This is a genomic window from Corynebacterium senegalense, from assembly GCF_900411315.1.
Lineage (GTDB): Bacteria > Actinomycetota > Actinomycetes > Mycobacteriales > Mycobacteriaceae > Corynebacterium > Corynebacterium senegalense.
Genome location: NZ_LS990887.1, coordinates 1898268 through 1954690, shown reverse-complemented (window position 1 = coordinate 1954690; position 56423 = coordinate 1898268). Strand labels below are relative to the sequence as shown.

The following is a 56423-nucleotide window of genomic DNA, read 5'->3' as shown; positions in this document are numbered from 1 at the left end:
GGGTCGCCCGCCGCGGTGTTCGGGTTGCCGAAGTAGACCACGCCGGCGAGCTGGCCGCGGCGGGCGGTCATGAGCACGGGGCTGGCGTGCTGCAACGCCGGGCTGAGGGCCTGCACGACGGTGGCGGGGATGGCCACGGCCGGGGTGTCGCACTCGGGGTAGGTCGCCGGGTGGTAGTTCGGGTCCATGCCGAGCACCTCGACGTCCTTCATCGGCGAGTTCTCGCTGTGGGCGTCGGCGTCGGGGCCGGCGCCGGACAGCGGGGCGAGGGTGGCGGCGGCTGCTGCGACGACGGAAGCCGCGAGGGAGGCAGCCCGCACGAGGTGACCGACTACATCAGAAAGCTTCGGTCAATATGTGTCCCAGCGCGCCCCAAGGTTCCTCTTAGGGACGCGTCTGCCCCTCCCCCTCCAGGATCCACTTCGTGCTGGTCAGCTCGGGCAGCCCCATCGGTCCCCGGGCGTGGAGCTTCTGGGTTGAGATCCCGATCTCAGCGCCGAAACCGTACTGTTCCCCGTCGGTGAAGGCGGTTGACGCATTGAGCATGACCGCCGCGGAGTCGACGCGCTCGGCAAATCGCGCCAGCGTCGCGGCGTCGCGCGAGGCGATCGCCTCCGTGTGGCCCGACGACCACCGCGCGATGTGCTCGATCGCACCCTCGACGCCGTCGACCTCGGCCACGGCGATGTCGAGGGAGAGGTACTCCTCGGCCCAGTCGGTCTCGGTCGCGGCGACCACACCCTCGGCCCCGAACGCCGCAAGCTTCTCGACGTCCCCGTGCACCGTCACACCCGCCTCCTGCAGCGCGCGCACCACGCGGAGCTTGTCCGGGGCGGGGAGGGTGGCGTCGAGAAGCGCCGTCTCGGTGGCGTTGCACACCGAGCAGCGCCGCGTCTTTCCGTTGAGGAGCATCGGGATCGCTACGTCGAGGTCGGCGGCGCCGTCGACGTAGAAGTGGCAGTTGCCGCTGCCGGTTTCGATGGCGGGGACGGTCGCCCCGGTCACGACGGCTTCGATGAGGCGCGCGCCGCCGCGCGGGATGACCACGTCCACGAGACCGCGGGCGGTGATGAGGTCCTGGACGGAGTCGTGGGTCTCGCAGGGCAAAAGCTGCACGATCTCGCGGGGCAGCCCGCGCTGCTCTGCGGTGTCCTGCAGCACCTCCACGAGTGCCTCGTTGGAGCGCCGCGCCGACCTCGAACCGCGCAGCAGGGCCACGTTGCCCGACTTCAGGGCCAGGCCGAAGGCGTCGACGGTGACGTTCGGGCGCGCCTCGTAGACCATGCCCATCACGCCCAGGGGCACGCGGACCTGGCGCATCCTGATGCCGTTGTCCATGGTGTGGCCGCGCAGCACCTCCCCCACCGGGTCTGTCAGCGCCGCGACCTGGCGCAGCCCGTCGGCGATGGCGCCGACGCGCGCCTCGTCCAGCGACAGCCTGTCCACGAGCGCGGAGTCCATCCCCGCGGCCCGGCCCGCCTCCACGTCCTCCCGGTTCGCGGCGAGGACCTCCCCCGCCCGTGCCTGAAGAGCCTCGGCGGCCGCCGTGAGCAGCGCGTTCTTCTCGGGGGCGGCAAGCGACGCGACGCGCGGGGCAACCCGCTTGGCCGCGCGGGCGCGCGCCAGCACCTCCTCACGCTCGGCGGCGCGGCTGGGGGTCGTCGTCTCGCTGGGGGCGGCAGTCATGCACACAGCATAGCCGCGCCCCGGACGCGCCCTGCTCTCTCAGTACCCCTTGTCCACGTCCACCTCGGTGCGCATCCTCTCCCCCGCGGCGTAGAGCCGCCAGTTCTCCTCCGCCAGGGCACCCACGCGCGACTTCATGTAGCGCGGGATGTTGGCCGTGTGCGGGGTGATCACGCAGTTGTCGAGGTCCCACAGGCGGTGGTGCGCCGGCAAGGGCTCCGGCTCAGTGACGTCCAGGCCGGCCCCGGCGATGGAGTGGCTGCTCAGGGCGTCGGCAAGCGCCTCGGTGTCGACGAGCGGGCCGCGCCCCACGTTGACCACCACCGCCGAGCCCTTCATCCGGCCCAGCTCCTTTGCGCCCACCATGTGCCGGGTCTCCTCCGTCAGCGGGGCGAGCAGCACGAAGCAGTCGGCCTCCTCCCACACCGCGGGGAAGGACGGATCCGACATCGCCACGGTGCGCGCGGCGCCCTCCACGGGCTCGCCGGATCGATTCACCGCGATCACCTCCACCCCCAACGGCTCGAGCAGGCGGATCAGCTTCGCGCCGATGCCCCCGGCGCCGATCAGGGCGAGCTTCTTGCCGTCGAAGAGGTAATCCGTCGTGCCGAACAACTCCCGCTGGTTCCACTCGCGGCGCACCTGCCTGTGCCGGTGGAGAACCGCGAGCAGGAGCGCGAGCGCCGACTCGGCGACGGTGTCGTCGTAGAGCCCCTTCGCGTTGGCCCAGCGCACGCCGCGGGCGGCGGGGCCGGCGAGCGTGCCCGCCTCAACCAGGGCCTCGATGCCCGCGTAACAGACCTGCACCACCCTGACACTGTCGGGCAGCTCGTCGGGAAAGTCGTCCGGGCCGCCACTGAATACGAGCATATCGGGATGACCGTCGAGGTCGACGAGGGTGTGCCCGGCGCGCTGGAGGTCCGCGACGGTCTGGTCCCAGGGCCGGGGAAGGAATGCGTATTTCATGCCCACCAATGTAGGGGAGTTCTCCCACCTACACTCGCGAGGCATAGTTCGACAGGTAATCGGCGTGGACGACGGGGCGGCGCTGGCTGAGGTCGAGATCCCCGGTCTGCTTGCCCAGCATGAGCTGCAGCTCGGGGGCATCGTAGGCGACCTCGCCCCTCCCGATGGTCTCGCCGTCGGGACCGAGGATCTCGACGATGTCCCCGCGGTGGAAGTCGCCCTCAATCTCGGTGATGCCCACGGCAAGCAGGGATGTGCCGCCGCCCGTCACGGCCTGCACCGCGCCTGCGTCAAGGCGCAGCACTCCCTCGGCGTCCGCAGCGTAGAGCGCCCAGAACTTCCACGCGGACAGCCGCGAGGACGGGCGGGTGTGGAAGACGGTGCCCACGTCCGCGGTGGTGAGCGCGTCGGAGATGCGTTCTGCGGACGTGAGCAGCACGGGTACACCCCCGCGCGCCGCCAGGCGGGCCGCGGAGACCTTGGCCGCCATCCCCCCGGTGCCCAGGCGCCCGCCGTCGCCAGCGGCGACGTCCTGCAGGTCGTTTCCGCTGCGCACCTCCCCGACGAAGCGCGCCTGGGGGTCCGAGGGCGGGCGGTCGTAGAGCCCGTCCACGTCGGAGAGAAGCACCAGGGCGTCCGCCGACACGAGCGTGGCCACGATCGCCGACAGCCTATCGTTGTCTCCGAAGCGCATCTCCGACGTAGCAACGGTGTCGTTCTCGTTCACGATGGGCACCGTTCCCAGCTGGCGCAGCCGGTCGATCGTCCGCTGGGCGTTGCGCGCCCGGTCACGCCGTCCGGCGTCCGCCTGGGTCAGCAGCACCTGACCAATGGCGCGCCCGTAACGCGTGAAAGACTCACCCCAAGCCTGCGCGAGATGCACCTGCCCCACCGCGGCCGCCGCCTGGCTGGTGGCTAAATCCCGCGGGCGCGCCTTCAGACCAAGAGGCGCCATCCCGGCCGCTATGGCGCCTGAGGAAACAACGATGACGTCGCTGCCTGCGGACATGCGTGCCTCAAGGGCGTCGACAATGCGGTCGATTTTTTCCCGGCTGACCGAGAAATCCGGGTTGACCAGCGACGAGGTCCCGACCTTTACCACGACCCTGCGGGCAGTGGCGACATGGCGGCGTAGCTGATCCTGCGTCATCTCCTGGTCCATGCGCAAAGTGTATCCTGCGGGTCGCCGAGGCCGTCGCCGGCCTTTCACCTTAGCTGGAGCCGTTGTACTTGACCAGCAGCCTGAGAAAATCCAGCCGTTCCCGCTCGGTCCAGCCCGCCTGCTTTTCCTCGACGATGCTTATCCACGTTTCATCCGCCTCCGCGAGGGTGGCCAGGCCCCCGTCGGTGAGGAGGAGGTCGTGCATCCGGTGGTTGCCGCTTCTCTTCCGCCGCTCGAGGTACCCCTTGCCCTCGAGCTGCGCGACCTGCCTGCTGATGGTCGACTTGTCCGATTGCAGCTGGGCGGCGAGGTCCTTGGCCGTGATCCCCGGGTTACCCCGGATCGTCGACAAGATCAGGGATTCGTTGTACGTAATCCGCATGTTGTGGGCGATCCGCGCGCCGCGAACCTTCTTCACCAGGGCCCGCACCTCCTCCATCGTACGAGCTGATAGGTCGTGACCCCTCATTGCACCCTTTCCGGCGATGCTCTAGCATATCAGTTGCATTATACAACTCCATCCGAGGTTTCCATGTCATCGATCTCCACCCCGACCACGTCACTCCCCCCAGTCCGGCCAGTCCTAGAGGCGGCCGGATTGTCCTCCTTAATGGCGTTCATCATGCTTTTGCTCTACCTCGGGGGCTTCCACAACCCGGCCCCGCGCAACCTCGAGCTGGCTGTGGTCGCCACGGCCCCCATCGAGGACAGCGTCACTTCCGCCCTGAGTGACGGGTTTCACCTCCGCACCGTCGACAGCCGTGACGAAGCGGTGCACCTCCTGCAGGCCCGGGAGATCGCGGGCGCCTACATCCCCGGCCCCGACAGGGATACCGTTCTCACCGCGCCCGCCGCCTCCGCGACGACGTCAGACGTGGTCGTCAAAGAGTTCCAGCAGGTGGCGCTGGTGGAGGGAAAGCCCCTCTCAATCGATGACGTCGTGCCTCTGGCCCAGAATGACCCAGTCGGGCAGAACAGCTTCTTCTACATGGTTGCCCTCTCCGTGGGCTCCTACGCAACGTCCATCGCCATCGGCGCCTCCGGCGTCCACCAGCGCTTTCGGATGCGCATCGCGCTTGCCACCGTGGCGGCGGTCAGCATCGCATCCATTTTCCTTCTCGCGGCGACCACGATCTTCGGGCTTTTCGACGGCCACGCTCCCTCCACGTGGGCGCTGTCTTTGCTCTACTCCATGGCGATCATCTTCTTCGGCGTCGGCCTGCACCCGCTCCTGGGCCGATTCTGCACACTCACCTACGCGAGCATGTTCGTGGGCCTCAACTTCACGTCCTCGGGAGGAGTATTCGGCCCCGAGCTGCAGAATGCGTTCTTCCGCACCGTCAACGAGTTCTGGATCGGCGCCGGATTCATCGACGCCACGAAGAACATCGCCTACTTCCCCCAGCTGTCGCTGACCCACCCCGTCACCCTTCTCGTCGGGTGGCTGCTCGTGGGGATCGCGTGCCTGGCGCTAGGGGCCACGGTGGAGCGCCGGCGCAACGACCCCACCCATGCTCTACCCCGCAAGGAAAGCTACGGCCTCTCTGAGGACATCGAGGAGGAGCTGGAGGAAAACGTGGCCGCGGCCTAGCGGGTTTGGTCCGTGTCCGTGCACTCCGTCACCGTGCGGCCTGCTCACCGCAGGCCGCTACCGATGGTGAAGACGAACCCGATGTCTTCCAGAGCGTGGGTACCCCAGTGTTTAACGTAGTTATCCCTGCCAACGCTCGCGGTCGGCTTCTTGGCCCTCGCCGTAATCGAACTCGTCGATAAGCCCACGACGGGCCTGGGAGGCACGCTTGCGCTCAGCCGCGGACGCGCGGCCGGTCCCGCCCAGGCGAGCGTCGCGTCCACGCCCAGCCATGGTCGGGTCGCCGCCGATTGACGGCTCCCAGTCGAAGGAGATCTCGCCGATCGTCACCGTGTCGCCCTCGTGGGCACCCAGCTTGCGCAGTTGGTCCTCCACGCCCGCCTTGTTGAGGCGGTCCGAGAGGTAGCCCACGGCCTCGTCGTTTTCGAAGTCCGTCTGACGGATCCACCGCTCGGCCTTCTCCCCGGTGACGATCCAGCCACCCGGGAAATCCGGGTCCGGGGCGACCTCGACACCGCCGGAACGCGGGGCGTCGACCGCGCGCGGGCGGATCACCTCGGGCGTCGCCGCCGCGGCGGCGCGCGGGCGGGCCCTGTGGGAGCGGCGCACGATCTCCCACAGCGCCCATTTCAGCTCGTTGAGACCCTCACGGGTCGCAGTGGAGATCGTGTACACCGGCCAGCCGAAGCGCTCCCGGATGTCCTCGTCGAGGAAGTCCGCCAGCTCGCGGGCCTCGGGGACGTCCATCTTGTTCAGCACGATGATGCGCGGGCGCTCCCGCAGGTCGCCGAGGCCCGAATCCAGGTCCAGCTCATCGGCGTAGGCGGCGAGCTCGGCCTCCATCGCCTCGATATCCGAGACTGGGTCGCGGCCCGGCTCCATCGTCGCCACGTCGACCACGTGGGCGAGGACGGCCGTGCGCTCGATGTGGCGCAGGAAGTCGAGGCCCAGGCCTTTGCCCTGGCTCGCCCCGGGGATGAGCCCCGGCACGTCGGCGATGGTGAAGGTGTCGTTGTCCACGTTCACCACGCCCAGGTTGGGCTGCAGGGTGGTGAACGGGTAGTCGGCGATCTTTGGCTTGGCCGCGGACAGCACAGAAATCAGCGAGGACTTGCCCGCGGAGGGGAAACCCACCAGGCCGACGTCGGCCATGGACTTCAGCTCGAGGATGAGGTCGTGGGCCTCGCCGGGCTCGCCCTTCAGGGCGAAACCGGGCGCCTTGCGCTTCGCCGTCGCCAGCGCCGCGTTGCCCAGGCCGCCGTAGCCGCCCTCCGCAGCGATGAACCTGGTGCCCGGCACCGTTAGGTCCGCGAGGATCTCGCCATCCGCGGAGCGCACGACCGTGCCCACGGGAACCTCCAGCACGAGGTCCTCCCCGCGGGCGCCGTTGCGGTGGTCGCCTTCGCCGTTGTTTCCGCGCTTCGCCTTCAGGTGCGGGCGGAACTGGAAGTCCAGCAGGGTGTGCACTTGCGGGGAAACCTCGAAGACGATGTCGCCGCCGTGCCCGCCGTTGCCGCCGTCGGGTCCCCCGAGGGGCTTGAACTTTTCGCGGTGGACGGACACGCAGCCGTGCCCGCCGTCGCCTGCCTGCAGGTGCAGCAGAGCGCGGTCAACGAACTGTGCCATGGAGCTCGCCTTTCTGGGTTCGGATCGGGTTTCCCACACTACCGCCGCCGGCAGACCGGGTGGGCATCGAGAAATGAGGGGCGCCGAGACCACATCGGTCCACGGCGCCCCTCAACCGGCGACAGTGCCTTAAGCCGTTGCCTCCTCGACAACGCCTGCGGCCTCGGCCGCCTCGAGAACCTCGGAGGCCACGCCCTCACCGTCGGCGGGGACGATGTTGACGATGCGACGGTTCTTCTTGATGCCGAACTGGACGGCGCCAGCTGCGAGGGCGAACAGGGTGTCGTCGCCGCCGCGACCGACGTTGTCGCCCGGGTGGAACTTGGTGCCGCGCTGGCGGACGAGGATCTCGCCGGCCTTGACCTGCTGGCCACCGAAGCGCTTCACACCGAGGCGCTTGGACTCAGAGTCACGACCGTTCGAGGAGCTGGATGCACCCTTCTTGTGTGCCATGTCTTTATCTCCTTAAGGGCTTTACTTGATTCCGGTGATCTTGATGGTGGTCTGCGGCTGGCGGTGGCCCTGGCGGACCTTGTAGCCGGTCTTGTTCTTGTACTTGAGGATGTCGATCTTCTTGCCCTTGCCGTGCTCGACGATCTCGGCCTCAACGTTGACCTTGGACAGTGCATCTGCGCCGGCGGTGACATCTGCGCCATCGACGAGAAGGATCGGGGTGAGCGCAACCTTCGCGCCAGCTTCACCCTCGATCTTCTCGACCTTGACCAGGTCGCCTTCGGCAACCTTGTACTGCTTGCCGCCGGTCTTGACGATCGCGTACATAGAGGGTTACCCCTTATCTCATCTCGTACGTTCCCGGCATGCTGCGGAAACGGTGTGGAACAGTGGTTATTGGCGTTTTGGGGCCTCGTTCAGGCGCCGTGCCCGCATGCTTGGGCAACGAGGCGCGCACGCCCCAAAACAGCGACTGTCAAAGGGTACTACGCCACCTTGGGAAACAGCAAATAAGTGGAGCGCACGCTTTACGACGTCCTCCGCCGCGTCGCCCTCCTCCGGCCCCTTCCGCGGGGGTCCGCGGCCTTCTGGGGCTGCTGGGGCTTCTGCGACTTCGGCGACTCAGCGGATCGCTGCTGCCTCGCACCCTTCCCGCGCTCCGCTGTCTCCTCGGCACGCGGCTCAGCGGCCTTCGCCTCGGGGACAGCCTGCACGGAAGCGTTGGAGCGGCGAACGGCGCGCCGCCGGCCCTTGCCACCCGTCCGGGCGGCGGGCTTGTCTGCGGCCTCGCGCTTCTCCTCCACCTGCTTCGGCTCCTGCGCGGCGGGTTTCTCCGCAGCAGGCTGCTGCGCGGCGGGAGCCTCGAAGTCCTCGCGGCGCGGAGCGTGGTCGGAGCGGGAGTTGCCCCGAGTGCGCCGCTTCCTGCGCGGCGAGGACTCGAACTCCTGCAGCGCCTCCTCGTAGGACGCGCCCTTGTTCTGCTCTGCGGGGGCGGGGGCTTCCTCCCGTTTCGTGTCCTTCGCGGGGGTTTCCTCGCGGCCCCGGCCCCGGCTCCCCCCGCGCCGACCGCGGCGGCGGCCCCGAGGCTGAGACTCGCGCGCCTGGGGATCTTCGGCCTCGGGCTCAGCCTTCGACTCTGCATTGCGCTCCGTCTCGGGCTCCGACTCTCCGCCAACCACGGAGTCGGCCAGCTCGCGCAGGGCGTCCTCGTCGAGGGCGATGTCGCGGCGCTTCTCCTTCTTCGCGGGCTGCGCCGGGGCCTCGGCGGGGCGCTGCTCGGGCTTGTGGCGGCGCTCCTCTGCCCTTGCCTCTCCCCTGGTGTCGGCGTCGACGGGGTCGTCGGAAAGCACCAGCCCCCGGCCCCCGCAGCACTCGCAGGGGGTGGAGAAGGTCTCCAGCAGACCGGTCCCCAGGCGCTTGCGGGTCATCTGGACCAGGCCGAGGGAGGTGACCTCGGAGACCTGGTGGCGCGTGCGGTCGCGGCCGAGCGCCTCCTTGAGGCGGCGCAGCACGAGGTCCTGGTTCTCAGGGAGGATCATGTCGATGAAGTCGACGATGATCATGCCGCCGAGGTCACGCAGCCTCATCTGGCGGACGATCTCCTCGGCCGCCTCCAGGTTGTTGCGCGTCACGGTTTCCTCGAGGGAGCCGCCCGAGCCGGTGAACTTGCCGGTGTTGACGTCGATAACGGTCATGGCCTCTGTGCGGTCGATGACCAGGGTGCCGCCGGACGGCAGCCAGACGGTGCGCGAGAGCGCCTTCTGGATCTGCTCGTCCACCCGGTAGACCTCGAAGGCGTCGCGGCCCTCGTGGGCGGCGCGGTCGAAGCGCTCCAGGCGGTCGGCCAGGTCGGGGGCGACGGAGTTGACGTAGGCACTGACCGTGTTCCAGGGTCGCTTGCCGTCGACGACGAGGGCGGAGAAGTCGTCGTTGAACAGGTCGCGCACGACCTTGATCAGCAGGTTCGGCTCCTCGTAGAGGGTGACCGGCTTGGCACCCTTGCTCTTCTTTTCCTTCTCGGCGATTTCCTGGATGGACTCCCACTGGGTGTGCAGGCGGTTCACATCGGCGGCGATGGCCTCCTCCGGGACGTTCTCCGCGGCGGTGCGGATGATCGCCCCGCCCTTGCCGGGAACGACCTTGGCCAGGATCTCCTTCAGGCGCTTGCGCTCCGGGGCGGGCAGCTTCCGGGAGATCCCCGCGCTGCGCCCGCCGGGAACGTAAACGAGGTAGCGGCCCGCCAGGGAGATCTGGGTGGTCAGGCGCGCGCCCTTGTGGCCGATCGGGTCCTTGGTCACCTGGACCACGACCTGGTCGCCCGACTTCAGGGCCTGCTCGATGCGGCGCGAACGCCCGCCCAGCCCGGCGGCCTTCCAGTCCACCTCTCCGGCGTAGAGCACGCCATTGCGGCCCTGCCCGATGTCGATGAAGGCGGCCTCCATGCTCGGCAGCACGTTCTGCACGCGCCCGAGGTAGATGTTGCCGATCATCGAGGCGTTCTGGTCGGAGGTGACGAAGTGCTCGACGAGCAGACCGTCCTCGAGCACTCCGACCTGGGTGATGCGGCCCGGGCCGTCGTGGCGCTCGCGCTCGCGGACCACCATCGTGCGCTCCACGGACTCGCGGCGCGCGAGGAACTCCGCCTGGGAGACAATGCGGCTGCGCTTGCGTCCCTCCTCGCGGCGCTCGTCGCGGCGGCGGCGCTGCGCCTCGAGCCGCGAGGACCCCTTGATCGCCTTCGGCTCGTCGATGACCTCGACCTCCGGCGCGTCCGCGTGCCCGGCGCCCGCCTCAGCGTCGGCGGGGGCGGAGCCCGCCGCACCGTGCGTGGCGTCGGTGTGAGTGTCGCGAGAGTCAACGCTGTCCGCGTTGTCAGCCGCGCGGCGGGCCCGGCGGCGCTCGGCGCGTGTCGGGGGCTTGAACAGCGGCGTGTAGGCGACTGCCCCGGGAGCGTCCGGGGCGGGGGTGATCTCCGGCTCGATGTTGGTCAAGGGGCCGTCCTCCGGCTCCGGGGACTGCGCCGGTTCCGGAGAGTCCTCGTTTACCTCCGGCTCCTCCCCATGCGCCCGGGCGGCCTCGAGCTCCGCGTCGACCTTCTCCTCGATCTGGTTGATCTCGTTCTCCACGTCCTTGCGCACGCGGTGGCGGATCTTCTCGTCGGCGTCTGCCGCCTCTGCGGGCGCGGAGTCGGCGGACGCGGGGGTGGGGCTGCTGAGGGCGTCGAGAAGCTGCTCCGCCTCTGCCCGAGTCAGCGTGGACTGCGCGACCTTGACCAGGCCGAGCTCGTTGAGGGCCACGACCAGCTCCTTCGAGGGTCGGCCGAGCTGCTTAGCCAGCTGGAACACGCGCGTCTTCTCGCCGAGCGCGGAGCGGTCGAAGGACGCGGCGGGCTGCCCGTCGCTCCCCTTCGGCTCCGGGCCCTTCGCCCGGGCAGCCCGCTTCCTGGTCTTGTTCGTGGCCTTTTTCGTGACCTTTTTCGAGGTCTTCTTCGTGTTCTCTTGTGTGTTTTCCGCGGTGGAATCGTCGCCCTGTGCCACGAGCACCCTCCTGTTATATGGCCCGCCGGGGCCGGGACCGGGCGCTGGCGGAGGACCTTTTCTTCTCCTCCCGCCGCCGCCGCGCGGTGCCCGTCCCTGCGGGGACGTGTATGAAAGCTTGTCAGCGTCGCGCCGGGCGCAGCCCGCCGTGCCGAGCACGGCAGCGGAGCTGCACCGGCCGCAAAGCCTGGCTCCCATTGTGGCACAGGGCGCCGCCAAGCGCCCCGCGGGCCCGTCAGGCGGCGGGGTCCAGGATGCTCAGGAGAGCCGCCTGCGCGGTCTCGCGGGGGTCCTCCCCCAGCTGCGCGCCGATGATCGCGGAGCCCAGGACCGCCTCGGCGACGGTGCGGGCCGGGACGGTTGCGTAGCCGGAGACCGCCAGGAGCTCGCCGATCAGCTCGATGGACTCGGTGAACTGCCCCGTCACGCGCTCCCTGCCCTCCGCGTCCTGCTCGCGGGAGGCGTCGACGATGGCGAAGATGAGCCCGCCGAGGGCGTCGCGCTGGCCGGCGGTGGCGATGTCGAGGATGTCCTCGGCCACGGTCTCTGGGTCGCGGGGGCCATCGCCGGCGGCCTCTGCCGCTTCGATGCGCTCGTGGGCGAGCTCCACGCGCCGGGCGTGGAATTCCGCGAAGCAGACCTCGATCAGTTTTTCACGGCTGGAGTAATAATATCCGATCGAGCCGACGGGCACCCCGGCCGCCGCGGCCACCTGCCGGTGCGTCACGCGGCGCAGGCCCTCGGCCAGCATCAGCCTGTTTGCGGCGTCCAAAATGGCCTTGCGCTTGGTTGCTGCCCGCGCCTGCTCGGTGCCTTGACCCACGTTGCTCATCTCCGATCCCGCTTTGTATGCACACAAAGTTATATCTACCGGGCACATAAAACGAACTGGGACGAGCGTCCATGCGGCGGGTTCAGGAAACGAACCCGGCCCCCGCGCGCCACACCTTCGACACCGCCAGGGAAACGGCCGAGTCCGGGTTCTCCAGATCGGCCACGCGGTAGTACTCCATCCCCACCTCGTTGGGGCGGATGCGGGCGACGGCGTAGCCGTGCGCGTCGAAATCGAGGTGCTTGACCCACGGGTTCAGCCCGCGCACCGCGCCTTCCGCCAGGTGCGAGACCGGGTTGTCCTCGGGCGTGTAAATCCGCACGGCCTCCGTGACCCAGTCGTCGACGTTGGGCGCGCTAATCGACGCCGTCACGAGCTCGCAGCCGATCTCCTCGCCGTTGTGGACCACAGCGTTGGCCCACTCGCTGTGGATGTCGCCGGTGAGGAAGAGGAGGTTGGAGTCGTCGGCCGCGAGGACGTCGAAAAGCTCCGCTCGGGCGGAGGCGTAGCCGTCCCACTGGTCCGGGTTGAGCGGCAGGCCCGTGACCAGGCCGGAGAAGCGGCCGAGCATCTGGTTGGCCAGGACCGCGTCCGAGCTTGTCTCCGGCAGCTGGCCCAGCACCATCGGCGCCACCATCACCGAGTTGCCCATCACGTTCCACTTCGTCGTCGAGGTGCGCACCGTGCGGGCCAGCCACTCGAACTGCTCGCCGCCGAGCATGGTGCGACCGTCCTCGTAGGCGTTGAGGCGGGTGGTCTGCTGGTCGCGGTAGGTGCGCAGGTCGAGCATGGTGAGGTTGGCCAGGGTGCCGAACTGCAGGCTGCGGTAGATGTGCCCGCCCTCGGAAGGGCGGGTGGCGCGCACCGGCAGCCACTCGAAGTACGCCTGCTGCCCCGCGTCGCGGCGCGCAGCGTACGGGCCCTCCGCACCCTCGGTGTGGTTCTCGGCGCCGCCGCTCCAGGCGTCGTTGGCCGTCTCGTGGTCGTCCCACACCACGATCCACGGCGCGGCGGCGTGCGCGCGCTGCAGGTTGAGATCCTGCTTGTAGCGGCCGTGGCGGGTGCGGTAGTCGGCCAGCGTGATTGTCTCATTGAGCGGCGAGTGCGGGCGCGACACCCCGCTCTTGCCGCTGAAGCCCCCGGTCTCGTACTCGTAGATGTAGTCGCCGAGGAAGACCACGGCGTCGACATCGCCGCGCTCGCCCCGCTCGGCCAGGTCGCGGTAGGCGGCGAAGTAGCCGGCCTCCCAGTTCGCGCACGAGGCCACGGCGAAGGAGAGCTGGGGCAGCTCGGCATCGTAGGCCGGGGCCGTCTTGGTGCGCCCGACGGGCGAGGTGGCCCCGTTGTAGTGGAAGCGGTAGTAGTAGACCGTCGCCGGCTCGAGCCCGTGGGGGTCGACGTGGACCGTGTGGTCCGCCACGGCGGTGGCGGCCACCGTGCCGGAGCGCACCACCCGGCCGAAGTCGGGGGCGGTGGCCACCTCCCACTGCACCTGCGCGTCCTCGCCGACGCCGGAGCCGGGCACCGCGTCCGGGCTGACCGTGACGCGCGTCCAAAGGATCACGGACTCCGGGGTCGGGTCGCCCGAGGCGACGCCGTGCATGAAGTGCGAGTAGGTCGACTCCGGCGCCCCGGGCAGGGGGTGCGCGCCAGAGACCGGGAGCGAGGAGCCGGAGGGGGCCGCGGTGGCGGCGGGCGCGAGGGCCGCGGACGCGGCGGTGGCGGCTGCCACGCCGGAGCCGAGCAGGAAGCGGCGGCGGGGCAGGGAGAAGCGGGAGGGGAAAGGCGAAGACATGCGTATCAATCTCTCGCCGGAGGGTGGCGCCCGCAAACGCTGGAAGCAGGGTTCACGGTGTTTTCGCCTACTCTTCACCCCGGCTTCACGCCGGCTCAGGTGCGTGCGGGCGCGGGGACGAAAAAAGGGCGCCCCGCGCGGGGTGCCCTCGGAGTATCTCCCGGCGGGGCTTACTTGCCCGGGAACCAGATGGCGATCTCGCGCTCGGCGGACTCCGGGGAGTCAGAGCCGTGGACGACGTTCTCGCCGACGGTGAGGGCGAAGTCGCCGCGGATCGTGCCCGGGGTGGCCTTCTCCACCGGGTGGGTGCCACCGGCCAGCTGGCGCCAGGCGGCAATGGCGGAGTCGCCCTCGACGATGCCCGCGACGAGCGGGGCGGAGGTGATGAAGTCGACGAGCTCGCCGAAGAACGGCTTGTCCTTGTGCTCGGCGTAATGCTTCTCGGCGGTCTCGCGATCGGCGGTGCGCAGGTCCAGCTCGACGAGCTTGAGGCCCTTGCGCTCGATGCGGGCGATGATCTCGCCGACGTGGCCGTTGGCGACGCCGTCCGGCTTGATCAGGATGAGAGTGCGTTCAGTCATGGTTGCACACATTACTGGATGCGGGACCCGGGCGCGGCTGCCACGGGCGTCGGCAAGCGAAAGAATGCCCCGCCCGGTATTGCGTGTGCTACACCTGTAGGAACATTGCGATCCACATCACATACCGGGAGGTTCCGTTGATCTACCCCAGCCCCTACCCCAGCCTCGACATCCCCGACACGGACGTCTTCGACCTCATCTTCGGCGGACTGACCGAGGAGGACGCGGCGCTGCCCGCCATCACCGAGCTGTCCACGGGGACGACGGCGACCTACGCCGAGTTGAAGGCGTACGCCGAGTCGATCGCCGGCGAGCTCGCCTCCCGCGGCATCGGCCCCGGCGACGTGGTCACCCTCCAGGTGCCCAACTCGATCAACTACGCGGCCGGCCTTCTCGGCATCATGCGCGCCGAGGCCACCGTCAACCCCGTCGGCATGCTGATGAACCAGGCGGACGTCGAGCACATCGTCTCCGCCTCGCGCTCCAAGCTCTTCATCGGCCCGACCGACCTGGAGCAGGTCCCCCAGATCTTTTCCATGGAGCTGCAGTCCATTGCGCAGCACCGCCACCCGGCCCCGGAGCTGCGCATCGACCCCGCCTCCATGGCCGCCGTCCCCTTCTCCTCCGGCACGACCGGGCTGCCGAAGGGGGTGCAGCTCTCGCACGGCAACCTGGTGTCCAACATCCTGCAGGTCGACGCGATGGTCGACCTGAGCGGCATCCGCCGCCGGGCGAACACCCTGAGCGTGCTGCCCTTCTCCCACATTTACGGGCTAACCGTGCTCCTCCTCGGCCCGCTGTACCGCCGCCACCACATCTTCACCATGCCCAAGTTCGACATCGGGCTCTTCCTCGGCGCCCACGCCAAGCACGGCATCGAGCTCACCTTCATCGCGCCCCCGATGGCCATCGCCATGGCGAAGGGCCCGGAGATCGACCCGACCTGGTTCGCCGACTCGAAGCTGATGGTCAGCAGCGCCGCGCCCATCGACGCCCCCATCATGCGCGCGGTCGAGGACCGACTGGGCACGAAGGTGGTGCAGGGCTGGGGCATGACCGAGGCCTCCCCCCTCGTGGCGCTCAACCTGCACGGCGACGCCGACTACTCCAGCGTGGGCAAGCCCGCGCCGAATACCGAGATCCGCCTCGTGGACATCGAGACGCTCGAGGACGTCGAGGAGGGCCAGGAGGGCGAGGTGCTCGTGCGCGGCCCGCAGGTCATGCAGGGCTACCTCGACAACCCGGAGGCGACGGAGAAGACCCTCCTGCAGGACGGCTGGCTGCGCACCGGCGACATCGCCCGCGTCGGCGAGGACGGCGGCCTGCGCATCATCGACCGTGCCAAGGAGGTGATCAAGTACAAGGGCTACCAGGTGGCCCCCGCCGAGCTGGAGGCCCTGCTGCTGACCCACCCGGACGTCAACGACGTCGGCGTGGTCGGCGCCGAGCGCGACGGCCTGGAGATCCCGCGCGCGTTCGTCGTGAAGCGGGACGGCGCGCAGCTCAGCGCCGCGGAGCTCATGGACTGGGTCGCAGAGCGCGTGACCCCCTACAAGAAGGTGCGCGCGGTGGAGTTCGTCGACGCGATCCCGAAGAACCCGACCGGGAAGATCCTGCGCCGAGAGCTGCGCGAGGTGCCCTGGCCCGGGGAGTAAGGCGCCGGAAAAAATTGGCGCTACGAATCCGTTGCGTTTAAGTGCGATGTGCGTCACAATACTGTGAAAGCACGACTCACCTAACACCTTTGGAGGTAACCATGGCCGACACACCCCAGTTCACCGAGTTCCAGGGCATCCCGCTCGACCCCCGCACCGACTACTACGGCCTCTTCGACGACGTCGACGGAGCCGACCTCGAGTGGTGGAAGAAGGCCCGCGAGTTCGCCGAGTGGGCCCGTCCCAGCATCAACGAGGCCTGGGAGAAGGCCGAGTACAACATCCCCGGCGTCGAGGAGGCCGCCCGGCGCGGCCTGGTCCGCGACGGGATCGACATCGAGGGTGAGCCGGAGATGTCCATCCGCGCCAAGCGCCTCATCGGCTTCGAGCTCTCCCGCCTCGACGCGTCCACCGCCACCGCCCTCGGCGTCCAGGCGGGCCTGGCCATGCAGTCCATCGCCTCCCTCGGCTCGGAGGAGCAGAAGGCGAAGTACCTCAAGCCCATGTCCCGCATGGAGATCCGCGGTGCCTTCGCGCTGACCGAGCCCGACCACGGCTCCGACTCCATCGGCCTGGAGACCACCGCGGTACGCGACGGCGACGAGTGGGTGATCAACGGCGCGAAGAAGTGGATCGGCCACGGCTCCGTGGGCCACATCGCCGTGGTCTACGCCCGCATGGAGGACGGCAACGTCGGCGGCTTCATCGTCGACCAGGACCAGGAGGGCTACACGGGCACGACCATCACCGGCAAGGCCGCCCTGCGCGGCATCCCGCAGGCCGAGATCACCCTGGACAACGTCCGCGTCTCCGACGACCGCCGCCTGCCCGGCTGCCGCTCCTTCCGCGACACCGCCAAGGTCCTCATGTCCACCCGCATCGGCGTGGCGTGGAGTGCCTTCGGCCTGGCCGTCGACTGCTACGAGAAGGCCCTCAAGTACGCCTCCGAGCGCGTCCAGTTCGGCCGCCCGCTGATCAAGAACCAGATCATCCAGCAGCGCCTCGCCGACATGCTCATGGACGTCACCTCTCTCGGCCTGTACTGCCGCCGCCTGCTCGAGCTCGAGGAGGCCGGCACCATCACCGAGCAGCAGGCCGCACTGGCCAAGGTCCACGGCACCCGCGCCGCGCGCCGCGTGGCCGCCAACGCCCGCGACATGTTCGGCGGCGTGGGCATCCTGCTGGAAAACGACGTCATGCGCCACATGGCCGACGCCGAGACCCTGCACACCTACGAGGGCACCGACACCATGCAGTCGCTCATCGTGGGCAAGTCCATCACCGGCGTCAGCGCCTTCACCGGCTAACGCGCCCCACCGAAAAAGAAAGGCAGCCAATGTCCGAGACCGCCCAGGATCTCCTCCTCCCCCAGACGGACTACTACCAGGTCTTCGCCGACGTTGACGGCGAGGATCTGCGGTGGTGGCGGGAGGCCCGCGATTACTGCGAGTCCATCCGCCCCCACATCAACGATGCCTGGGAGAAGGCGGAGTACAACATCCCGGCGGTCGAGGAGGCTGCCCGCCGCGGCCTGGTCCGCGACGGCATCGACATCGAGGGCGAGCGGCCGATGAGCATCCGCGCCAACCGCCTGCTGGAGATGGAGTTCGCGCGCTGCGACGCCTCCACCGCCACCGCCGTGATCGTGCAAGCGGGTCTGGCCATGCAGTCGATCAACCTGTGCGGCTCCGAGGAGCAGAAGAAGGAGTTCCTCGGCCCGATGTCGCGCATGGAAATCCGCGGCGCTTTCGCACTGACCGAGCCCGACCACGGCTCCGACTCCATCGGCCTGGAGACCACCGCCACCCGCGAGGGTGACGAGTGGGTCATCAACGGCGAGAAGAAGTGGATCGGCCACGGCTCGGTGGGCCACATCGCCGTGGTGTGGGCGCGGATGAACGACGGCGAGGTCGGCGGCTTCATCGTCGACCAGGACTCCCCCGGCTACGAGGCCGAGACGATCACCGGCAAGGCCTCGCTGCGCGGCATCCCGCAGGCTCACATCAAGCTTCACGACGTCCGAGTACCCGACTCCCGGCGCCTGCCCGGCGCGAACTCCTTCCGCGACACCGCGAAGGTGCTCGGCGGGACCCGCCTCGGCGTGGCGTGGACGGCGCTGGGCCTGGCCATCGACTGCTACGAGAAGGCCCTCGACTACGCCAAGCGCCGCGTCCAGTTCGGCCGCCCCCTGGTGAAGAACCAGATCATCCAGCAGCGCCTGTCGGACATGCTCATGGACGTCACCGCGATGGCCCTGTACTGCCGCCGCCTCCTCGAGCTGGAGGAGTCCGGCACCCTGACGGAGAAGCAGGCCGCCCTGGCGAAGGTGCACAACACCCGCGCCGCACGCCGCGTGGCGGCCAACGCCCGCGACATGTTCGGCGGCGTGGGTATCCTGCTCGAGAACGACGTCATGCGCCATATGGCCGACATCGAGTCGCTGCACACCTACGAGGGCACCGACACGATCCAGTCGCTCATCGTGGGCAAGACGATCACCGGCGTCAGCGCCTACCGCTAGGCGCCAGCACCGCGAGGCTCCCCCGCCGCGCGGTGCATTTTCGCACCCCCCTTTTTTCGTAGCGCAAAGCAAGTGAGTGGGCACCCATGCCCGCCCCCTCAGTTCTGCTCTCCCCCACCACCGATTACCTCGGTGTCTTCTCCGTCATCGACGGGGACGATCGTGGAGTCGAAGCGGCCCTGCTCCACCGCCTCGGCGGCGAGCCGGTGGGAGCGGGCGGCGAACTCGTCGAGCTGACGCCGCGTGAGGTTGTTGCGGGCGGCGAGCAGCTCGGCGGACAGGCCCTGGTGGATCAGGCCGGGGTGGTAGCGCGCGTTCAGCGCCGGGCCCCGGAAGTCCGCCCCGCCTATCGACGCCCCGAGGGGGATTCTGCTCATGGACTCCACGCCTGCGGCCACCACGATGTCGTAGACGCCGGCCATGACGCCCTGGGCCGCGAAGTGGATCGCCTGCTGGCTGGAGCCGCCCTGGCGGTCGACGGTGGTGGCGGGGACGGTCTCGGGCCACCCGGCGGCGAGCACTCCCTGCCGGGAGATGTTCATGGCCTGCTCGCCGACCTGGCTGACGCAGCCGGTGATGACGTCGTCAATGCGTGCCGGGTCGAGCCCGTTGCGCTCCTCGAGCGCCTTCAGGACGGTGGCCAGCAGGTCCACCGGGTGGGTGCCGGACAGTGCTCCTCCCGGCTTGCCCTTTCCCACGGCGGTGCGGACGACGTCGACAACTACTGCGTTTTTCACGGCCCCCTCCCCTACTTCACGCCCATGCGGATGGCGCCGTCGAGGCGGATGGTCTCGCCGTTGATCATCGGGTTCTCCACGATCGCGCGGACCAGCTGCGCGTACTCGGACGGTCGACCGAGGCGCGAGGGGTGGGGCACCTGGGCCGCGAGGGAGGCCTTCACGTCCTCGGGCATCGAGGCCATCATCGGCGTTTCGAAGGTGCCCGGCGCGATGGTGGCCACGCGGATGAGCGACTTGTGCAGGTCGCGGGCGATCGGAAGCGTCATGCCGACGACACCGGCCTTGGAGGCTGAGTAGGCGGCCTGCCCCATCTGCCCCTCAAAGGCGGCGACGGATGCGGTGTTGACGATCACGCCGCGCTCCTCCCCGTCGGGCTCATTGCCGAGCATGGCCTGGGCGCTGAGGCGGATGACGTTGAAGGTGCCCACGAGGTTGACGTTGATTACCTTCTGAAAGTCCCCGAGCGGGAACGGGCCCCTGGACCCGGCCGTCTTGATCCCGTTGGCGATGCCCGCGCAATTGACGACGACCGCCAGCGTCCCGTCTGCATTGGCCGCATTCACCGCCGCCTGCACCTGCGTCTCGTCGGTGACGTCGGTGCCCACGAACTGGATCTCGGCACCCCGCTCCCGCACCGCCGACCTGCCGGTCTGGTCGGCGCCCGGCAGGTCGGCGACGACGACGCGTGCGCCGGCCTCGGCGAGCGCGGTGGCGGTTGCCAAGCCGAGGCCGGACGCACCGCCGGTGACGAGGGCGGTCTTTCCCTGGATCTGCATGAGCTTCCTTCCTGTGGGCAATTGTGACGTACGCTACTCAACGCTACAGCCAGGACGAGCGCCACACCCTTGTTCTTCCCTGCTAACTTTTTGCCGGGAGCACGGAAACGCAAAGGGGGCCGCGCCCCGCCCCCAGGCGGTGGTCACGGCCCCCTTGCGCGGGACTCGTCGCTAGTTGTTCAGCGGCTTGCGCGTTGTCGCCATGTGCTCGGCCCGGTCCGCGTTCTCCTGGCGCGCCAGGACGTCGGAGGCCGCGTCGACCTGGCGGTCGCCCAGCTCCTCCTCGCCCGCGGTGCCCTCGCCGGTGAACACCTTCGCCAGGGCTGCGCCGATCGCCTTGTCCGTCTCGGAGCCCTCGGTGTACTCGAGGGTCTCGGAGGTCAGGGGCAGCTCGGCGTCCGCCGGGGCGGAGTAGCCCTCGGCCAGCTCGCGGGCGAGCTCCAGGGCCTGCTCGACGACGTGGTCGGGGCTCATGATCACGCGGTCCTTGGCGCGCCAGAAGTCGACGTTGACCGCCGGGACCGGCCGGACGTTGAGCAGCGCGTCGTAGGCCACCTTGTGGGCGTTCGGGACACCCAGCTCCAGCAGGCGCTCGAGCAGGCGCACCGGGCCCGACCAGGCCGGGAACAGGCCGACGGAACGCTCCGGGAAGCCGACCCGGGTCTCGCCGTGGATGACGGAGGCGTCGGTGTGCAGCAGCAGCTCCATGCCGCCGCCGAGCGCCACGCCGCGCACGGCGCCGACCACCGGGTAGGGGGCCCGGCGCAGGGCGCGCAGGCCCTCGACGCCCTGGCGGATCGTCGCCTTGCGGGCGGCTTCGTCGCCGTCCGGGCCGGCCAGCTCGGCCAGGCGGGGCAGGTTCGCCCCGGCGGAGAAGGCGCGCTCCTCGTCGTTGGCGATCACGAGCGCCTTCAGGTCCCACTCGCCGGCGTGGGTAAACAGCTCCGTGACGTCATCCGTCGAGGAGTTCATCGGGGTCCGGTAGACGAAGACACCGACACCGTCGTCGAGCTTGTAGACCGTGGCGCCGGCATTCTCCGCCACGACCTCCGCGCCCTCAACGAGCTCGGAGACGCGGACGACGCCCGCACGCTCAGCGCGCTCGGTGGGCTGGCCGTCGGTGCCCAGCACCTTGCCCTCCGGGTAGAAGCCGCCGGCGGCGCGGGCGGATTCCAGGAGGGCGGGGGTGGCGTCGAAAAGCGATGCGACGTAGTCGAGGCCGATGGAGTCCGCGAGGGCGAAGGGGCCCTTCTTCCAGCCGTAGCCGAGCTCCATGGCGATGTCGATCTGGTCGACCGTCTCCGCGATCTCGGGGGCGGTGTCGCAGCAGTACTGCAGCGTGATGCGGAAGACCTCGCGGGCGTAGTTACCCTCGGGGGTGCCGGAGTCCATGAGCTCCCTGGCGCTCTTCGGCACCTGGTAGCTGCCCTTCGGGCGGTAGTCGTGCGCCTCGAAGTCGTAGACCTCGTCGCGGCCGCGGTAGAAGCCGGACTCGGCGGTGCGGCCGGTGAAGCCCTTCTCCAGCAGCTCCTTGAACTGCGGGGAGTCGGTCACGCCGTAGTTCTGCATCGCGTCATCGGCGGGCAGGGCCTTGAGCAGCGAACCCCAGATGTGCGGCGCGACCTGCAGGCCGACGTAGTCGAACAGGCCGAACACACCGGTGCGCGGCACGCCGAAGGGGCGGCCAAAGGCGACATCCGCCTGCTCCGGGGCGATGCCCTGGTCGAAGGCGACCTGGGCGCCCACGCCCATCCAGAAGGAGCCGATGCGGTTGGCGATGAAGCCCGGGGTGTCGCGGCAGTCCACCACGACCTTGCCCAGGTCGCGCTCCAGCACCTGGCGCAGCTTCTCGCCCACCTCGGGGCGGGTGTCCGGGCCCTCGACCAGCTCGACCAGGCGCATCACGCGCGGCGGGTTGAAGAAGTGGGTGATGGCGAAGTCTCCCTTGAACTCCTCGCTCGACTCGGCGAGCAGCGTCGCCAGCGGGATGGTGGAGGTGTTCGAGGTCACCGGGGTGCCGGGGCGGCGGTGCGCGTCGACCTTGGCGAAGGTGTCGCGCTTGACGTTGATGTCCTCGAAGACGGCCTCGACGATCCAGTCGGCCTCCGCGAGGCGGTCGAGGTGGTCTTCCGTGTTGCCCGGGGTGACGCGCTCCGCGTACTCGGGGCGCATGAAGCCGTGGCGCTTCACCTGGGTCTCGATGCCCTTGCGGGCGCGCTCGTCGCGGTCCTCGCCGTCGGAAGGGAGGTCGAGGAGGTGAACCTTGAGGCCCGCGTTGGCCATGAGGGCGGCGATGCCGGCGCCCATGGAGCCGGCGCCGAGGACTGCTGCTGTGGTGATGTCGTTAGCCATTCGTGTTTAAACCTCCAGTACGAGAGCGATGCCCTGGCCGCCGCCGATGCAGGCGGTGACGAGGCCCAGCCCGCCGCCTTGGGCGCGCAGGGCGTGGATGAGCTTGGTGATGAGGATGACGCCGGTCGCGCCGATCGGGTGGCCGAGGGCGATGGCGCCGCCGTGGACGTTCGTCTTGTCGTTGTCGAAGCCGAGCTGGTCGCTCACCGCGACCGCCTGGGCCGCGAAGGCCTCGTTGGATTCGATGAGTGCGATGTCGCTGAGCTTCAGGCCCGCCTTCTCCAGGGCCTTCGGCACGGCCACGGTCGGCCCGAGGCCCATGTACTTCGGGTCGCAGCCCGCCAGGCCCCAGGACACGACCTTGGCCAGCGGCTCCTGGCCGTAGCGGGTCAGGCCCGCCTCGTTGGTCATCACGAGCGCCGCGGAGGCGTCGTTAATGCCGGAGGAGTTACCCGGCGTCACCGAGCCCTCCTTGCTGAACGACGGCCGCAGACCCGCCAGCTTCTCGGCGCTGGTCTGGCGCGGGTGCTCGTCGGTGGTGAAGTCGCCCACGGGCACGATCTGCTCGGCGAACTTTCCGCCCGCGATGGCAGCGGCCGCGCGCTCCTGCGACTGCAGGGCGAACTCATCCTGGCGCTCGCGGGAGATGCCGTACTTCGCGGCGACGTTCTCAGCGGTGATGCCCATGATGCCGTTGCCCATCGGGTCAGTCAGGGCGCCGGTGAGCCAGTCGACGAGCTTGCCGTCGCCCATCTTGCGGCCCTGGCGCATCCCCTCGACGGAGTAGGGGGCCTGGCTCATGACCTCGACGCCACCGACGAGCGAGAGGTTCGCATCGCCGGTGATGAGCTGCTGCGCGGCGCTGATCGCCGCTTGGACGCCGGACCCGCAGAGGCGGTTGACGCCGTAGGCGTGGGAGCCCTGCGGCATACCGGCCTCGAGTGCGACGGCGCGGGAGGTGTAGAGGTCGCGGGGGCCGGTGGTGACCACGTTCGCCCAGACGGAGGAGTCGAACTCCTCGGCCCCGACGCCGGACTCGGCGATGACGGCCTTGGCGATGTGCGCGCCGAGGTCGATGGTGGAGAACTTCGACAGGGAGCCGCCGAAGGTGCCAATCGGGGTGCGCTTGGCTTGGGTGATGTAGATCTGATCAGTCATGTGACCCCTCAGGTTGTGGTGTGCAGGTAACAATTTCACCCGAGTATAACGCGGATCACACACAGTGCGAAGTGTTTGAGAAAACCCGATGTCCTGCAAAAACAGTTCATCGGGCCTAAGTATCTCGGGCTCGCGCCCCCGCTACTCGACGGTTCGCACCACCCTCCTGGGCTTTCGCCCGTGCCGACGCACATCGGTCGAGTGGGCACCCCCGCTACTCGACGTCCGCGCCCAGGTGCTGCGTGACCAGGTAGCCGTGGCGCATGCGCTGCACCATCTCCGAGCGCAGCTTCACGATGAAGAACCACACGATCCCGAACATGATCCCCACCACGGAGACCGACCAGTGGATGAAGAACCCGAAGATGAGCGGGATCTGCAGTCCCAGATCGGCCCACAGGGCCCAGGGGCGCTTTTGCATGAACGCGAGCGCGAGGTGGGCCAGGCCGATGACGGTGATGTAGACCCAGTTGAAGGTGGTCCAGTGCTCGCCGCCGTCGACCTTGAGCACGACCAGCAGGATGAGCAGGACCGTGATGGCTTCCATGACGAGGGTGCCGGAGAGCACTCCGCTCAGGCCCTTGATGGGGTCCTTGACCGGGGCGTGGCCCATGCCGAGGGGGCTGACGGGTCGTTCGCGCTTGGGGCTCATGCGGGTTCCTTTCCGAAGAGTGCTCGCGCCTCGCCGGCGGTGACGACGGAGCCGGTGATGACAATGCCGGAGCCGGACTGCACGCCGACCTCCGCCAGCGCGTCCTCGGCCAGCTCCACCGCCAGCTCGTAGGCGCCGGGCAGGTTTTCGACCACGTGGACGCGCTCGTCGCCGAAGACGTCGCGGGCCAGCTCTGCCAGCTCGTAGGCGTCGCGGGCGCGGGGTGAGGAGTTCTGGGTGATGACGACCTCGGTCAGGGCGGGTTCCAGCGCCTCGAAGATGCCGGTGGCGTCCTTGTCTCCGAGTACGCCGAGCACGCCGATGAGGCGGGTGAAGTCGAAGTCGTGGGTGAGGGCGTCGGCAAGCACTCGTGCGCCCTGCGGGTTGTGGGTGGCGTCGATGAACGTCGTGGGCGTGGCGCGGACGCGTTCGAGGCGGCCCGGGGAGGAGGCGCGGGCGAAGCCGCGGCGCACGGCCTCGACGTCGAGCTGGCGCTCGCGCCCCGCGCCCGAGAAGGCCTCCACGGCCGCGAGGGAGACGGCTGCGTTGCGCGCCTGGTGCGGGCCCGACAGCGGCAGGAAGATCTCGTCGTACTCCCCCGCCAGGCCGCGCAGCGTCAGAGTTTGTCCGCCGACGGCGACACCGGCCGCCTCGACGCCGAACTCGGAGCCGAGGCGCGCCACGGCGGAGCCGACCTCCACGCAGCGCTCGAGCACGACGCGCATCGCCTCGGGCTCCTGGTTGGCCACCACCGTCACCGCCTCCGGGGAGCGGACGATCCCGGCCTTCTCGGCGGCGATCTGCTCGAGGGTGTCGCCGAGGTAGTCGGTGTGGTCGAGGCCGATCGGGGTGATCACGTCGACGTCCGCGTCGACGACGTTGGTGGCGTCCCAGCGCCCGCCCATGCCGACCTCGACCACGGCGACGTCGACGGGGGCGTCGGCGAAGGCGGCGAAGGCCATGCAGGTCAGGTACTCGAAGTAGCTGAGCTTCTGGCCCGTGCGCTCGTCGGCCATCTCCACGTAGGGCTTGATCTCGCCGTAGATGCGCACGAAGTCGGCCGGGTGCAGCGCGGCGCCGTCGATGGCGATGCGCTCCGTGACGGACTGCAGGTGGGGGCTGGTGGTGCGCCCGACGCGGTGGCCGAGCTCGCGCAGCAGCGACTCCACCATCCGCACCGTGGAGGTCTTGCCGTTTGTTCCGGCGACGTGGATGACCTTGTAGGCCTTCTGCGGCTCACCGAGGAAGTCCATGACCATCTCGACGCGCTCGAGAGTGGGGTCGATCTTCGTCTCGGGCCAGCGCTCGGCCAGCTCCGCCTCGACGCGCGCGAGCGCGGCGCGGTCGGCCTCGGTGACAGGTCGGGCGACGCCCTCCCCGTCCGGGCCCGGCGCCGCCTCCTCACCGGGGCCTCCGGCACCGAGGTTGAGGCGCAGCCCGGACTCCTCCAGTGTGATGTCGTAGTCCTCGGACTCCCCCGCCAGCTCCCCGAGGTCGAGGTGCTCGAAGGTGAACTTCTCGTCCGCCATCTAGGCCTTCGCCTCCGGCAGCGCCTCGAGTCGGGCCGCGATGCGCTCGATCTCCTCCTGCGCGACCTGCTGGCGCGTGCGGATCTTCTCCACCACCGCCTCCGGCGCCTTGGACAGGAAGGCCTCGTTGCCGAGCTTCTTGCTGGTGGTCTCGAGCTCCTTCTGCGCGGCCGCCAGCTCCTTGTCCAGGCGCTTGCGCTCGGCGGCGACGTCGACGGTGCCCGAGGTGTCCAGCGCCACGTCGACGGTGGCGCGGCTCAGCCGCAGTTCAATGCTTGCCGACGCCCCGAAGTCCGCCCCCGGCACCTCCACGCGCGCGATGGAGCGCACGAGCTCCTCCTGCGCGGCGAGGTCGGCGGAGGCGAAGTCGAGCTGGGCGGGCACCTTCTGGCTCGGCTTGACGCCCTGGTCGGAGCGGAAGCGGCGCAGCTCGGTGATGAGCTTGATGGCGTCCTCGATGCGGCGGCGCGCCTCCGGGTCGGTGGCGGCGCCCCCGTTGGTGTCCTCGGCCGTCGGCCAGGCGGCCTGGGTGACGGACTCGCGCTCGGTCAGGGCGGTCCACAGCACCTCAGTGACGAAGGGCATGGTCGGGTGGAGCAGGCGCAGGACGACGTCGAGGACGCGGCCGAGGACGCGCTGGGTGACCTGGTTGGGGTCGTTCGGGATCTGCGTCTTGGCGATCTCGAGGTACCAGTCGCACAGCTCGTCCCAGGCGAAGTGGTAGAGGTCCTCGTTCGCCTTGGCGAACTGGTAGTCGTCCAGGTAGGCGTCGACGCCCGAGCGGACCTCCTCGAGGCGGTCGAGGATCCAGCGGTCGGCGTCGCTGAGCTCCCCGCGTGCCGGCAGCTCACCGACGAAGGCGCCGTTCATCAGGGCGAACTTGGTGGCGTTGTAGAGCTTGGTGGCGAAGTTGCGCGCGGACTGCGCGTGGTCCTCGCCGATGGGGAGGTCGATGCCCGGGTTGGCGCCGCGGGCCAGGGCGAAGCGCAGGGCGTCGGCGCCGAAGCGCTCGACCCAGTCCATCGGGTCGATGCCGTTGCCCAGCGACTTCGACATCTTGCGGCCCTTCTCGTCGCGCACCAGGCCGTGCAGGTAGAGGTCGGTGAACGGCACCTGCGGCTGGCCATCGGTGCCAGCACCGAGGATCTCGGGGGTCTGCGTCGCGGCGAAGGTGCCGAACATCATCATGCGCGCCACCCAGAAAAACAGGATGTCGTAGGCGGTGACCAGCACGGACGTCGGATAGAACTTCTCCAGCTCGGGGGTCTTGTCCGGCCAGCCCAGCGTGGAAAACGGCCACAACGCCGAGGAGAACCACGTGTCCAGCACGTCCGGGTCCTGGGTGTAGCCGGCCGGCGGCTCCTCGTCGGGGCCGACGCAGACGACCTCGTCGCCCGGCCCGTACCAGATGGGGATGCGGTGGCCCCACCACAGCTGGCGCGAGATGGTCCAGTCGTGCATGTTGTCCACCCAGTCGAAGTAGCGCTTCTCCATCGACTGCGGGTGGATCGTCGTGTCGCCACTGCGCACGGCGTCGGCGGACATGCGGGCGAGATCGTCAACCTTGACGAACCACTGCAGCGACAGGCGCGGCTCGATCGGCTCGCCGGAGCGCTCCGAGTGGCCCACGGAGTGCACGTAGGGGCGGACCTCCTTGACGATGCGCCCCTGCTCCGCCAGCGCCTCGCGCACGGCGACGCGCGCCTCCTCGCGGCTCATGCCGTCGAAGCGGGTGCCCGTGTCGGAGATGCGGCCCTTCTCGTCCATGATGATGGGCATGTCCAGGTCGTGGCGCAAGCCCATCTCGTAGTCGTTCGGGTCGTGCGCGGGGGTGATCTTCACCGCGCCGGTGCCCAGATCCATGTCGACGTAGTCATCGGCGATGACCTTGACCTCGAGCTCCGGGCGCAGCGGGTGCTGGAAGGTCTGGCCCACCAGGTGCGCGTAGCGCTCGTCGTCGGGGTGGACGGCGATGGCGACGTCGCCGAGCATCGTCTCCACGCGGGTGGTGGCCACCACCAGGTGCGGCTCGTCGTCGTTCAGGGAGCCGTAGCGGATCGAGACGAACTCGCCCTCGACGTCCTTGTAGACGACCTCGATGTCGGACACCGCAGTCTCGAGCACCGGCGACCAGTTCACCAGGCGGTAGTCCCGGTAGATCAGCCCAGCGTCGTAAAGCTGCTTGAAGATGGTCTGCACCGCGCGCGAGAGCCCCTCGTCGAGGGTGAAGCGCTCGCGGGACCAGTCGACGGAGTCGCCGATCGCGCGCATCTGCCCGGTGATCGTCCCGCCATAGTTGTTCTTCCACTCCCAGACCCGGTCAACGAACTCGTCGCGGCCGTAGTCGTAGCGGTCCTTGCCCTCCTCGGCCTTGAGCTTCGCCTCCACCTTGGTCTGGGTGGCGATGCCCGCGTGGTCCATGCCCGGCAGCCACAGGACCTCGTAGCCCTGCATGCGCTTGCGGCGCACGAGCGCGTCCATGAGGGTGTGGTCGAGCGCGTGGCCCATGTGGAGCTGGCCCGTCACATTCGGGGGCGGCAGAACAATCGAGTACGCCGGCTTGCCGCTCTCCGGATCAGCGGTGAAATACCCGGCGTCCACCCAGCCCTGGTACAGCTCGGCTTCCACCGACTGCGGTTCCCAGGACTTCGGCAGCGCATCCGCGCGGTTTGTACCTGTCACGATCTTCCCCTCAGCTTGGTCAGTCACTCGCCCAATCATAGCGCCGGGCGCAACATGCCAAACCCGGGGCCGACTAGGAGAACAGCTGGTCCGCCACGGCCGCCTCCTCGCGCAGGGCGGCGATGTTGGCGTCGATGCGCTCGCGCTGGAACTCGTTGAGGTCCAGGCCGGGCACGATGGAGGCCCGGCCGCTGAGGCCGGTGGTCGGGAAGCCGAAGACCAGGCCCTCGTCCACGCCGTACTCGCCCTTCGACGGCTGGGCCACCGTCACCCAGCGCCCGTTGGTGCCGTTCACCCAGTCGCGCATGTGGTCCACGGCCGCCGAGGCAGCCGAGGCAGCCGAGGAGTGGCCGCGGACCTCGATGATCTCGGAGCCGCGCTTGGCCACCCGCGGGATGAACTCGTTGACGTACCAGTCGCGGTCGATCTGCTCGCTGATGGACTTGCCGCCGACGGTGAGGAACTCGATGTCCGGGAACTGCGTGTCGGAGTGGTTGCCCCACACGACCATGCCCTCGAACTGGGTGGTCGGGATGCCCAGCTTGGCCGAGAGCATGGACAGGCTGCGGTTGTGGTCCAGGCGCATCAGCGCGTTGAAGCGCTCTGCCGGGACGTCGGGGGCCGCCTTGGAGGCGATGTAGGCGTTCGTGTTCGCGGGGTTGCCCACGACGAGCACGCGGACGTCCTCGGCCGCGCCCTCGTTGATCGCGCGGCCCTGCTCGATGAAGATGCGGCCGTTGGCCTGGAGCATGTCCGCGCGGGACTCGCCCTTGCCGCGCGGCTTCGCACCGACGAGGAAGGCGGCGTTGACGCCGTCGAAGGCCACCTTCTGATCGGCGGTGACCACCACGTTGTTCAGCAACGGAAAGGCGGAGTCCGCCAGCTCCATCGCCACGCCTTCGGTGGCGGCGACGTGGTCCGGGATCTCCAGCAGGGTCAGGTCCACGGGGCGCTCGGGGCCGAAGACATCGCCGGAGGCGATGCGCCACAGAAGCGAGTAGGCGATGTTGCCGGCGGCGCCGCTCACCGTCACCTTGACCGGGGCTGTCGACGGGGTTGCCAGGTTGTCCATTCGAAATACCTCCACGATCCGGGTCCTTTTCTATCGGAGTATAGACACCGACCCGACACCGCGTGGGTGACCCATGACACACAGGGCCCGCAGATCCCGCGGCGTCACCCCCGCCACGCGCATGAGTTTCGCCCCGAAACCGACCCGGGCGGGGCTGGAGGCGTCGACAAGCCCCCCTTTAGGGGAGTCAGGCACAGCCCGCTGCTCGCCCCCGCGCCCGATTGGTGCACCATTGAACATGAACTCGCTCGCCCACCCCCTCCAGCCCGTCAAAGGAGCAGCCTTGGCCGACACGATCCCAAGCGCCCCCGAGGCCGAGGCGGCCGCCGCCTCCGCCCTGGAGGTCTTCGCCCGCCACGGCTACGAGGCCACGAAGCTACAGACGCTTGCCGACGCCACCGGAATGTCCAAGCGCATGATCCACTACCACTTCGGCGACAAGCGCGGCCTCTACCGCGCCTGCCTGACCCGGGCAATTCATCTGCTCACCCCTCCCCAAGAGGTGCTGAACCGCTCCTACGCGGTACCGGTGGAGGGCATGCGCCGCTTCGTCGACGCGATCTTCCACCGCTTCCTCCACAACCCCGGGGCCGTGCGGCTGGTCCTGCGGGAAAACTTGGACCCCGTCCTGGCCGAGGGCGACACCCTCAAACCCCACGAGCTCTCCGAGGTGCTGCTCCACCTCGAACGCATCCTCCTGCTCGGCCAGGACTCGGGCGCGTTTCGCCCCGAGGTCTCAGCCGACGACATCCTCATCATGCTGTGCTCGCTGTGCCTGTTCCGCGAGGGCAATCACCGCACCGCGCACAACCTGACCCAGGTGGACCTGCGCTCCCAGCGCAACGTCGAGGGCATGCGGCGCATGGCCATCGACACCGTCCTCGCCTTCCTCACCTCGAACATCCCGCCCTCGGGCTACGGCAGCTACCTCGAGGCCGAGGCGGCGCCCGAGCAGGAGGAGGGCTACGAGGTCGACGGGGCGATCTACTAGGCCGACTTCTTCTCCTTCTCGGCCACGAATTCCGGCTCCTCCTCGCCGCGCACCACGCCCTCCGTCACGACGACCTCCGCCACGTCCTCGCGGTCCGGCAGGTCGTACATGATGGGAACGAGAAGCTCCTCCATGATGGCGCGCAGGCCGCGGGCGCCGGTCTTGCGCTCGGCGGCCTTGTCTGCGATCAGGCCCAGCGCCCCGTCGGTGATGGTGAGCTGCGCGCCGTCCATGGCAAAGAGACGCTCGTACTGTTTCACCAGGGAGTTCTTCGGCTCCTTCAGCACGCGAACGAGGGACTCGCGGTCCAGGTCCTCCACGTTGGCGAGGATGGGCAGGCGGCCGATGAACTCGGGGATGAGACCGAACTTCACCAGGTCGCCCGGCTGCACCTGGGCGAGCAGGTTGGCCTCGTCGCGCTTGGACTTCGAGTCGATCTCCGCGCCGAACCCGATGCCCTTCTTGCCCACGCGCTCCGCGATCACCTTGTCCAGGCCCGCGAAGGCGCCCGCCACGATGAACAGGATGTTCGTGGTGTCGAGCTGGATGAACTCCTGGTTCGGGTGCTTGCGCCCGCCCTGCGGCGGGACGGAGGCGACCGTGCCCTCGAGGATCTTCAGCAGGGCCTGCTGGACGCCCTCGCCGGAGACGTCGCGGGTGATCGAAGGGTTCTCTGACTTGCGCGAGATTTTGTCCACCTCGTCGACGTAGATGATTCCGTGCTGCGCCCGGTTGACGTCGAAATCAGCCGCCTGAAGCAGCTTGAGCAGGATGTTCTCCACGTCCTCGCCGACGTAGCCGGCCTCGGTGAGGCTGGTGGCGTCGGCAATGGCGAAGGGCACGTTGAGCATGCGCGCCAGCGTCTGCGCCAGGTAGGTCTTGCCGGAGCCGGTGGGGCCCAGGAGGAGGATGTTGGACTTGGCGATCTCCACCTCCTCGTCGCGCTTGCGGGCTCCGCCGGACAGCGACTCCGCCTTGATCCGCTTGTAGTGGTTGTACACGGCCACGGCGAGGGTGCGCTTCGCGGCGTCCTGGCCGATGACGTACTGGTCTAGAAACGCCGTGATCTCGGAGGGGCGGGGCAGCCGGTCCTCGGCGCTGGACTGGGCGTCCTCGGAGCCGGCGAGCTCCTCCTCGATGATTTCGTTGCACAGCTCAATGCACTCGTCGCAGATGTACACACCGCCGCCGGCGATGAGCTTGCGCACCTGCTTCTGGCTCTTCCCGCAGAACGAGCACTTGAGCAGGTCGGAACTGTCTTGAGTGACTGCCATGTAAGTGTTGTACTCCAGCTTCTACGTTCTCGGCACTTCTGTGGGGATTCTAGCGGCAGCGCCCGACGGGTGCGTTCGCCACAATGGGACCCACGGGCGTGATGTCCCAGAATACTTCATCGCGTCCCCGACCCCGAATACCGAATATCTACCACACCGACAGGCAGAGGAGCGCCAGACAATGACGACACAGAACCCGACGATCCTGCACGCCTCCGAGGCCGGCGACCCGGGCGCGCCGAGCACGGTGGTTCTGCTCAGCTCGATCGGCACCACCCATGCAACCTGGGAGAAGCAGATCTCCGAGCTCGCCGCACAGCACCGCGTCATCGCCCTCGACCACCTCGGCCACGGCGGCTCGCCGCTTTCGGACGCCGCGCCCGGCGAGACGACCGTCGCAGACCTCGCCGCCAACGTGCTCGCCACCCTCGATGCCCTCGGGGTGGATCGCTTCGCGGTGGTCGGGCTCTCCCTCGGCGGCGCGCTGGCCCAGTACCTCGCGGCGACGTCCCCGCGCGTCGAGCGCGCGGCCATCTGCGCCACCGCCACCTTCCTCGGCGGGGAGGAGCGCTGGCGCGAGCGCACCGCCATCGCGAGGGAGCAGGGCATGGGAGCGCTTGCCGACGACATGGTGGCCAACTGGTTCACCGACTCCTTCCGCGCCGACCACCCCGGGGAGGTCGACCAGGTTCGCGACATGATCCTGGGCATCAACCCGGAGGGTTTCGCCCAGAACGGCGACGCCCTCGCCGGCTGGGACTTTGCCTCCCGCCTGGGCGAGATCACCTGCCCCGTGCTCACAATCGCCGGTGCCGACGACCCCTCCACCGGGCCGGAGAAGCTCGAGGAGATCGCGCGCGGGGTGGCCGGGAGCGTGGAGTCGGTCGTCGTGAAGCCTGGCTCGCACCAGGTGGCCCTGGAGAACCCGGATGACGTCAACGCCGCTCTTCTGCCGTTCCTGGCCCGCTGACGGCGGGCAGCTTGTACGTGTACAACCCGGTCGTGTGGGCGGGCTCCCGTGCCCGCGAAAGCAGAGCGGGCCGAGCCAGCCGAGAGCTAGGCGCCCGCCCGCGCCTCCCAGCGCGCGGCGCTCTCCCGGAACGCCAGAGGGATCGCCCGCAGAATCTCCTCCGCGGTGGTGGGGACGCCGTCGGCCGCGATACCCGCGGCCAGGGCGTAGATGCCGACAGCCTCGTCGGGGGCGTAGCCCGAAGAAGAGTCCTCCGGCGTCACGCGCGGCCGCTCCGCGAGAAACCTCTCCATGGAGACCTCCAACTGGGCCAACGAGGCGGCGATCAGCCCGATGAGGACGTCCCGGCCGCCCGGGGTGTCGACCCACGGCACCCCGGCGTCGTGGACCGTCCAGATCCCCGCCGGTTCCCCGCCGTCCTGCTCCCGCAGCGGCTGGACCACCAGCGCCCTCTCCCCCGGCACCACGATCACGGCCTTCTCGTCCCTCGCGCGGCGCAGGGCTTCCTCGCGGGTCAGGCCGTCGACGACGAGGACCCGCCCGGAGGACCCCACGATCTCGTCGCCGCTGACCCGCACGCGGGCATCGCCGACAGGCTCGACCCCGGGGTGGTCGACGTCCGCGCGCACCGCCCCGGTGCCGGCACGCAGGGCGGCCTCCGCGCGCAGCCGGGTTGCCGCGCCGTCGCCGTCGATGCGCACCGAAGCCTCCGGCTCGACGGTGCGCGGCACGTGCACCGCGGAGAGCGGCCGGCGCAGCGGGCTCTCCCCCGCGTTGTAGCGGGCGTACTGGCCCAGCAGGTCCGTGGAGAGACTGCCCTCTCCCCGGACCACGATGACCTGGCCGCAGGCGGGGTTCAGCGCGTGGGCGGCGGACAGCCCGTTCGGGGCAACGCTGACGTCGGCGCGGACAAAGGCGGGTTTGAGCACGTGGGCGTAGTCGTCGCTCGGGGCCCACGTGCCGGTTTCCCGCACGAGCCGCAGCCCCGCGTCGGCGCCCGTGTCCGGGTCGATGCCGGCGGGGGTGCCCACCGAGAAGACGGTGGACAACGCGCGGGAGCGGTCGAGGTAGTCCACCAGGGCGTCGGGCAGCTCGGTGGCGCCGAGGGCCTCGACGATGATGGTGTGGTGAGGGTCGGCGGGGACGTCATCAAGCGTGCGGGCGCCGTCGCCGAGGACGTCGACCTCCCGGCCGCGCCCGGCCAGCTCCTCCGCGGCCCGCAGCACCGCGGCGCGGTAGGGCGAATCCCCCACCGCGACGAGGAAGGCGCCGGTGTCCGACACCTCCTCGACCACGGAGACGATTTCTTCCGGGAGGCGCGGCGGCACGCCGGCCTCGAGGAGGACGCGGGAGCTGGAGGCGAGCAACATGGTGCCAGCTTAGCGACGGGCACCTACCCGCGCCCGGCCCCCGCACCGCTCGCTGTGAGCGCGGCGATGATCGTGGTGGCCGGGACCGCGAGCGCCAGGCCCATCGCGCCCACCGCCGAGGAGCCGCAGGCGGAGTCGAACACCGCCGTCACCTCGCCCGCGTAGGCCTCGGCGGCCATGGACTGGGATTCGCGGAACCCCGCACCCGGCTCCGGCGCCGCGCCGCGCGGCCAGAGGAGAACCAGGCCCGCGACGGTCAGGACGAACGCGGCCGCCAGCGCGACAGCCAGCACCGACCGCGCCCGTTAGCCGGGGACGTGTTCCCGGCGTGCAATTCCGTGACGCCCCATTCCCGGCCCCTCACCTGCTCCCGTGACGTTCTAAATGACAACGAGTGCCAATAGTAACGCCCGGGGCCCGGGGCCGGAAACGGGGCGCGCCGCGTCTTAGCCGTTGAGCTTGCGGTAGTCGAAGACCTGGTCCACCAAGCCGTACTCGACGGCCTCCTCGGCGGTGAGGATCTTGTCGCGGTCGGTGTCGATGCGGATCTGCTCGGCGGTGCGGCCGGTGTGCTGCGCCAGCGTGTTCTCCATGAGGCGGCGCATGCGCTCGATCTCGGCGGCCTGGATCTCCAGGTCGGAGACCTGCCCCTGGGTGCCCTGGGTGGCGGGCTGGTGGATCAGCACGCGGGAGTTTGGCAGCATCGCGCGCTTGCCGGGGGCGCCGGCGGCGAGGATCACCGCGGCGGCGGAGGCGGCCTGGCCGAGGCAGACGGTCTGCACGTCCGGGCGGACGTACTGCATCGTGTCGTAGATGGCCATGAGCGCGGTGAACGAGCCGCCGGGCGAGTTGATGTACATGGTGATGTCGCGGTCCGGGTCCTGCGACTCGAGGACCAGCAGCTGGGCCATGACGTCGTTAGCCGAGGTGTCGTCGACCTGCGTGCCGAGGAAGACGATGCGCTCCTCGAAAAGCTTGCCGTAGGGGTCGATCTGCTTGGTTCCGAAGGAGGTCTCCTCGAGGAACTGCGGCAGGACGTAGCGGGAGGTGGGCATCTGGAAGTTCATGGGCGTTAATACTCCTCTTGTCGTGAACTACTGGTTAGAGATCGCGCCCTGCGCGTGCTCGATGACGTGGTCGACGATGCCGTACTCCTTGGCCTCCTGGGCGGTGAACCAACGGTCGCGGTCGGAGTCCTTGGTGATCTGCTCGAAGCTCTGGCCGGTGTGCTCGGCGATGAGCTCTGCCATCTCGCGCTTGGTCTGCGCGAACTGCTCTGCCTGGATCGCGATGTCAGCCGCGGTGCCGCCGACGCCGGCGGAGGGCTGGTGCATCATGATGCGCGCGTGCGGCAGAGCGAAGCGCTTGCCCTTGGTTCCGCCGGAGAGAAGGAACTGGCCCATGGACGCCGCCAGGCCCATGCCGTAGGTGGCGATGTCGCACGGAGAGTACTTCATCGTGTCGTAAATCGCCATGCCCGCGGTGACCGAGCCGCCCGGCGAGTTGATGTAGAGCGAAATGTCGCGGGTCGGATCCTCAGCCGACAGCAGGAGGATCTGGGCGCACAGCTTGTTGGCGATCTCGTCGTCGACCTGCTGGCCCAGGAAGATAATGCGCTCGCGCAGCAGGCGCTCGTAAACCGAGTCGCCGAGGTTGAGTCCGGCTTGCGGAGAAGTCATGGTGGGCTCCTTTGGTGTCATCTGTCTTGTCGCTGTCTGGCCAGTGTCTGGTCAATGCCACTACCCTACTCGCGGCCCGCGGCGGTTTGAACTGTGTTCGCTAGCGGCGTACGCACGCTTCTCGACGCCAAAAGGGCCCGCCCGGGACATCCCCGGCGGGCCCTGCGGCGAGGAGGAGTTAGTTCTCCTCGTTCTCGGCCTGTGCGGCGCCCTGTGCCTCGGCCTGTGCCTCGGCCTGTGCCTCGTCTTCGACCTCACCGAAGTACTCGTTCGGGTCAATCTCGTTGCCCGCGTCGTCCTTGACGGAGGTGCGCGAGATGGCGGCGGCGAGGGCCTTGCCGCGGCGCACGTCGGCGAAGAGGTTGGCGATCTGCCCGGACTGCTGCAGCTGCATGACGAACTGGTTCGGGTCCATGCCGTAGGACTGGGCGGTGAACAGGATGTGGTCGGTCAGCTCCTGCTGGGAGACCTCCGGCTCCTCCTTCTCGGCGACAGCGTCGAGGAAGAGCTGGGTGCGGACGGACTCCTCGGCCTGCTCGCGGGACTGCTGGTCGAACTCCTCGCGGGTCGTGCCCTGGGCCTCGAGCAGCTGGGCGAGGGCGTTCTCGTCGTGGGCGAGCTGGCCGAGCAGTTGGTGCAGGCGGTTGTGGACCTGCTCCTCGACGACGGACTCCGGCAGCGCGAACTCGGTGGTGGCCAGGGCGGCCTTGAGGACCTCGTCGCGGATGTCGGCGGCCTGCTGCGCCTTCTTGGACTCCTCGAGCTGGCCGCGGGTGGACTCGCGCAGCTCCTCGACAGTGTCGAACTCGGAGGCGAGCTGGGCGAAGTCGTCGTCGAGCTCCGGCAGCTTGCGCTCCTTGGTCTGCTGGACGTGGACCTTGACGGTGGCTTCCTTATCCTTGTGCTCGCCGTGCAGGAGGGTGGCGGTGAACTCGTTGTCCTCGCCGGTCTTCATGCCGCGCAGCGCGGTGTCGAGGCCCTTGATCAGGTCGTCGGAGCCGACCTGGTAGGACAGGCCGTCGGCGGAGGCGTCCTCGATCTTCTCACCGTTGACCTCGGCGGTGAGGTCGATGACGGCGTAGTCGTCGGTCTTCAGCTTGCGCTTGGTGTCCTGCAGCTCGCCGAAGCGGGCGCGCAGGTTGTCCAGCTCCTCGTCCACGGCGGCGTCGTCGACGGAGATGGCCGGGACGGTCACGGAGATCCCGGAGAAGTCCGGCACCTCGATCTCGGGGCGCACGTCGACCTCGGCGGTGAACTCGACGAGGTCGTTGTCCTCGATCTTGGTGACCTCAATCTCCGGCTGGCCGATCGGGTTCAGCTCGTTTTCGACGACGGCCTGCTCGTAGCGGGTCGGGAGCATGTCGTTGACGACCTGCTCGAGGATGGGGCCGCGCCCGAAGCGGGCGTCGATAAGCTGACGGGGAGCCTTGCCGCGGCGGAAACCGGGGATGGTGACCTGCTGGGCGATGGCCGCGTACGCCTGATCGATTTCCTTGCCGAGCTCGTCGAACGGAACGTTGACGGTCAGCTTCACCCGGGTGTCGCTGAGCTTATCGACGGAAGTCTTCACGGATAACTCCTGTAGTGGTCGGAAAAGTATAAGTCCATTGTGGCGGCGAGGCCCGCCATTGCCAGCGGGCCCAACCCCTTGTCGGGGCGACAGGATTTGAACCTGCGACCCCCTGCTCCCAAAGCAGGTGCGCTACCAAGCTGCGCCACGCCCCGTTGTGAGGGTTTTTCGGGTGGCGAGCCTGTGTGACTCACCGGGGAACGATTGTACCGCGCCCCGCGGCACCGCGAATTCAGGGGGTCGTGTTGAGCGCGCCCGGGGGCCCGCCAGCCGGCAACGCGAAAACCCCGGGGCCTGAGCCCCGGGGCGAACGTGGAGGGAACGACGGGAATCGAACCCGCGTCTTCAGCTTGGAAGGCTGAGGTATTAGCCACTATACGACGTTCCCGCGCTGCAGAAATTCTAGCGCACGGCCCAACGGATGCAAAAACTGCCGGGGCGGAACAAATCGCGCGCTCCGGCCGTTGTCGCAGTACATCCCTATTTCAGGAAGGTTTGATCCCCGTGTCCTCTCTCATCGTCCTGCTCGCGGTCGCCGCGGGCCTCTATTTCGTCGTGCGCGGCCGCAACGGTTCCAGCCAGCGGCAGCTCGAGCAGCAGGGGCTTGACGACGCCCTCGCGGACGCCAAGCACTGGACCGACCGCCTCGGCTCCCAGGTGCTCAGCATCTCCGGCAACGACACCGCTTCCACCCAGGCGATGGCCGACGCCAGCGAGCGCTTCAACGCCGCCTCCGCTGCCTTGGGCCAGGCGCGCACGGTGCGCCAGGCGCAGCTCGCCCGCGAGGCCGCCCTCGAGGGCCTGCACTACGTCAACGCGGCGCGCGAGATCATGGGCATGCCCGCCGGGCCCGCCCTGCCGGAGCTGGAGGGCCAGCGCCGCGCCGGCCGCGTCACCGAGGAGCGCTCCGTGAGGCAGGAGGACGGCTCGATGGTGACGGCTTCCCCGCACGCCTCCGAGCGCACCCCGCACTACTACCCCGGCGGCACGGTCGCCGGCCGGCCCGTTCCGGCCGGGTGGTACTCCGCGGCCTGGTGGGCGCCCGCGATGATGACGGGCGTGTGGGCCGCGAGCTCGATGATGTTCTACTCCGCGATGTTCTCCGGGATGGCGGGCACCCCGTCTGGTGAGGAGTTCGCAGCCGGCGACATGGGCGCCGGCGACGCGGGCGACATGGGCGCCGGCGATGCCGGGGACATGGGTGACGCCGGCGACATGGGCGGCGTTGACGACGGCGGCTTCTTCGGCGGCGACGGGTTCGACTTCGGGGGCTTCGACTTCTAGCCCCACCGCCCGGCGCGGATGAGTGTTACGCACAACTCACCGCGCCAGGATAGTTGCGCGCGTCACACCGGGAGGATACGCTGAGGTATCGCTCACAACAGATACCCCAGAACAGGAGAGCCCGGCACATGGCGCACTTGAACACCCGAATCACGGAGATGCTCGGCATCGAATACCCCATCATCCAGGGCGGAATGCAGTGGGTCGGCCGGGCCGAGCTCGCCTCGGCCGTCTCCAACGCCGGAGGCCTGGGCATTCTCACCTCCCTGACCCAGCCGACCCCCGAGGACCTGGGCAAGGAAATCGACCGCTGCCGGGAGATGACGGACAAGCCCTTCGGCGTGAACCTCACCATCCTGCCCACCATCACCCCGCCGCCCTACGCGGAGTACCTCAAGGTGGCCATTGAAAAGGGCATCAAGATCGTCGAGACCGCGGGCGCGAACCCCGCGGACTTCGTGCCCACCCTGAAGGACGCGGGCGTGACCGTGATCCACAAGTGCACCTCCGTGCGCCACGCCATCAGCGCCCAGAGCAAGGGCGTGGACATCCTCTCCATCGACGGCTTCGAGTGCGCCGGCCACCCCGGCGAGGACGACGTGCCCGGCCTCATCCTCATGCCGGCCGCCGCCGACCACCTCGACGTCCCCTTCGTCGCCTCGGGCGGCATCGCGGACGGCCGCGGCCTGGCGGCCGCGCTCGCCCTCGGCGCCGAGGGCGTGAACATGGGCACACGCTTCCTGTGCACCCAGGAGGCGCCGGTGCACCAGAAGGTCAAGGAGGAGATCGTCAACCGCACCGAGCGCGACACCGAGCTCATCCTCCGCACCCTCAACAACACCTCCCGCGTGGCCACCAACGGCGTGTCCCGCGAGGTCGTGGAGAAGCTCAACCAGGGCGCCACGTTCCCGGAGATCCGCGACCTCGTCGCGGGCGCGCGCGGGCGCAAGGTCTACGAGACCGGCGACGTCGAGGCCGGGATCTGGACCGCCGGCCAGTGCCAGGGCCTGATCAAGGACATCCCGACCTGCGCCGAGCTGCTGCCGCGCATGGTGGACGAGGCCGTGGAGATCATCCAGGGCCGCCTGGCCGGGTTCGTGGGTCAGTAGGAATGGACACCTCCCTCGCCCGGGGCGTTGTCGCGGCCGCCGTTGACGGCCCGGTGGCCACCGTCACGATCACCAACCCCGCCAAGCGCGGAGCCCTCGAGCCCGACTCCTACCGCACCATCGGCGACCTCGTCCGCTCCGCGGCGAACGACACCTCCATCCGCGCCGTCATCATCACGGGCGACAGCAACGCGTTCAGCTCCGGCATGGACCTCGCCGCCTTCGAGGGCATCGAGGTGCCCGGCGAGCTGGGTGTGATGGAGACGATGGACGACATCGAGTACATGGCCAAGGCCATCACCCGCGCCGCGGTGCCCGTCATCGCCGCAGTGGAGGGCGCCTGCGCCGGCATCGGCGCCTCGGTGGCCTTCCTCTGCGACCTCATCGTGGCCGGCGAAAAGGCCTTCTTCACCGTGCCCTTCACCGCGATCGGCCTCGTGCCCGACGGCGGGGCCGTGGCCACGCTGGCCGCCTCTGTCGGGCGCCACCGGGCCATGGCGATGGCCCTGCTGCACACCCGCATCCCCGCCGCGCAGGCCCTCGAGCACGGGCTCGTCGCCGAGACCGCGCCGGACGCCCTCGGGCGCGCCCGCGAGATCGCGGCCCACCTCGCCCGCACCCCGCGCGAGGCGGTCGGGCGGACCAAGGCGGCGGTGAACCGGGCGACGCTCGCCCAGCTTCCCCAGGCGCTGGAGACCGAGGCCCTCGTGCAGACCCGTCTGCTGGGCACCCCGGAGCACGCCGTTGGCGTCGCCGCCTTCCGGGGGCGGTAGAATCTGGGCGTCGTCAAGCACAAGCCCAAACGAAGGAGCCGCGATGCGCATAGCCGTGCTGCTGAAGGAAGTTCCCGACACCTACAGCGACCGCGAGATGAACCTGGAGACGGGACTGACTGACCGCACCGACGATGTCGTGGCCGACGAGGTCGGCGAGCGCGCCGTCGAGGCCGCGCTGCGCATCGCGGAGAAGGCCGAGGGATCGGTCGTCGAGATCGTGAGCGTCGGGCCCGAGTCGGTGGCCGGCAGCATCCGCAAGGGTATCGCGATGGGCGCCTCCGACGCCTACGTCATCACCGACGATGCCCTCGTCGGCGCCGACGTCACGCTGACCGCGGAGGCGCTGGCCGCAGCGATCCGCGCCAACGGCTACGACCTCGTGGTCACCGGCACCGCCTCCTCCGACGGCGGCGGCGGCGTGATGGCCTCCCTGCTGGGCGAGCTGCTCGACTACCCCGCCCTGACCAACCTCACCGACCTCGAGGTCGACGGCGACACCGTCCGCGCCACCCAAGCCGGCGACGGCGCCATCCTCGAGCTCGAGGCGCATCTCCCCGCCGTCGTCGCCGTCTCCGACGAGTTCCCCGACGCCCGCTTCCCCAACTTCAAGGGGCTCATGGCCGCGAAGAAGAAGGAGCTGCACACCCTCACGCTCGCCGACCTCGGCGTCGACGCGGAGGACTGGAGCCGGGCGCGCTCCATCATGGTGGGGATTTCGCGCCGCCCCGCCCGCGAGCGTGGCGAGATCATCGACGGAAACTCGCAGGCCGCCGGCAAGCTCGCCGACTTCCTGCAGTCCAAGGACCTCATCTAAGGAGCGACGCATGACCACCCCGAGCACCACCGTCCTCGTCGTCCCCGACGCGCCCTACGAGGGCCACGGCTTTGACCCCGCCGCCGCGGCCGAGCTCATCGGCGCCGCCAGCGCCATCGGCGAGCCGGCCGTTGTGACCTCCTCCGCCGACAACGCCGCCGAGCTCGGCAGGCTCGGCGCCGCGCGCGTCCTCGTCGCCGACGCACCGCTTGCCGACGCCACCGAGGCCGCCTTCGACCACCTCTACCCCGCCGCCGTCGTCTTCGCGCACACCGTGCGCGGCCGCGACGCCGCCGCCCGCTTCGCCGTGCGCCGCCGCAAGGCCCTGCTCACCGACGCCGTCGGCCTGCGCCGCGACGCCGAGGGCGTGGTGACCGACCACTCGAACTACGGCGGCGCCTACTCCTCTGTCGCCGCCGCCACCCACTCCGCGCCGGTGGTGACCATCCGCCCCGGCTCCGTGGACACGCGCGCCCAGGCCGCCGACCCGCGGGTGGAAACCCTCACCGTCGAGCCCGCCGAGCGCCGCGCGGCAACCGTGACGAAGGTGACCCCCATCGAGCGCACCTCACCGCGCCCCGACCTCGCCACCGCCGACAAGGTCGTGGCGGGCGGCGTCTCCCTCGGCGACGCGGACAACTTCGAGGAGCTCGTCGGCGGGCTTGCCGACGCCCTCGGCGCCGCCGTCGGCGCCACCCGCTCCGCCGTCGACGAGGGCCAGGTCCCCTACGAGGCGCAGATCGGGCAGACGGGCGTGCTCGTCAGCCCCAAGCTCTACATCGGCGTGGGCATCTCGGGCGCGATCCAGCACCTCGTGGGCATGCAGACCGCCGACACCATCGTGGCCATCAACAACGACCCGGACGCGCCGATCTTCGAGATCGCCGACTTCGGCATCGTCGGGGACATCTTCGACGTGGTGCCGCCGCTCATCTCCGAAATCGACGCCCGCAAGTAAGGAAAAGGACTTCTCCCCGTGCAGGTCACTCTCCGCCGCGGCCTCCCCCGTCTCGTGGGCGGGCAGCCCTGGCCGCCCGAAGGAACCACAGCAGAGCTTGATGACGCCCCCTCCTCCGCCCCGGCGGCCGAAGCCGCGCCGGCCTCAACCCCGGCCCCGGCCGGGGTTGTCCCCGTCGCGCTGAGGCGCGGGCTGCCGCGCGTTCCCGGCGGGGAGCCCTTTCCGCCCGCTGTGGAGGCGCTGGTCGAGGCGCCCGCGGCGCCGGCGGTCGCGGAAGCAGAGACCACCCCGGCCGCCGCGCCGGTGACCGGGGAAGACGCCGCGAACCTCGTCGCCGTCCCCGTGCGCCGCGGACTGCCGCGCGTGCCCGGCGGCGAGCCCTTCCCGCCCGCTGCCGAGGCGCTCGTCGAGGTTCCTGCCGCTGCAGCGGCGGAGGCGGAGACCGCCCCCGTGGCGCAGGAACACGCTGAACCCGCACCCGCTGCGCCCGCCAAGGCGGCTCCGGAATCGGCCGCATCCCCCGCGCCGGCGCGCGGCGGCTTCCCCATCGCCCGCTGGCTGTCGGGGCTCGTGGCCCTCGGCTTCATCTTCGGGCTGAGCGTCCTGCTCGCCCGCACCTTCGTCGCCAGCGAGGCCGGCGCCGAGTTCATCGCCCGCTACGACGGGACCCAGCCCCTGCCCGAATCCGCGCCGGTGGGCCTGCCCGCGTGGCTGAACTGGGCGCACTTCTTCAACATGTTCCTCATGGCGCTGATCGTCAAGACGGGCCTGCAGGTGCGCCGCGAGCGGCGCCCCGAGGCCTACTGGGCGTCCAAGCGCAACCCGCGCCAGAAGATCTCCCTGACGCTGTGGCTCCACCTGGCCCTCGACCTGACCTGGCTGGCGCTCGGCGCGGTGTTCTACGTGCTGCTTTTCAGCACAGGCCAGTGGATGCGCATCGTGCCCACGAGCTGGGAGACGATACCCAATGCGATCTCGGCGGGCGTGCAGTACCTGAGCATGGACTGGCCGGAGGAACACGGCTGGGTGCACTACAACGCGCTGCAGGAGCTGACCTACTTCGCGGTGGTGTTCGTGGCCAGCCCGATCGCCGCCGTCTCGGGCCTGCGGATGAGCCCGTGGTGGCCGAAGTCGTGGACCTTCTTCCCCGTGAAGGTGGCCCGCAGCCTGCACTTCCCCACCATGATCTTCTTCGTCGCCTTCATCGCGCTCCACGTCTTCCTCGTGGCGGCGACCGGCCTGCGCCGCAACCTCAACGCGATGTTCGCCGCGCGCGACGCCGTCGACTGGACCGGCACGTGGTTCTTCCTCGCCGCGGCCGCCGTCATCGCCCTGGCGTGGTGGGCCGCCCGCCCCGCCGTCGTCGCCCCGCTCGCGCGCCTGACGGGCAAGGTGTCCAACCGTTAGTGTGGGCCCATGGTCCCACGCATCACGCTTAACGACGCCACCACCATCCCCCAGCTCGGCTACGGCCTGCACCGGGTCGACCCTGCCCGGGCCCAGGAGCTGGTGGAGACGGCCCTCGAGATCGGCTACCGCCACATCGACACCGCCCACATCTACGGCAACGAGGAGGCGGTCGGCCGCGCGATCGCCGCGTCCGGGATCGCGCGCGACGAGCTGTACGTGACCACCAAGCTGTGGAACGACCGCCACCTGGACGCCCCCGCGGCCCTGGCGCAGTCGCTGGACCGGCTCGGCCTCGACCACGTCGACCTCTACCTCATCCACTGGCCGCGCCCCGCCCAGGGCCACTACGTGGAGGCGTGGAAATCCATGATCGAGCTGCGCGCCGAGGGCCTGACCACCTCCATCGGCGTGTCGAACTTCCAGCTCGACCACCTGGCCAGGCTCGAAAGCGAGACGGACGTGACGCCCACCGTCAACCAGGTGGAGCTGCACCCGCTGTTCCAGAACTGGAAGGACCTCGACGCCATGCGCGTCCACGGCGTGGCCATCGAGGGCTGGGCGCCGCTGGGCGGCGGCTATTACGACCTGGAGGACTACCCCGAGATCACCGACGCGGCCGAGGCGCACGGGGTCACGCCCGCGCAGGTGGTGCTGCGCTGGCACCTGCAGAACAGCGTCATCGTCTTCCCCAAGACCGCCTCGGCCGAGCGGATGCGGGAGAACTTCGACGTCTTCGGCTTCGAGCTCACGCCCGAGGAGATGGCCGCGATCATCTCCCTGGACGAGGAGGAGTTCGGCCGGCAGGGCCCGCACCCGGCGGAGTACGAGGAGGCTTAGCCGGTGCGCTGCCAGGTGCCGTCGACAAGCGCGATGGCCCCTGCCTTTTCGAACTCCCGCAGCCAGCCCTCCATTGGCCACTGGCCCCACTTGGAGCGGAAGTAGGCGGCGTTGGCGAGGATGTCGTCGAGGTGTTCCCACGGCGGCGAGGACACCGGGTGCCACTGGTGGAAGGCGTGCGCGCCGCCGACCCACCGCAGGTCGATGCCGTGTTTTTCCAGGTTGCGGGCGAAGTCCGTGTCCTCCCCGCCGTAGCCGGTGTAGCCCTCGTCGAAGCCGCCGAAGGCCTCCGCGATGCGCCGCCACGTCGCGGCCGTGACCGCGAAGGAGAGCGACCAGAACAGGTTGTAGTCCTCGGCCGCCTCCGTCGTCCCGGCGGGCGGGTTCGGCCTGGCCGGGTGCGGCGCGGGGTCGGTGGTGCGCAACTCACCGGGTTCCATGTACGTCACCGGCCCGGCGACGACGGCGTCGGGGTGGCGCGCCAGCGCCTCGGCGTAGAGGGTGAGCAGCTCGCCCGAGGCGACGCAGTCCGCGTCGAGGAAGACGAGGACCTCGGCGCCCCGGTCGAGCGCCTCGCGCGCGGCGCGGTTGCGCGCTGCGGCGAGGTTGCGCGAGGGCGCGGCCACGACGCGGCTGCCGGGCACGGCCCGGGCGAGCTCGGCGGGGGCGGAAAGCGCGGCCGTGATGTGCTCGACCCCCGGGGGCAGCAGGGAGACCTGGTTGGCCAGGTGGCGGGCGCGGCCGGCGTCGGCGAGCGAGAGCACCGCCGTCGCGGGGCCGCCCGCACCCCGCGCGACGCCCGCGATCGCCTCGGCGGCCCGGCGCGCCGCCCCGAAGGTTTCCCAGCGCGACCAGTCCGCGCGCAGCTCCCCGGCGCGCTGCAGCAGCTCCGGCCACTGCCGCGCCGGCGGGAACTCTTCGGCAACCACGGCCAGGCCCGCCTCCTCGAGCACGCGGGCCGAGGCGGCCTGCTCCGCGTACGGCCGCGGCTGCGGCAGGACCACCGCGGGCGTGCCGGTGGCCGCGACGTCGGCGATGGAGTTCTGCCCGCCCGCGATCACCGCCACCCCCGCCCCGGAAAGCAGCTCCGTCGGGTCGTCGACGCGGCTGCCGCCGGTGAGGAAGGTGAAGCGGTGGCCGGGGCAGGCGCGCTGCACCGCCTCCCAGTCGCCCTCGTCCCAGGTGGAGCCGCCGTTTCCGGCCATGACCAGCACGTGCGACGGGTCCCGCTCGGTCGACGCCCGGGTGAGGCGGGAGATCCCTCCCACCGCGTGCACGCGCGCGGCGTGGGGGCGCAGGTGGCGCGGCAGCCCGACCCAGGAGGGCCAGGCCGCGACGATCGCGTCGGCCTGCCGGTAGGCCAGCTGGTGCGGTGCGTCGTCGCGCACCCCGGGCATGGCGATCGTCGCCACCGGTACGCCGGTGAGGCGGACGAAGGCGGCGACCTCGACCGAGACGTCCACGAAGAACGCCGCAGGGTCCGCCGCGGCGATCCACCCCGCGATGGCGGCGAAGCGCTGCCGCAGGCCGGCGTTGCCGTAGGGCGCGTAGTGGAGCGTCGCGCGGGCGGTGGGCTCCGGGCCGCCGCCGGAGTCGTCGGGAAGCACGACGTCGGCGCGCGGGTCGGTGGACAGCAGCACCGCGTCGTAGCCGAGGGCGCGCAACTCGCGCTGGATCTCCCGGCAGCGGTGGATGTGCCCCGAGCCGTGGTGGTGGGCGTAGATGCCGATCGTGCGGCTCACCGGAAGGCCACCTCCCTGTACAGCTCGGCGTAGCGGCGGGCGGTGCGCGTCAGGCTGTAGTTGCGCACCACCCAGTCGCGCACGCCGGGGCGCTTGATGTGCAGGGCGGAGTGCACCGCCTGGGCGAGGGAGACGACGTCGTCGGGTTCGGCGAGGGCGGCGGGGGCGTCGCGAAGCAGCGCGCCCAGCCCTCCGCGGGCGAAGGCGGCCACGGGCGTGCCGCACGCCATGGACTCCAGCGCGACCAGGCCGAAGGGCTCCTCCCAGCGCGGGGTGACCAGGCTGACGGCGCAGCGGCCGACGAGCGCGCGCAGCTCCGCGTGCGAGAGCTCGCCGAGCCAGCGCACCCGCCCGCCGTCGAGGCGCGGGGCGATCTCCGCCTGGAAGTAGGCGTGGTCGCCCTTGCGGCCCGCCAGCAGCAGCGGCAGCCCGAGCAGGCGGCACGCCTCGATGGCCAGATGGGCGCCCTTCTCCGGCACGAGGCGGCCGAACCAGATGGCGGAGCGGCCCCCGGGGCCGGGCCGCCAGGTGGAGACGTTGACGCCGTTGGGGATGACGCTGATCGGGTGCGGGATCCCCCAGTCGTCCGCGGTGACGGGGCTGACGGCGGCGAAACGCCCGGCTCCCTCCCCGGCGGCGCGCACCGCGCGCACCACTTCGGGCAGCTCGGGGGTGTGCAGCGTGGTCACCATCGGCAGCGGCTCCGGCGAGTGGTCGCCGGGGAACATGAAGGGGTTGAGGCTGTTGTTGTGCACCACGTCGTAGCCGCGGCCGACCAGGAGGCGGCGCAGCTGGACGAAGGCCTCGTTCTCCTTCTCGCGCCCGCCCGCGGGGTAGGTGGTGTCGGTCGCCTCCGCGGCGTTGCTGCCCCAGTCGACGCCGGGCAGCTCGAAGTCCTTGACGTTGCCGTCCGAGCCCTTCGCGGCGAAGAAGTCCACCGAGTGGCCCTCCTCGCGCAGGGCGCGCACGGTGGTGTGGCAGAACGCCTCGAGGCCGCCCGCGAAGGGCTCGCGCACCGGGTAGCGGGCGGGCGCGACGAAAGCGATGCGCAGCCCGGAGGAGCGGGAGGTGGGGGTGTCGTCGACAAGCGCTGCCGTCATCGCACCACCTCGCGGTAGATCCTGGCGTGGGCGGCGCGCACGTCCGGCCGCTGCCCGGCGCGGGGCAGCGGGCCGCGGGCGAGCAGCTTTGCGACGGCACCCGCGGCGCTCTCCCCGTCACCCGCCGCGTAGGTCTCCACGGCGGCCGGGCCGTCGGCCTGCCCGGCGTAGCAGCCGACGTCCGGCACGGCGACGCAGGTACCGAGGTCGCGGCACATCTCCAGCCAGCCGGAGTGGGTGCCGCGCGTGTAGGGCAGAAGGCAGACGTCGAGGCCGCCGACGACGTCGTGGAGGTCGGCGTCGTCGAGGCGGTCGTGCGTGACGAGCGTGATGCCGGGCCGACCCTGGAGGGCGTCGCGCAGCGCGCGGGTGGCGTCGACGTCGTGGGCGAAGACGGTCAGGGGCACGCGCTCGGCGATGCGCAGGTAGAAGTCCGGATCGGCGACGACGTTGGAGCGCAGCGACTTGAGGAACACCCCCGCTCCCCCGCCGTGGCGCGCCCGCGTCCCGGCGGGCACGACCGGCGGGTGCGGCAGGACCTCGACGCGACGGGCACCGAACTCGGCGCGGAGGCGCTCGGCGGCGCAATCGGTCAGGGTGATGACGGCGGCTGCGGCGTCGACAAGCAGGCGCACGCGCTCGCGGTGGGCGGACTGCTCGGCCGGGTCCGCAAGGTGGGGGTTGTCCAGGTCGTGCACGGTGACGACGAGGGGCACGGGCAGCGCCTCGACGAGCTCCGCGACCTGCGCGGGGCTGCGGTGCTCGTAGCCGAAGTGGACGTGGAGGACGTCGGCGGCCGGGGGTTGCGACCAGTAGGGCGCCTCGAGGGCCGGGTGGGGCCACCAGTGCCCGTCGACGTCCGGGTCCGGTAGATACGTCGCGCCGGCAGGCCGCACCGCGCGGGTGTAGGGGTGCTCGGCGGGGACGGACAGGACCCGCACAGTGTTTTCCTGGTTAGCCACCACACCAATATAAACAAGTCTGCATCCGTCTGCCCGCACTGCTAGATTGGCCCCATGCGCACGCTGACTGTCGTGGGAAACTGCCAGGCCGAGTCCACCCGGCGGCTGCTCATGTCCACCGGGCACTTCGCCTCCGAGCGCATCACCCCGGTCCACGAGCTCACTGCCGCCGACATGGGGTGGTTCACCGACCTGCTGGCGCGCACGGACGTCCTGGTCAGCCAGCCGATCCGCAACGACTACCGCGGCCTGCCGGTCGGCTCGGCGCAGATGCGCGACCTGCTGCCGGCCGGGGCGCGCCACGTCCTGGTGCCGGTGCTGCGCTACGACGGCCTCATGCCCTACCAGGCCATCATCCGCGACCCCGACGACCCCTCGCTTAACCCGCCCGTGGTGCCCTACCACGACCTGCGCATCCTCGCGGCGGTCGCCCGGGGCCTCGACGCGCCGGTGGAGGCGGCGCCCTCCCCGGCCGCGCTGCGGCGCGCCGCCGCGATGTCGGTGGCGCAGATCCGCTCCCGTGAGCAGCGCCACGGGACGGTCGTTGTCTCCGGCCACCTGGAGACGGTTCCGGTGTGGCACACCGTGAACCACCCCGACAACGACACCCTCGCGGTGCAGGCCCGCGCCGTGCTCGCGGCGCTCGGCCTCGAGGGCGACGTGGAGCTGCCCGACTACGAGATGCTCGGCGAGCTCGACGCCCCCGTCGACGCCGACGCCGCGGCCGCCCTCGGTGTGACGGTCACCGGCCGGCGCACGTGGGCGAGCCGCTCGGGCGGCACCGACTTCTCCGGCCTCGCCGCGCAGCAGATGGAGTTCTACCGCGCCCGCCCGAAGCTCGTCGCCCACGGCCTCGAGCGCCACGCGGAGCGCCTCGACAACCTGGGGCTGATGCCGTGATCCACCTCATCGTCGGACCCGACGGCCACGGCGTGACCGCCTACGCCCGTTCCCTGGCGGGCGAACTGGGCGCGGAGGTGGTGCGCGAGGAGACCTTCGCAGACACCGCGCTGCCCGACGGCCCGGTCCACGTCACGTTCACCGACCACCTCTTCGGCACCACGCCTGACGCCGCGGTCGACGCCCTCCTCGCCCGGCTCGGGAACCGCCCTTTCTCGCTGAGCCTGCACGACATCCCCCAGCCCGAGGAGGGCTCCGAGAGGTTCGCGCGCCGCGCGCCCGCCTATCGACGCCTCACCGCCGCCGCCACCCTCGCCGCGGTGAACTCGGAGCACGAGGCTTCCTTCTTCGGCGCTGTGGACGCCTTCGACGGCCTTGCGACGCCCGTGTCCGTGATCCGCCTGCCCATCCCGCGCGTCGACGCGCCCGCCCCCTTCGCCCCCGAGCCGAACACCGTGGGCATCCTGGGCTTCATCTACCCCGGCAAGGGCCACGAGGACCTCATCGCCGCCCTGCGCGGCACCGGCTACCGGCTGCGCTTCCTCGGCGGGGTGTCTGCGGGTCACGAGGAGTGGGCGGCTGGGCTCGCCGAGCACGCCGAGATCACCGGCTGGCTCAGCGACGCCGACCTCGCCCGCGAGATGGCCCGCACCGCGATCCCCGTCTGCGCCCACCGCCACTTCTCCGCCTCGGGCTCGCTCATGACCTGGCTCGGCGCCGGGCGCACCGTCCTGGCCAGCGACTCGCCTTACACCCGCGAGATCGACCGCTGGTTGCCCGGGCGCATCACGCTCGTGCGCGACGGGGCGTGGCGGGAGGCCGTCGATACGTTCGAGCCCCGCGTGCTCGAGCCGCCGAGCTGGGGTTGGGCAGATGTCGCAGCGGCCTGGAAGAAGGAGTGGGCGGCGTGTGGCCTGATGTGAGCGTGGTCATCCCGCACTACAACAACCACTCCGCGCTGGCCGGGGTCGTCGCGGCGGTGCGGGCGCAGGACTACCCCGGGCGGGTGGAGATCATCGTCGCCGACGACGGCTCCGACATCGTCCCCTCTCTGCCCGGCGTGCGCGTGGTGGCGCAGGAGGACCAGGGGTTCCGCGCCGCCGCAGCCCGCAACCTCGGCGCCGCGGCGGCCACCGGCGAGGTGCTCGTCTTCTTCGACGGCGACACGCTGCCCGAGCCCGGCTTCCTGCGAGCGGTCGTGCCGCACATCCAGCGCAACCGCCGCGCGCTCGTCGTGGGCAGCCGGCTCACCGGCCCGGACCGCTCAGAGCCCCAGTGGCTTGCCGACGCCTGGACCCGCACCGACCACCTCTCCCGCGCCGACGACACCTCCTGGCGCTTCATCATCTCCGCCGCTCTGGCCTGCTCGGCGACCTTCTTCCGCCACGTCGGCGGCTTCGACGCGTCTTTCGTCGGCTACGGCGGCGAGGACTGGGAATTTGGCTGGCGGGCCTGGAACGCCGGCGCCGAGTTCGTCCACGAGCCCGCCGCGGTGGCGGTGCACCCGGAGACGGACTTCGGCGCCCGCCACCCGGACACCGCGGAGGAGGCACGGGTGAAAAACGTCGAGACGCTGGCGCTGGCCAGGCGCGTCACCCACCCCCTGGCTCGCCCGGCCGGCGTCGTCTTCGACACCGCCGACGTCGCCGTCGTGGCGGCTGAGTTCCCGCAGCCCGGCGCGCTCGAGGCGGTCATCGCCTCCTGGCTGCGCATCGACGCACGCGTCTACGTCCCCGCCGTGCCCGGCCTCTTCGCCGCCGACCCGCGCGTGGTCGCCGGCGCGCCCGCGAACGAAAGAATCCGCGTCGGGCTGCGCCAACCGTGGGCGCTGCAGGACGCGGATGTGTTTTACCGGCGGGCCACCGACCGGCACCACGTGTGCGCGGACGGCACGGAGGTGGCGACGGCGAGGGCGCGGGCTCTGACGTCGCCAAGCGTGCGCTCGCGCGGGCAGCTTCTCGGGCTCACGCTTCTCGACGCCCCCCAGCGCCTCGAGCGCCTCTTCGCCGGCTGGTAGCTAGGCGCCCGGGACCTCGGGGGCGACCCCGGTCTCCTCGTACTTCGCGAGGATGTCGATGCGGCGCTGGTGGCGCTCCTCCCCGCTCCACTCCTGGCCGATGAAGGCGTCGACGATGCGCAGCGCCTCCTCCTGGGAGTGCATGCGCCCGCCGATGCCGATGAGCTGGGCGTTGTTGTGCTCGCGGGCGAGGCGCGCGGTCTCCTCGGACCACGCCAGGGCGCAGCGCGCGCCCTTGACCTTGTTCGCGGCGATCTGCTCGCCGTTGCCGGAGCCGCCGAGCACGATGCCCAAGGAGCCCGGGTCGGCGACGGTCTTCTCCGCGGCGGCGATGCAGAACGCGGGGTAGTCGTCGGCGGCGTCGTACTCGTGGGCGCCGCAGTCGATGACCTCGTGGCCCTGCGACGTCAGGTGCTCGGCGATCTGGTTCTTGCGCTCGAATCCGGCGTGGTCTGCTCCAAGGTAAATACGCATGGTTTTCAGTGTACGTGGGCGGCGCGCGGGCTCGCGCCGGAGACCCTGGCTACTGCGGAAGACCTCAGCGAGTTTTCGGGGCTGTTTCGCCCTGTTTTTCGCTCTGAGGTCTTCCGCGCGAAGACCTCAGCGCACTTCCGCGCGCTTTTCGGGCGCGCACACACGCTGAGGTCTTCAGGGTCTCGTCACGAAGCAGGCACTACGGCTGCACCTGCGGGTCCTCCGTGCGCGAGCGCTTCAGCTCGAAGAAGTAGGGGTAGTTGGCCAGTCCCACGGCGTGGTCGAACAGCTCCCCGGCCTCCTCGCCGGTGGGCACGCGCGTGATGACGGGCCCGAAGAACGCGGTCTCGCCCAGCTTCACCACCGGGGTGCCCACGTCGTTGCCCACCTCGTCCATGGCGGTGGCGTGGTAGCCGCGCAGCAGGTCGTCGACCTCGCCGGTGGCGGCGACCTCGGCGTAGGTGGCGGGCAGGCCCACCTCCTCGAGGGCCGCGGCGATGATGTCGTCGTAGGCGCCGTAGCCCTTGCGCCCGCCGTTGCCCCGGGCGTGGACGAGGGTGCCCATCGCGGTGTAGAGCTCGTCAACCTTGTCGGGCTGCTCGGCCTTGACCTTGGCAAAGACGCGGGCGGGGCCCCAGTTCGCCTCCATCGCCTTGGCGTAGTCCTCGGGGATGTCGGCGCCCTCGTTGAGCACGGACAATGACATGGGCACCCATTCGATCTCCACGTCGCGGACCTTCTCCACCTCCTTCATCCAGCGGGAGGTTTGCCAGCAGAAGGGGCAGGATACGTCGAACCAGAACGTCACTTTCTCAGTCATGCACCCCACGATAGACAAATTCCGGGGCGGGTAGATTGGTGGGTATGAAGACGAACCTGTTGCGCACCGATGCGCGTGAGCGCGCGAAGTTGATCGATGACGTCCACTACTCCATCGAGCTGGACATCACGAACCCGGAGACGTTTTCCTCCCGCACGACCCTGACGTTTTCGTCGGGCGAGGGGGAGACGTTTTTCGATCTCGTCGCGGACAGCTTCGAGGCCAAGCTCGACGGCTCGCTTCTCGACGGCCGCACCCTGCCCCTGACCGAGGGCCGCCACGAGCTGGTCGTCGACGCGACGGTGACCTACAGCCGCACCGGCGAGGGCCTGCACCGCTTCGTCGACCCGGCGGACAACAAGGAGTACCTGTACACCCAGTTCGAACCCGCGATGGCGATGAAGGTCTTCGCCTGCTTCGACCAGCCGGACATCAAGGCGACGTACTCGGTGTCCGTCACCGCCCCCGAAAAGTACGTGGTGGTGCTCAATGAGGAGGCGACTCGGGAGGGCAACACCTGGTCCTGCGAGATCGACTACAAGCTCTCGACGTACCTGATTGCGGTGTGCGCCGGGGAGTACGAGTTCGTCACGGACGTCTACGAGGACGAGGAGAAGCGGATCCCGCTGGGCCTCTACGCCCGCGCGTCGCTCATGGAGCACATGGACGCGGAGCGCCTGTTCCGCCAGACGAAGGACGGCTTCGCGTACTACCACACGAACTTCGGGCTGCCGTACCCCTTCGGCAAGTACGACCAGATCTTCTGCCCGGAGTACAACATGGGCGCGATGGAGAACGCGGGCGCGGTGACCTTCCGCGACGAGTACGTGTTCACCTCCGAGCCGACGCCGCACCGCGTGGAGCGGCGCAATGACACGATCCTGCACGAGATGGCGCACATGTGGTTCGGCGACCTGGTGACCATGCAGTGGTGGGACGACCTGTGGCTCAACGAGTCCTTCGCCACCTGGTCGGCGGCGATTGCGCAGACGGAGATCGGCGAGTACGCGGACGCGTGGGTGACGTTCGCGGCCGTGGAGAAGGCGTGGGCCTACTCGCAGGACCAGCTGCCGTCGACGCACCCGATCGCGGCGGACGCGCCGGACATCGAGACGGCGGAGCAGAACTTCGACGGCATCACCTACGCCAAGGGCGCCTCGGTGCTCAAGCAGCTGCAGGCCTACGTGGGCCGCGACGCGTTCTTCGCCGGCGTGCGCGAGCACTTCCGCAACCACGCCTTCGGCAACGCGACGTTCGCCGACCTGCTGTCGGCGCTGGAGAAGTCGTCGGGGCGCGACCTGTCGGGCTGGTCGGAGCAGTGGCTGCGCACCACGGGCGTGTCGCGGCTCTACCCCGAGATCTCGGAGGACTCCTTCGCCGTCGTCCAGGATTCGGAGGTGCAGCGCACCCACCGGGTCGGGGTCGGGCTCTACACGCTTGTCGACGGCCGCGTGACGCGCACCCACGACACCGAGATCGACATCACCGGCGCGCGCACCGAGATCCCCGAGTTCGCCGGGGTTGAGCACGACCTCGCGCTGGTCAACGACCGCGATCTGACCTACTGCCTGATGGGCCTGACGCCGCAGCACCAGCGCTTCGTGCTGGAGAACCTGGGCGCGATCGAGGACCCGCTGGCGCGCACCCTGTGCTGGTCAAGCATCTGGGAGTCCGTGCGCGGCGGCGAGCTGCCCGCCCGCGAGTTCGTCCGCCTCGTCGCCCGCTTCGCGCCGGGCGAGGACCAGCCCTCCGTGCAGGAGCGCCTGCTGGCGCAGGCCACCCTGGCGGTCAAGCAGTACGTCGACCCGGCCTGGCGCGGCGAAGGCATGGACCTGCTCAACGAGGCGTTCCGCGGCGCCGAGCCGGCGGTCATCTTCGACCGGGCGCTCGCCCGCCTGACGCCGAACGAGCAGACCGTCGCCTACCTGCGCGGCCTCGCCCGGGACTCCGACAACAAGGAGGTGCGCTGGCTCGCCCTGACCAGCCTCGTCGCCGCCGGCGCGGAGAGCCTGGACGCGGTCGACGCGGTGGAGGACACCTCCTCCGAGGCCGCGCTGTACCGGCTGCGGGCGCGGGCGGGCGTCGATAAGCGATGGGCGTGGGACGAAATCGTCGGCGGGCAGCGCTCCAACCTCGAGGCGCGCCACCTCATGGACGGGCTGACGTTCACCGGCGAGGGGCTCGAGGGCCTGACGGACCAGTACTTCGCCGTGGCCGAGAAGCTGTGGGACAAGCTGACCAACGAGATGGCGCAGCAGACCCTCGAGGGCATCTACCCCGCGTGGGACATCGACCAGCTGGCCATCGAGAAGGCCGACGCCCTCCTCGCTCGCGACATCCCGGGTGGGCTGCGCCGCATCGTCTCCGAGGGCCAGGACCGCGCCGCCCGCGCGCTGCGCAACAGGCTCGTCGACGCCGAGGCGGGCACCCTCTGATGGGCCCGAGCCTCTACGACGAACTGGGCGAGGACTTCTTCCGCCGCCTCGTCCACGGCTTCTACGAGCAGGTCAAGACCGACGACCTGCTCGGGCCGATGTACCCGGCCGACGACTGGGAGGGCGCAGAGAACCGCCTGCGCTGGTTCCTCGTGCAGTACTGGGGCGGGCCGCACACCTTCCAGGCAGAGCGGGGCCGGCCCATGCTGCGCAAGCGGCACTTCCCCTTCAGCATCGGCATGCCGGAGGCGGAGCGCTGGCTCGAGCTGATGGAGCGCTCGTTCGCCCAGTTCGGCGAGGAGGAGTTGCCCGTCGACGCGCGGGCGCAGCTGTGGAACCACATGCAGCGCGTCGCGTACATGATGATCAACAGGCAATAGCCCGCCGAAGATGCCACGAGGATAGTTTCCGCTTACTAATATGTGCGTATGCCGACCGTACGCACCACCCCCGCCCCGCACGTGCGCGGGGCGATCTCCCAGCTCATCGACGCCGAGGAGCTCACCGCCCCCTGCGCCGCAGTCGACGTCGCCGGCTTCGACCACAACGCGCGGCGGATGCGCTCCCGCGCGCTCGGACTGCCCATCCGGGTGGCCTCCAAGTCGCTGCGCAGCGTCGCCGCGCTGCGCCGCGCCCTCAGCCACGAGGGCTACCGCGGCGTCCTCGCGTACAGCGTGCCGGAGGCCCTCCACCTCGCCCGGGAAGGCTTCGACGACATCCTCGTCGCCTACCCCAGCGTGAACAGGCCCGCCGTGCGGGAGCTCGCCGGCGACGGGCAGCTGGGCGCGGCGGTCACGCTGATGGTCGACGCGGTCGAGCACCTCGACCTCATCTGCTCGGTCGCCGCGGCCGCCGCCCCGGTGCGCGTGGCCATCGACATCGACTGCGCCCTCCACCTGCCCGGCGCCGCGATCGGACCGCGCCGCTCCCCCATCCGCACTCCGGAGCAGACCTCCGCCCTCGCCCGCGAAATCGCCCGCCGCCCCCAGCTGCGCCTGGTGGGCATGATGGGCTACGAGGGGCAGGTCGCCTCCGTCGCCGACGCCGAGCCGGGAGTGGCCGGGGCCGCCAAGCGCTGGCTGCGGAGCAGCTCCATGCGCCAGCTCGCCCCGCGCCGCGCCGAGTGCGTCGCCGCCGCCCGGGAGGTCGCCGACCTCGAGTTCGTCAACGGCGGAGGCACCGGCTCTCTCGAGGTCAGCGCGCTCGACGACTCCCTCACCGAACTCGCCGCGGGCTCCGGGTTCTACACCCCCGTCATCTTCGACCGCTTCGCGGACATCGACCACGTCGCCGCCGCCTTCTTCGCCTGCCAGGTCTCCCGGCTGCCCGTCGCGGGCTGGGCCACCGTCAATTCGGGCGGCTGGATCGCCTCCGGCCCGCCCGCCCCCCCCGGGGCCCCCCCCCCGCCCGGCCGCCCGGCGGCCCCGCCCGCGCACGAGGCGGCCGCGGCCGGGTCGACGTGCGCGCCGCGGGCGCAGACGGCGGGGGGGTAGGACCCGGCGCCCCCGGCGAGGTCCGGGGGGGGGGTGGCGGCCGCGCCTCCCCCCCGAGCGGCGGCGCCCCGGC

General features: G+C 70.1%; 49 protein-coding genes, 2 tRNA genes and 1 pseudogene (1 of these 52 only partly in view). 19 read left to right on the top strand and 33 right to left on the bottom strand.

Translation table 11 applies throughout. The annotated features are described in order from the left end of the window. The 5 genes from DYZ02_RS09535 to DYZ02_RS09515 all read right to left on the bottom strand — a co-directional run. A protein-coding gene (locus DYZ02_RS09535; protein WP_115686027.1) for a hypothetical protein crosses the window boundary here: on the bottom strand, window positions 1-320 show its 5' portion. The gene continues 262 nt to the left of window position 1, outside the view; only the first 320 of its 582 coding nucleotides appear in the window; it begins with the start codon at window positions 318-320; its stop codon lies off the left edge, out of view. A 64-nt stretch (window positions 321-384) separates the two neighbouring features. Beyond that, window positions 385-1686: a glutamate-5-semialdehyde dehydrogenase gene (locus DYZ02_RS09530; RefSeq protein ID WP_115686026.1), complete on the bottom strand. Its 1302-nt coding sequence runs from the start codon at window positions 1684-1686 to the stop codon at window positions 385-387. A 39-nt stretch (window positions 1687-1725) separates the two neighbouring features. After that, complete coding sequence (locus DYZ02_RS09525; RefSeq protein WP_115686025.1) at window positions 1726-2652, bottom strand: D-isomer specific 2-hydroxyacid dehydrogenase family protein; 927 nt, start codon at window positions 2650-2652, stop codon at window positions 1726-1728. 28 nt (window positions 2653-2680) lie between these two features. Beyond that, complete coding sequence (gene proB, locus DYZ02_RS09520; protein WP_115686024.1) at window positions 2681-3814, bottom strand: glutamate 5-kinase; 1134 nt, start codon at window positions 3812-3814, stop codon at window positions 2681-2683. A gap of 49 nt (window positions 3815-3863) precedes the next feature. Then, a complete protein-coding gene (locus DYZ02_RS09515; protein WP_181896945.1) occupies window positions 3864-4253 on the bottom strand; it encodes a MarR family winged helix-turn-helix transcriptional regulator in 390 nt (129 codons plus the stop codon). 183 nt (window positions 4254-4436) lie between these two features. Here DYZ02_RS09515 and DYZ02_RS09510 point away from each other — a divergent pair, with 183 nt between their 5' ends. Beyond that, window positions 4437-5405 carry an ABC-2 transporter permease gene (locus DYZ02_RS09510; protein WP_147291504.1) on the top strand — a complete coding sequence of 323 codons (969 nt, stop codon included), beginning with the start codon at window positions 4437-4439 and terminating at the stop codon, window positions 5403-5405. 120 nt (window positions 5406-5525) lie between these two features. Here DYZ02_RS09510 and obgE read toward each other — a convergent pair whose 3' ends face one another. The 7 genes from obgE to ndk form a co-directional block, all read right to left on the bottom strand. Continuing rightward, window positions 5526-7031, bottom strand: a complete 1506-nt coding sequence (obgE, locus tag DYZ02_RS09505) for a GTPase ObgE (protein WP_115686021.1) — start codon at window positions 7029-7031, stop codon at window positions 5526-5528. A gap of 129 nt (window positions 7032-7160) precedes the next feature. Next, window positions 7161-7484, bottom strand: a complete 324-nt coding sequence (gene rpmA, locus DYZ02_RS09500; protein WP_115686020.1) for a 50S ribosomal protein L27 — start codon at window positions 7482-7484, stop codon at window positions 7161-7163. Window positions 7485-7505: 21 nt separating this feature from the next. Beyond that, on the bottom strand, window positions 7506-7811 hold the full coding sequence (rplU, locus tag DYZ02_RS09495; RefSeq protein ID WP_115686019.1) for a 50S ribosomal protein L21: 306 nt from the start codon (window positions 7809-7811) through the stop codon (window positions 7506-7508). A 200-nt stretch (window positions 7812-8011) separates the two neighbouring features. Further along, the gene (locus tag DYZ02_RS09490) at window positions 8012-10828 is read right to left on the bottom strand and encodes a translation initiation factor IF-2 N-terminal domain-containing protein (protein WP_245945882.1); all 2817 of its coding nucleotides are present in this window, start codon (window positions 10826-10828) and stop codon (window positions 8012-8014) included. A gap of 427 nt (window positions 10829-11255) precedes the next feature. Further along, entirely contained in the window at window positions 11256-11852 is a 597-nt protein-coding gene (locus tag DYZ02_RS09485) for a TetR/AcrR family transcriptional regulator (RefSeq protein WP_181896944.1), read from the bottom strand. 82 nt (window positions 11853-11934) lie between these two features. Then, window positions 11935-13647 (bottom strand): alkaline phosphatase D family protein, encoded by a 1713-nt coding sequence (locus DYZ02_RS09480; protein WP_115686016.1) that lies wholly within the window; start codon window positions 13645-13647, stop codon window positions 11935-11937. Between the two features lie 170 nt (window positions 13648-13817). Further along, window positions 13818-14228 carry a nucleoside-diphosphate kinase gene (ndk, locus tag DYZ02_RS09475; protein ID WP_115686015.1) on the bottom strand — a complete coding sequence of 137 codons (411 nt, stop codon included), beginning with the start codon at window positions 14226-14228 and terminating at the stop codon, window positions 13818-13820. Window positions 14229-14365: 137 nt separating this feature from the next. Between ndk and DYZ02_RS09470 the strand changes: the two genes are divergently transcribed. From DYZ02_RS09470 to DYZ02_RS09460, 3 genes are all read left to right on the top strand, one after another. Beyond that, window positions 14366-15883: an AMP-binding protein gene (locus DYZ02_RS09470; RefSeq protein ID WP_181896943.1), complete on the top strand. Its 1518-nt coding sequence runs from the start codon at window positions 14366-14368 to the stop codon at window positions 15881-15883. Window positions 15884-15984: 101 nt separating this feature from the next. Then, the gene (locus DYZ02_RS09465) at window positions 15985-17190 is read left to right on the top strand and encodes an acyl-CoA dehydrogenase family protein (protein ID WP_115686013.1); all 1206 of its coding nucleotides are present in this window, start codon (window positions 15985-15987) and stop codon (window positions 17188-17190) included. A 29-nt stretch (window positions 17191-17219) separates the two neighbouring features. Beyond that, complete coding sequence (locus DYZ02_RS09460) at window positions 17220-18404, top strand: acyl-CoA dehydrogenase family protein (RefSeq protein ID WP_115686012.1); 1185 nt, start codon at window positions 17220-17222, stop codon at window positions 18402-18404. 107 nt (window positions 18405-18511) lie between these two features. Here the strand turns inward: DYZ02_RS09460 and DYZ02_RS09455 are convergent. The 8 genes and pseudogenes from DYZ02_RS09455 to DYZ02_RS09420 form a co-directional block, all read right to left on the bottom strand. Then, window positions 18512-19141 (bottom strand): annotated as a pseudogene (locus DYZ02_RS09455) (thiolase family protein); the annotation flags it as partial. A gap of 11 nt (window positions 19142-19152) precedes the next feature. Beyond that, window positions 19153-19920: an SDR family NAD(P)-dependent oxidoreductase gene (locus DYZ02_RS09450; protein ID WP_115686010.1), complete on the bottom strand. Its 768-nt coding sequence runs from the start codon at window positions 19918-19920 to the stop codon at window positions 19153-19155. 171 nt (window positions 19921-20091) lie between these two features. Beyond that, a complete protein-coding gene (locus tag DYZ02_RS09445) occupies window positions 20092-22272 on the bottom strand; it encodes a 3-hydroxyacyl-CoA dehydrogenase/enoyl-CoA hydratase family protein (protein ID WP_115686009.1) in 2181 nt (726 codons plus the stop codon). A 6-nt stretch (window positions 22273-22278) separates the two neighbouring features. Continuing rightward, the gene (locus DYZ02_RS09440) at window positions 22279-23430 is read right to left on the bottom strand and encodes a thiolase family protein (protein WP_115686008.1); all 1152 of its coding nucleotides are present in this window, start codon (window positions 23428-23430) and stop codon (window positions 22279-22281) included. Window positions 23431-23644: 214 nt separating this feature from the next. Beyond that, window positions 23645-24082: a DUF4233 domain-containing protein gene (locus tag DYZ02_RS09435; protein WP_115686007.1), complete on the bottom strand. Its 438-nt coding sequence runs from the start codon at window positions 24080-24082 to the stop codon at window positions 23645-23647. Further along, window positions 24079-25611 (bottom strand): bifunctional tetrahydrofolate synthase/dihydrofolate synthase, encoded by a 1533-nt coding sequence (gene folC, locus DYZ02_RS09430; RefSeq protein WP_115686006.1) that lies wholly within the window; start codon window positions 25609-25611, stop codon window positions 24079-24081. Before folC ends, DYZ02_RS09435 begins: the two co-directional genes overlap by 4 nt. After that, window positions 25612-28320 carry a valine--tRNA ligase gene (locus DYZ02_RS09425; RefSeq protein ID WP_245945760.1) on the bottom strand — a complete coding sequence of 903 codons (2709 nt, stop codon included), beginning with the start codon at window positions 28318-28320 and terminating at the stop codon, window positions 25612-25614. Between the two features lie 46 nt (window positions 28321-28366). After that, complete coding sequence (locus DYZ02_RS09420) at window positions 28367-29365, bottom strand: malate dehydrogenase (protein ID WP_115686004.1); 999 nt, start codon at window positions 29363-29365, stop codon at window positions 28367-28369. 283 nt (window positions 29366-29648) lie between these two features. Here DYZ02_RS09420 and DYZ02_RS09415 point away from each other — a divergent pair, with 283 nt between their 5' ends. Continuing rightward, a complete protein-coding gene (locus DYZ02_RS09415) occupies window positions 29649-30356 on the top strand; it encodes a TetR/AcrR family transcriptional regulator (protein WP_245945758.1) in 708 nt (235 codons plus the stop codon). On the opposite strand, the gene clpX is transcribed toward DYZ02_RS09415, so the two are convergent. Continuing rightward, complete coding sequence (gene clpX / locus DYZ02_RS09410; protein WP_115686002.1) at window positions 30353-31630, bottom strand: ATP-dependent Clp protease ATP-binding subunit ClpX; 1278 nt, start codon at window positions 31628-31630, stop codon at window positions 30353-30355. The two genes, DYZ02_RS09415 and clpX, sit on opposite strands and share 4 nt — an antisense overlap. Before the next feature lie 181 nt (window positions 31631-31811). On the opposite strand from clpX, the gene DYZ02_RS09405 reads away from it, so the two are divergent. Further along, entirely contained in the window at window positions 31812-32600 is a 789-nt protein-coding gene (locus DYZ02_RS09405; protein WP_115686001.1) for an alpha/beta fold hydrolase, read from the top strand. An 86-nt stretch (window positions 32601-32686) separates the two neighbouring features. Here the strand turns inward: DYZ02_RS09405 and DYZ02_RS09400 are convergent, their stop codons facing one another. From DYZ02_RS09400 to DYZ02_RS09370, 7 genes are all read right to left on the bottom strand, one after another. Continuing rightward, window positions 32687-33970: a hypothetical protein gene (locus DYZ02_RS09400; RefSeq protein WP_115686000.1), complete on the bottom strand. Its 1284-nt coding sequence runs from the start codon at window positions 33968-33970 to the stop codon at window positions 32687-32689. Between the two features lie 23 nt (window positions 33971-33993). Beyond that, the gene (locus DYZ02_RS09395; protein WP_115685999.1) at window positions 33994-34263 is read right to left on the bottom strand and encodes a hypothetical protein; all 270 of its coding nucleotides are present in this window, start codon (window positions 34261-34263) and stop codon (window positions 33994-33996) included. Window positions 34264-34416: 153 nt separating this feature from the next. Then, window positions 34417-35037: an ATP-dependent Clp protease proteolytic subunit gene (locus tag DYZ02_RS09390; RefSeq protein ID WP_115685998.1), complete on the bottom strand. Its 621-nt coding sequence runs from the start codon at window positions 35035-35037 to the stop codon at window positions 34417-34419. Window positions 35038-35064: 27 nt separating this feature from the next. After that, window positions 35065-35649: an ATP-dependent Clp protease proteolytic subunit gene (locus DYZ02_RS09385; RefSeq protein WP_115685997.1), complete on the bottom strand. Its 585-nt coding sequence runs from the start codon at window positions 35647-35649 to the stop codon at window positions 35065-35067. Between the two features lie 178 nt (window positions 35650-35827). Further along, the gene (tig, locus tag DYZ02_RS09380; protein ID WP_115685996.1) at window positions 35828-37219 is read right to left on the bottom strand and encodes a trigger factor; all 1392 of its coding nucleotides are present in this window, start codon (window positions 37217-37219) and stop codon (window positions 35828-35830) included. A gap of 81 nt (window positions 37220-37300) precedes the next feature. Next, window positions 37301-37374: transfer RNA gene (locus DYZ02_RS09375), tRNA-Pro, on the bottom strand. Between the two features lie 158 nt (window positions 37375-37532). Then, window positions 37533-37607 (bottom strand) — tRNA-Gly (locus DYZ02_RS09370). Window positions 37608-37723: 116 nt separating this feature from the next. Here DYZ02_RS09370 and DYZ02_RS09365 point away from each other — a divergent pair. The 7 genes from DYZ02_RS09365 to DYZ02_RS09335 all read left to right on the top strand — a co-directional run bounded on the left by DYZ02_RS09365 (window position 37724) and on the right by DYZ02_RS09335 (window position 44407). Beyond that, window positions 37724-38503: a DUF1542 domain-containing protein gene (locus tag DYZ02_RS09365; RefSeq protein ID WP_115686454.1), complete on the top strand. Its 780-nt coding sequence runs from the start codon at window positions 37724-37726 to the stop codon at window positions 38501-38503. A 128-nt stretch (window positions 38504-38631) separates the two neighbouring features. Then, the gene (locus DYZ02_RS09360) at window positions 38632-39612 is read left to right on the top strand and encodes an NAD(P)H-dependent flavin oxidoreductase (protein WP_115685995.1); all 981 of its coding nucleotides are present in this window, start codon (window positions 38632-38634) and stop codon (window positions 39610-39612) included. Window positions 39613-39614: 2 nt separating this feature from the next. After that, window positions 39615-40385, top strand: coding sequence for an enoyl-CoA hydratase-related protein (locus DYZ02_RS09355; RefSeq protein WP_115685994.1), 771 nt, complete (start codon window positions 39615-39617; stop codon window positions 40383-40385). A 43-nt stretch (window positions 40386-40428) separates the two neighbouring features. After that, window positions 40429-41202 (top strand): electron transfer flavoprotein subunit beta/FixA family protein, encoded by a 774-nt coding sequence (locus DYZ02_RS09350; RefSeq protein ID WP_115685993.1) that lies wholly within the window; start codon window positions 40429-40431, stop codon window positions 41200-41202. 10 nt (window positions 41203-41212) lie between these two features. Further along, window positions 41213-42160 (top strand): electron transfer flavoprotein subunit alpha/FixB family protein, encoded by a 948-nt coding sequence (locus DYZ02_RS09345; protein WP_115685992.1) that lies wholly within the window; start codon window positions 41213-41215, stop codon window positions 42158-42160. An 18-nt stretch (window positions 42161-42178) separates the two neighbouring features. Then, window positions 42179-43567: a cytochrome b/b6 domain-containing protein gene (locus tag DYZ02_RS09340; RefSeq protein WP_115685991.1), complete on the top strand. Its 1389-nt coding sequence runs from the start codon at window positions 42179-42181 to the stop codon at window positions 43565-43567. 9 nt (window positions 43568-43576) lie between these two features. Next, window positions 43577-44407, top strand: coding sequence for an aldo/keto reductase (locus DYZ02_RS09335; protein ID WP_115685990.1), 831 nt, complete (start codon window positions 43577-43579; stop codon window positions 44405-44407). Here the strand turns inward: DYZ02_RS09335 and DYZ02_RS09330 are convergent. Genes DYZ02_RS09330 through DYZ02_RS09320 form a run of 3 tightly spaced genes read right to left on the bottom strand, consistent with a single transcriptional unit; the run spans window position 44404 to window position 48211 of the window. Further along, a complete protein-coding gene (locus tag DYZ02_RS09330; RefSeq protein ID WP_115685989.1) occupies window positions 44404-46149 on the bottom strand; it encodes a glycosyltransferase in 1746 nt (581 codons plus the stop codon). The genes DYZ02_RS09335 and DYZ02_RS09330 overlap by 4 nt on opposite strands. Further along, window positions 46146-47249, bottom strand: coding sequence for a glycosyltransferase (locus tag DYZ02_RS09325; protein ID WP_115685988.1), 1104 nt, complete (start codon window positions 47247-47249; stop codon window positions 46146-46148). Before DYZ02_RS09325 ends, DYZ02_RS09330 begins: the two co-directional genes overlap by 4 nt. Then, window positions 47246-48211, bottom strand: a complete 966-nt coding sequence (locus DYZ02_RS09320; RefSeq protein ID WP_115686453.1) for a glycosyltransferase — start codon at window positions 48209-48211, stop codon at window positions 47246-47248. Before DYZ02_RS09320 ends, DYZ02_RS09325 begins: the two co-directional genes overlap by 4 nt. A 54-nt stretch (window positions 48212-48265) precedes the next feature. Here DYZ02_RS09320 and DYZ02_RS09315 point away from each other — a divergent pair, with 54 nt between their 5' ends. The 3 genes from DYZ02_RS09315 to DYZ02_RS09305 are packed head-to-tail and all read left to right on the top strand — an operon-like array spanning window position 48266 to window position 51128. Next, window positions 48266-49111, top strand: a complete 846-nt coding sequence (locus DYZ02_RS09315; RefSeq protein WP_115685987.1) for a WcbI family polysaccharide biosynthesis putative acetyltransferase — start codon at window positions 48266-48268, stop codon at window positions 49109-49111. Further along, window positions 49108-50034: a glycosyltransferase family protein gene (locus DYZ02_RS09310; protein ID WP_115685986.1), complete on the top strand. Its 927-nt coding sequence runs from the start codon at window positions 49108-49110 to the stop codon at window positions 50032-50034. The genes DYZ02_RS09315 and DYZ02_RS09310 overlap by 4 nt, the downstream gene beginning before the upstream one ends. Continuing rightward, window positions 50019-51128 (top strand): glycosyltransferase, encoded by a 1110-nt coding sequence (locus DYZ02_RS09305; protein ID WP_245945757.1) that lies wholly within the window; start codon window positions 50019-50021, stop codon window positions 51126-51128. The genes DYZ02_RS09310 and DYZ02_RS09305 overlap by 16 nt, the downstream gene beginning before the upstream one ends. Here the strand turns inward: DYZ02_RS09305 and DYZ02_RS09300 are convergent, their stop codons facing one another. Then, window positions 51129-51602: a ribose-5-phosphate isomerase gene (locus DYZ02_RS09300; RefSeq protein WP_115685984.1), complete on the bottom strand. Its 474-nt coding sequence runs from the start codon at window positions 51600-51602 to the stop codon at window positions 51129-51131. A gap of 199 nt (window positions 51603-51801) precedes the next feature. After that, window positions 51802-52422 carry a DsbA family protein gene (locus tag DYZ02_RS09295; RefSeq protein WP_115685983.1) on the bottom strand — a complete coding sequence of 207 codons (621 nt, stop codon included), beginning with the start codon at window positions 52420-52422 and terminating at the stop codon, window positions 51802-51804. A 44-nt stretch (window positions 52423-52466) separates the two neighbouring features. Here DYZ02_RS09295 and pepN point away from each other — a divergent pair, with 44 nt between their 5' ends. The 3 genes from pepN to DYZ02_RS09280 are packed head-to-tail and all read left to right on the top strand — an operon-like array spanning window position 52467 to window position 56350. Further along, window positions 52467-54857 (top strand): aminopeptidase N, encoded by a 2391-nt coding sequence (gene pepN / locus DYZ02_RS09290; RefSeq protein WP_115685982.1) that lies wholly within the window; start codon window positions 52467-52469, stop codon window positions 54855-54857. Then, the gene (locus DYZ02_RS09285) at window positions 54857-55237 is read left to right on the top strand and encodes a globin domain-containing protein (protein WP_115685981.1); all 381 of its coding nucleotides are present in this window, start codon (window positions 54857-54859) and stop codon (window positions 55235-55237) included. The genes pepN and DYZ02_RS09285 overlap by 1 nt, the downstream gene beginning before the upstream one ends. Window positions 55238-55285: 48 nt before the next feature. Then, window positions 55286-56350 carry an alanine racemase gene (locus tag DYZ02_RS09280; protein WP_115685980.1) on the top strand — a complete coding sequence of 355 codons (1065 nt, stop codon included), beginning with the start codon at window positions 55286-55288 and terminating at the stop codon, window positions 56348-56350. Window positions 56351-56423 lie beyond the last annotated feature (73 nt).

Excerpts from the sequence above, each read along its gene's own strand:
- DYZ02_RS09530 (WP_115686026.1), bottom strand. The coding sequence starts at position 1,686 with ATGACTGCCGCCCCCAGCGAGACGACGACCCCCAGCCGCGCCGCCGAG.
- DYZ02_RS09525 (WP_115686025.1), bottom strand. The coding sequence starts at position 2,652 with ATGAAATACGCATTCCTTCCCCGGCCCTGGGACCAGACCGTCGCGGAC.
- proB (WP_115686024.1), bottom strand. The coding sequence starts at position 3,814 with ATGGACCAGGAGATGACGCAGGATCAGCTACGCCGCCATGTCGCCACT.
- DYZ02_RS09515 (WP_181896945.1), bottom strand. The coding sequence starts at position 4,253 with ATGGAGGAGGTGCGGGCCCTGGTGAAGAAGGTTCGCGGCGCGCGGATC.
- DYZ02_RS09510 (WP_147291504.1), top strand. The coding sequence starts at position 4,437 with ATGCTTTTGCTCTACCTCGGGGGCTTCCACAACCCGGCCCCGCGCAAC.
- obgE (WP_115686021.1), bottom strand. The coding sequence starts at position 7,031 with ATGGCACAGTTCGTTGACCGCGCTCTGCTGCACCTGCAGGCAGGCGAC.
- rpmA (WP_115686020.1), bottom strand. The coding sequence starts at position 7,484 with ATGGCACACAAGAAGGGTGCATCCAGCTCCTCGAACGGTCGTGACTCT.
- rplU (WP_115686019.1), bottom strand. The coding sequence starts at position 7,811 with ATGTACGCGATCGTCAAGACCGGCGGCAAGCAGTACAAGGTTGCCGAA.
- DYZ02_RS09485 (WP_181896944.1), bottom strand. The coding sequence starts at position 11,852 with ATGAGCAACGTGGGTCAAGGCACCGAGCAGGCGCGGGCAGCAACCAAG.
- DYZ02_RS09480 (WP_115686016.1), bottom strand. The coding sequence starts at position 13,647 with ATGTCTTCGCCTTTCCCCTCCCGCTTCTCCCTGCCCCGCCGCCGCTTC.
- ndk (WP_115686015.1), bottom strand. The coding sequence starts at position 14,228 with ATGACTGAACGCACTCTCATCCTGATCAAGCCGGACGGCGTCGCCAAC.
- DYZ02_RS09465 (WP_115686013.1), top strand. The coding sequence starts at position 15,985 with ATGGCCGACACACCCCAGTTCACCGAGTTCCAGGGCATCCCGCTCGAC.
- DYZ02_RS09460 (WP_115686012.1), top strand. The coding sequence starts at position 17,220 with ATGTCCGAGACCGCCCAGGATCTCCTCCTCCCCCAGACGGACTACTAC.
- DYZ02_RS09450 (WP_115686010.1), bottom strand. The coding sequence starts at position 19,920 with ATGCAGATCCAGGGAAAGACCGCCCTCGTCACCGGCGGTGCGTCCGGC.
- DYZ02_RS09445 (WP_115686009.1), bottom strand. The coding sequence starts at position 22,272 with ATGGCTAACGACATCACCACAGCAGCAGTCCTCGGCGCCGGCTCCATG.
- DYZ02_RS09440 (WP_115686008.1), bottom strand. The coding sequence starts at position 23,430 with ATGACTGATCAGATCTACATCACCCAAGCCAAGCGCACCCCGATTGGC.
- DYZ02_RS09435 (WP_115686007.1), bottom strand. The coding sequence starts at position 24,082 with ATGAGCCCCAAGCGCGAACGACCCGTCAGCCCCCTCGGCATGGGCCAC.
- folC (WP_115686006.1), bottom strand. The coding sequence starts at position 25,611 with ATGGCGGACGAGAAGTTCACCTTCGAGCACCTCGACCTCGGGGAGCTG.
- DYZ02_RS09420 (WP_115686004.1), bottom strand. The coding sequence starts at position 29,365 with ATGGACAACCTGGCAACCCCGTCGACAGCCCCGGTCAAGGTGACGGTG.
- clpX (WP_115686002.1), bottom strand. The coding sequence starts at position 31,630 with ATGGCAGTCACTCAAGACAGTTCCGACCTGCTCAAGTGCTCGTTCTGC.
- DYZ02_RS09405 (WP_115686001.1), top strand. The coding sequence starts at position 31,812 with ATGACGACACAGAACCCGACGATCCTGCACGCCTCCGAGGCCGGCGAC.
- DYZ02_RS09400 (WP_115686000.1), bottom strand. The coding sequence starts at position 33,970 with ATGTTGCTCGCCTCCAGCTCCCGCGTCCTCCTCGAGGCCGGCGTGCCG.
- DYZ02_RS09390 (WP_115685998.1), bottom strand. The coding sequence starts at position 35,037 with ATGAACTTCCAGATGCCCACCTCCCGCTACGTCCTGCCGCAGTTCCTC.
- DYZ02_RS09385 (WP_115685997.1), bottom strand. The coding sequence starts at position 35,649 with ATGACTTCTCCGCAAGCCGGACTCAACCTCGGCGACTCGGTTTACGAG.
- DYZ02_RS09360 (WP_115685995.1), top strand. The coding sequence starts at position 38,632 with ATGGCGCACTTGAACACCCGAATCACGGAGATGCTCGGCATCGAATAC.
- DYZ02_RS09355 (WP_115685994.1), top strand. The coding sequence starts at position 39,615 with ATGGACACCTCCCTCGCCCGGGGCGTTGTCGCGGCCGCCGTTGACGGC.
- DYZ02_RS09350 (WP_115685993.1), top strand. The coding sequence starts at position 40,429 with ATGCGCATAGCCGTGCTGCTGAAGGAAGTTCCCGACACCTACAGCGAC.
- DYZ02_RS09345 (WP_115685992.1), top strand. The coding sequence starts at position 41,213 with ATGACCACCCCGAGCACCACCGTCCTCGTCGTCCCCGACGCGCCCTAC.
- DYZ02_RS09335 (WP_115685990.1), top strand. The coding sequence starts at position 43,577 with ATGGTCCCACGCATCACGCTTAACGACGCCACCACCATCCCCCAGCTC.
- DYZ02_RS09325 (WP_115685988.1), bottom strand. The coding sequence starts at position 47,249 with ATGACGGCAGCGCTTGTCGACGACACCCCCACCTCCCGCTCCTCCGGG.
- DYZ02_RS09315 (WP_115685987.1), top strand. The coding sequence starts at position 48,266 with ATGCGCACGCTGACTGTCGTGGGAAACTGCCAGGCCGAGTCCACCCGG.
- DYZ02_RS09300 (WP_115685984.1), bottom strand. The coding sequence starts at position 51,602 with ATGCGTATTTACCTTGGAGCAGACCACGCCGGATTCGAGCGCAAGAAC.
- DYZ02_RS09295 (WP_115685983.1), bottom strand. The coding sequence starts at position 52,422 with ATGACTGAGAAAGTGACGTTCTGGTTCGACGTATCCTGCCCCTTCTGC.
- pepN (WP_115685982.1), top strand. The coding sequence starts at position 52,467 with ATGAAGACGAACCTGTTGCGCACCGATGCGCGTGAGCGCGCGAAGTTG.
- DYZ02_RS09285 (WP_115685981.1), top strand. The coding sequence starts at position 54,857 with ATGGGCCCGAGCCTCTACGACGAACTGGGCGAGGACTTCTTCCGCCGC.
- DYZ02_RS09280 (WP_115685980.1), top strand. The coding sequence starts at position 55,286 with ATGCCGACCGTACGCACCACCCCCGCCCCGCACGTGCGCGGGGCGATC.